This window comes from Paraburkholderia dipogonis (genome assembly GCF_046027395.1).
Lineage (GTDB): Bacteria > Pseudomonadota > Gammaproteobacteria > Burkholderiales > Burkholderiaceae > Paraburkholderia > Paraburkholderia dipogonis_A.
The window spans coordinates 1-57671 of the sequence record NZ_JAQQEG010000001.1 but is presented as its reverse complement, the minus strand read 5'-3'; the positions used below and the strand labels follow the sequence as shown (position 1 = coordinate 57671).

Here is a 57671-nt window from a genome sequence, read left to right as displayed (position 1 = left end):
CGCGTGCGTGATTGGCGTCGCCGCGAGCCGGCGTGCGCAGTCCGCGCGGCTCAGTTCGGCACGTTCACCGCGCCGTTGCTCACGGTGATCGCATTGATGCCGGGACTCGCCGCGATCGCTGGCAGATTGGCGGTGGTCAGCGCGGGCGCAGCGCCGGCCGTGCCGCCACGCGGTATCGTATGAATCACCTGCGACGGCGGCAGCGGCGTGCCGCTCTTCAGATGGCTCCACATCAGATTGAGCGCCTGAAGGTTGTAGTAGTGCAGCGGTATGAAGCGCGTATCGAAACCGGCCACGCCGAGGAACGCGTCGAAATGCTGGGCGTTCGTCACTTCGTAGAACGACAGCTTGCTCGCGCCGCCTTCGCTCAGTTGATTCAGGCCGAGATACGGCCGTGACGCGTGGTTGATCGGCACCAGCGCATCCGCGCGGCCCTGCACGATGATGGTGGGTTTGCCGTGCAGATTCGCATTCACGCGAATGGCTTCGACGCTGTTGGTCAGCGCGCCGTTCGTCCACAGCGTACGCAGGCAGGAGGCGCCCGAGTAACTGCCGTCGGCGGTCGCCAGCCGGTGGTCCGCCGCGCCCCCACCCGAGTTGAAGACGAGGTTGATGCCGTTGGTCGGCGGGACCCCGTTGCCATTGCCGAACACCGTGGGCATCGGCGACACGGCCGGCGTGACGCCGGCGGCTCCCGTCGCACTCGTCGTGCCGAAGCTGAAGTCGCAGAGGTTGGCGGTGACACTCGCTTTTGCGTACGCATCCGCATAGGTCACGGCGACGGCCGGCACTGCTTGCGAGTCCCACATCGGCGCTTGCAGCAGATCGGAGTCGGTCTGATAGCCGTTCTGATGCAGGAGCGCAAGCGCGTTGGTCGCCTGGGTCGTCACGTTCCCACCCGCGATCACGCCAGCGGTTGCCAGCGACGCGCATCGCGCGGTGCGAATCGCCGTGGTCGTGGCGAGCGGCAATGCCGACAGATACGGCGCGCCGGCCGCGGCGGGCGCGAGCGCCGCGCACGGTTGCAGCGTATTGGCAAGCGTCATGTAGTCGGCGAGCGGCTTGCCGAATGCCCCGACCGGCACGCCGCCCTGAGCCACCGACACCTGTGCGGGCAAGCGCAGATTGATCTGCGGCTCGCCCACGACGACCGCGGTGATCAAACCGGACGTATCCTGTTCCGCCGCCGCAAGCGACGCACCGCCGCCATTGCTCACCGAGGCCGCGATGGTCGTGATGCTGCCGCTCGCGTAACGCACGGTGCGGGTCGAACCGTCGAGCGTGCCGTAAGAGTCGTTGAGCGCCCAGTACGCGAACTCGATCGCCTGCAACGTATTCTTGCCCCAATCCTTCTCGGGATTCTGCTGCGAATGCGCATGCTTGAACGCGTAGCGATTCGGAAACTGGCTGTTGTAAGAGCCGAGATCGGTGTTGCCCAGGTTGGCCGTGAAGAAACTGTTCTTGCCTGCAGCGGTGGCATCCTGCAACGTGCCGTCGATCAGCGTGACCAGATTGGAAGACAGTTCATGTGCGCCGTTGCCGCTGCCTTTATCGGTGTAGGCTACCGCGCAACCGCGCTTGAGGCCCCACTCGCCGGCTGCGGAAATCGCGCCATACACGCCGCGCGAACCGGATGACGTCGCCGTGACAATGCACGGCTGATCCGGATTGAAGCTCGCCGGTATCTGCACCAGCATGGTGACGTTCTGTGTGCCGCTGCCGTCGTCGGCGTAAGCGAGGTATTCCTTGCCGGCGATCTTGCCTTCGCCGAGCGTGTCGTTGCCGTTCAGGTCGACGTTCGGCCCCCAGAAGCGTCCATAGCCGCCGTTCGCCGTCATGTCGACGAGCGCGCGATAGTTCGACCAGATGGCGAGGCGCCGCAGTTCGGCGGCAGTGGGTTGCGCAGCGTTGGCAATGGCCGGCGCCGCGGCCGATCCCAGTCCGGTTTTGCCGAGGCCGGCGGTGAGCAGGTCGTCGGTATTGCCGTCATAGGACTGACTCTTTACCGATGAGGTGGTGATAAAGCCCGGCAGCGTATTGGCTTGCGGTGGTGGATTATTTTCACTACCGCCGCTATGGCACGCAGTCAGCATGACTGCCACCGCCAACATGATCGCCAGGGTTGGCACCACCGGCACCGGTCGTTGCGCAGGCTCGATTCTGAAAGTGGACTTCACGTTTTTCGTCTCCGATATTTGCTAATACCGTTGTGAATGCAACGGCACCGAAATTGCTGCGTACTGTCCAATGGATCGCGACGCTTCGGATACCGACGCATCGCTAGCCTGCATTGACCTTTCAATGGAGTCAATAGAACGTCATGTCCGCACATAACGATAGTCAGGATCCGGGCGACGTCCCAGCCGCCATCCCAACGAAACCTTCACGCCGCCGCTTTCTTCAATCCGCCGCCGCTGCCGCCACCGTCGGCGCGGCGCCGCATCTGCGCGCGCAAACTCAAACCCCGACCGCGCCACCAGTTCAGGTTCGGCAAGCCGAGCCGCCGCGCCCGGTCACGCTGACTGTGAACGGCCGCGCGTACACGCTGCAACTCGAGCCGCGCGTGACCTTGCTCGATGCGTTGCGGGAATACGCCGGTCTGATGGGCACGAAGAAGGGTTGCGATCGCGGACAGTGCGGCGCATGCACGGTGCTCGCCGAGGGCCGCCGCATCAACTCATGCCTGACGCTCGCCGTGATGCACGAAGGCGAGAGCATCACCACCGTTGAAGGGCTTGCCGCCAACGGCGCATTGAGTCCGATGCAACGCGCGTTCATCGAACACGATGCCTTTCAGTGCGGTTACTGTACGCCCGGGCAGTTGTGTTCCGCGACCGCCCTTCTGAACGAATTCCGCAACGGCACGGCCAGCACCGTCACGGCCGATGTGCGCAGCCGCCCCGCCCAACTCTCCGACGATGAAATCCGCGAACGCATGAGCGGCAATATTTGCCGCTGCGGCGCCTACGCGAATATCGTGGCCGCCGTACGCGCGGTGCATGAAGGCGGCGGCCAGAGCAGCGGCGGCAACAACCCCAACGCCTGACGGAGCGACAGCATGGATGCGATCTCTTATGAACGCGCCGGCGATGTCGCCGGCGCAGTGCGGGCGGCGCAGCAGCCGGGTGCGGTGTTCATCGGCGGCGGCACCAATCTGCTCGATCTGATGAAGGGCGGCGCAGCGCGGCCGATGCGGCTGATCGATATCACGCATATCAGCGGACTCGATACGGTCACGACACTGCCTGACGGCGGCATTCGGCTCGGCGCGCTGGTGCGCAATAGCGATGCCGCCAACCATGCGCTGGTGCGCGAGCAATACCCGTTGCTCTCGCAAGCATTTCTGGCGGGCGCGTCGTCGCAACTGCGCAATATGGCGACGGTCGGCGGCAATCTGTTGCAACGGACCCGTTGCGGCTACTTCTACGACACGGCCTTCACGCAGTGCAACAAGCGCATGCCGGGCAGCGGCTGCGCGGCGCTCGACGGCCACAATCGCACGCATGCGATCCTCGGCGCGAGTCCGCAGTGCATCGCCGTGAATCCGTCGGATATGAGCGTGGCGCTCGCCGCGCTCGACGCCGTGGTGCGCGTGAGCGGCCCAGCAGGCGAGCGGACCATCGCGTTCGCGGACTTTCACCGGCTTCCCGGTGACCGGCCCGATGTCGATACCACCTTGCAGCCCGGCGAACTGATCACCGCCGTCGATCTTCCGCCACCGCTCTTCAGCGCGAACTCCCACTATCTGAAAGTGCGTGACCGCGCCAGTTACGCATTCGCGCTGGTCTCGGTCGCGGCCGCCTTGCAGATGGATGGCGATCGCGTGAAGACCGCGCGCATCGCTTTGGGCGGCGTCGCGCACAAACCGTGGCGCGCGAGCGCCGCGGAACAGATGCTTAACGGGCAGCCGCTCACGCAAGCGACGCTGACCCATGCCGCCGCGGCCGCACTACGCGAAGCGCGGCCGCAACACGACAATCGTTTCAAGGTGCAGCTCGCGCAACGCGCGATCGTGCGCGCCGTCAACCAGGCCGCCGGCCGCGCGGGAGGTGTCGCATGAATCTGATCGGTCAACCCATCGACCGCACCGACGGTCTGCTCAAAGTCACCGGCGAAGCGCGCTACGCCGCCGAATTTCCAGAAGCGCGTCTCGCGCATGCGGTGCTCGTCACCAGCACGATTGCGCGCGGCGCGATTGCGTCGATCGATGCGAGCCGCGCGCAGGCGCTGCCCGGCGTGCTGCTCGTGATGACGTATCAGAACGCGCCACGTCTGCCGAACGGCGGCAAGCCCGCGTTGGCGCCGCCGGCCGGACGCCGCCTGTCGCTGCTGCAGGACAATCAGGTTCACTACAGCAACGAGCCGGTCGCCGTGGTGGTGGCGGATACGCTCGAACGCGCCACCGATGCCGCACGTCAGTTGCGCATCACCTATCAGAGCAGCAACGCGACCGTGGACTTCGCCCAGGCCAAAGCGAACGCGCATGCGCCGGACAAGCCGCAAGGCCGGCAAACCGACACGCAACGCGGCAGCTTCGACGACGGCCTGCAAAGCGGCGGGGTGCACGTGGACGCGACGTACACGACGCCAATCGAACATCACAATCCGATGGAGCCGCACGCCACGATGGCGCGCTGGGACGGTCCGCAACTCACGCTCTATGATTCGACGCAAGGCGTCAGCGGCGCGGCGCTGGCCATCGCGAAGACGTTCGGCATGCCGCCGGGGGACGTGCGCGTGATTTCGCCGTTCGTAGGCGGCGGTTTCGGTTGCAAGGGCTCGTCGTGGTCGCATGTGTCGTTGTGCGCGATGGCGGCGAAACAGACCGGGCGCCCCGTGCGACTCGTGCTCGAACGGCCGCAGATGTTCGGGCCGGTCGGCGCGCGGCCGCGCACCGAACAGCACTTCGTGCTCGCCGCGCGGCGCGACGGCACGCTGACCGCGATGCGCCACGACAGCATCTCGAACACCTCGGTGATCGAAGACTGGACCGAGACCTGCTGCATGGTCACGCGCATGCTGTACGCAGTGCCGAACCAGGTAACCACGCACCGCATCGTGCCGCTCAATCTCGGCACGCCGACCTTCACGCGCGCGCCGGGCGAAACGACCGGTTCGTTCGCGCTCGAGTCGGCGATGGACGAACTCGCGGCGGCCTTGAAAATGGACCCGCTCGCGCTGCGCATCAAGAATTACGCCGAGGCCGATCCGCAGGAAAACAAGCCGTGGTCGGGCAAGTCCTTGCGCGAGTGTTATCAGATCGGCGCCGAGAAATTCGGCTGGTCGCGGCGCACGCCCGCGCCTCGCTCGATGCGCAACGGCGGCACGCTGATCGGCATGGGCATGGCGACCGCGACCTATCCGGCCAATCGCAGCGAGGCCAGCGCCATTGCGCGGATCTTGCCGGACGGCACCGCGATGGTCGCCTCCGGCACCCAGGATCTCGGCACCGGCACCTACACCGTGATGACCCAGGTGGCCGCCGACGCGCTCGGCTTCGCGCCGGAAAACATTCACTTCGCGCTTGGCGATTCGTCGCTGCCCAGAGCGCCGGGGTCGGGCGGATCACAATCGGCCGCGAGCGTGTCGCCGGCCGTGCGCGACGCGGCGAACCAGGCGCGCAGCCAGTTGATTGCGCTGGCGCTTGCCGATCAGGCTTCGCCCGTGCACGGCATCGCGCTCGACGACATCACCGTGGAAAACGGCTGGGTGATGAGCCGCTCGCAACCGGGCAAGCGCGATCCGGCGGCGGCAATCATCGCGCGCTCGGGCGGCAAGCCGATCGAGGCGAGCGCGACCGTCAAGCCCGGCGACGAAAAGCAGAAGTACTCGTTTCACTCGTTCGGCGCGGTGTTCGCGGAGGTACATGTCGACGCCGACCTCGGCACGATCCGCGTGGCGCGCGTGGTCGGTGTGTACGACGTCGGGCGCGTGCTCAACGAGAAGACAGCGCACAGCCAGTTGATGGGCGGCATCGTGTGGGGCGTCGGGGCTGCGCTGCAGGAAGAGACGTCGCTCGATACGCGCTATGGCCGCTTCACCAATGCGAATCTTGCGGAGTATCACGTGCCCGTGAATGCCGATATCGGGTCGCTCGACATTACCTTTATCGACCGGCCGGATCCGTATATCAACTCGCTCGGGGTACGCGGCATTGGCGAGATCGGCATTACGGGCGTGGTGGCGGCGATTGCGAACGCGGTGTATCACGCCACCGGCGTGCGCGTGCGCGATCTGCCCATCACGCTCGACAAGGTGATGCAGACGACGCAGGTTTGACGCGGTTGCGGTTGCGGTTGCGGTTGCGGTTGCGGTCAGATTTGTGTTCGCTTGCGCTTTCACCGGGCGCGAATGCGGTGGCGGTCGCGTTCACGTCCAGGGTCGCCGGTACTTCCAAAGTGGAGCGAACTCGTCCGCGCGTGGCGTTCCGCATCGCAGCGAGCGCGTTGTAGCCTTGGCAGTCAGGCGCCGTGAATCCACATTGGCGCTTGCCTGTGGCTGCGTTGCATCGCACAATCGATCTCATCCTTTCTACCTACCGGTGCCCGCCCATGGCCTACGCCTCGCTCGCCACTGGCGTGTTGCTCGCCGCCGGCTTCGGTTCGCGCTTCGACCCGGACGGCCTGCACAATAAACTGCTCGCGCGCATGCCGGACGGCACGGCGGTCGCGCATGAGTCCGCCCATCGGCTGCTGCGGGTCGTGACGCGGGTGCTGGCCGTGGTGCGGCCGGGTTCGGACGCGCTCGCGCGGCTCCTCAACGATGCCGGTTGCGACGTGGTGTTCGCGCTGGACGCCGAACGCGGCATGGGCGCGAGCCTCGCCGCTGGCATCGAGGCCAGTGAGGGCGCCGAGGGCTGGGTCGTCGCGCTCGCGGACATGCCGCGCATCGCCACTAGCACGATCGAAGACGTGGCGCGCGCGCTTGACGGCGGCGCGTCGCTGGTCGCGCCGTTTTACCAGGGGCAGCGTGGACATCCGGTCGGCTTCGGCGTCGAACATCGCGACGCGCTGCTGGCGCTCGACGGCGATACCGGCGCGAGATCCTTGTTCATGTCGCAGCATGTGACGCGACTGGACGTCGACGATGCGGGCATTTTGCGCGATGTGGACACGCCGGAGGATTTGCGAAACGTGTAGTTGCGAGGTCCTGGCCTGGCAGTGGTGACGTGACACGCTTGATCCGGACTCGCGTTCAGGCGCATACTGTATATCCATACAGTATTTTTGTCCGCATGGGTTGGCGCGTTACGTTGCGCATGGCCGCGGCGCGTCCGCATGAAACGCATTTCAATCGAACCGTCTTTTGCCGCCTGGCGCCGCGCGGCGCGGGAACTGCTGCGGCAAGGGGTCGAGCCGGAGCGGATCGAGTGGGTTGAGTTCGATTCAGTCGATTCGGGTACCGGCAGCGCCGCCGCTCCCGACAGCTCCGCCACCACCCCGGTCGTTGCCACGCCCGCCATTCCTCGTGAACTGCTCGCCTGGCTGAAGACGGCGGCCTGCTTTTGCGCGCCGGACCGCTGGTCCCTGCTCTACCGCATCCTGTGGCGCTGGACGCACGGCGAGCGCCACGTCCTCGATCCGCAAGACGCCGACGGCGCGCTGCTCGATCAGCGCATCCAGTCGGTCGAGCACGAAACCAATGATCTGGTGACGCTCACCCTGTTCAGGCGGCGCGATCCGTCCATGGGACCGCCGGAATTCGTCGGCTGGTACGAGCCGCATCATGATCTGCTGGCGCAGTCCGCCGAGCGCTTTGCCGAGCGCATGGGCGATTCCACGTGGATGCTGGCGACGCCGCAGGGCGCGGCGTTCTGGAACGGCATGCTGCTGCGAATCAGCCGGCCGGCAGCGGAAGAAGACGCGCACTCTTGTCCTGAGCGCCAGCAGCAGAATCCGCTAGCCACCCGGGCGTTACCACCTGGCGCCATGGCCGGCGAAGCTACGACCAGCGAACCCACCGAGGCGCTCTGGCTCGCGTATTACGCCAGCGTCTTCAATAGGGCGCCGGCGCCCGTGCCGCTGCGTTACTGGAGAACGCCGCCCGAGGGTCCGCCGCTGCCCGCGCAACTCGCGCGCGAGCGCAGCCGTCTCGGCGCGCAGAGCGGCACTGTCACCGTTCCGGAGATGCCGCCGCTCGAATATTCGGCGGTGACGCCCCCCTTGCGCGAGCCCACCGGCCCGCTGGCCACCTGCCGGCGCTGCGCGTTGTGGCGCAATGCGAAGCAGGCCGTCGCGGGCGCCGGTCCAGCTCAGGCGGCGATCATGGTGGTCGGCGAACAACCCGGCGAGCACGAAAACCAGCACGGCGTGCCCTTCACCGGCCTCGCCGGTCAACTGCTCGACACGGTGCTCGCGCGCGCCGGCCTCGAACGCGCAGCGCTCTATCTGACCTATGCCGTCAAGCATTACAAATGGGAAACGCTGGAACAGCAGCGCGTCCACCGCACGCCCGCGCGGCGCGAGGTCGAGGCTTGCCAGTACTGGCTGGAAAACGAGCTCGCGCAGGTCGCGCCGCGCGTGATCGTCACGCTCGGCGCGACAGCGCTGAAGGCGGTGACGGGCACGCACGTCAATCTGTCGGAATATCTGGGGCAGACCATCGATCACGGCGGGCGTCTGATCGTGCCGACGTGGCATCCGTCGTATGCGCTGAAAATGGCCGACGGCCGGTTGCGCGAGGATATTGTCGCGGGCATGGTGGCGGCGTTCAGTCACGCGGCGGGGTTGGTGGCGGAAGGGGCGTAGCTTTTTTGCCTCGAATACCCGACGCTCGCCAGTCAGGAAAATCCGCTTAACCGCTCACATGACTTCTTATGACGTTTTATCGCTCACATGTACACGGCTAACCTGAGCACAGGCGCCGCTCAGAGGGAAGCACCGTACGGCCGGGTCAGGCGTTCCAGCACGGGAGAGTCACGCTAGCGTTTTTGGGTGTGACAGGCGTCGGACCGCGGGCAGCCACGTTTGCATTTCAGTCCCAGCAAAGGTGAGTAAGTTCAGGAGCCAACCAGCGCCACCACCGTGAGCCCCACGGGAACCAACTACCGGCTCTCCATTCAACCTTGTCAGGCACGCCGCTTGCTCTCCACAAACCCGCCGCGCAAGCTGCGACGATTCCGCCTAAGCTGATGTGACGCCGCATTTTTCCAAGCACCGGCGCGACGCTCGAGCCTCGAACGGCCTCGCCAACGGTCCGCGCGTTGCGAACCCATCACACGTCCCATGAGCGAAACCAGCCCACGCCTTTTCATTGTCTCGCCCCATTTCGACGACGCCGTCTTCAGTTGCGGCGCATTGCTCGCCGCCCATCCCGACGCCGCGGTCTGCACGGTATTCGCCGCACCACCCGAGCAGCCGATGCATACCGAATGGGATGAAAAGTCGGGCTTCACGGACGCCCATCAGGCCATCCACGAACGCACGCTGGAAGACAACCGCGCACTCGAAGTACTCGACGCGATTCCGCTGCGCATGCCCTTTCGCGACAGCCAGTATTCGGACTCGCCCTCGATCAGCAAAATGGCGGCGGCGCTCGAAGAAACCATCTACCGCACTACCGCCAACACGTTGCTGATGCCGCTCGGCCTGTATCACGACGATCACGTGCGAGTCTTCGAAGCCTGCTGTGAAATCCTGCCACGCCTGTCGCATCTGACCTGGTTCGGCTACGAGGAAGCGATTCACCGGCGTACACCCGGCGTGGTGCAGGCTCGGCTCGCCGATCTCGCGCAGCGCGGCATCGTCGCGACGCCGGCCAGTCCGAGCGCCGGCCACACGATCGATGCACAGCGCCGCGCTCAACTCAAACGCGAGGCGGTCAACGCTTACCAAAGCCAGTTGCGCGCGTTCGGCGCGGGCAATTACGACGACATCTTCGCGACTGAGCGTTACTGGCAGCTCAGCGTGGGTCGTCGCGCGAAAAAGTAGGAGACGCGGCGCGCCGGAAAGGCCTACGCTTGAAGAGAACGGCCGGCGTGAGTTCGACGCCGTCGCCGCCCCGGCCTCTTCTCCACTTAAAGGTGCTGCCATGAGTTACGACATGCATACCAGTCCGATTCCCGACCCCAACGCCGATCCGAACCGCGACCCGGAAGCCGATCCGCTAGTACCGCCGTCGCCCGGCCATCACACCGAGGAACCGCAGCGGCCCGATGGGCCGCCGGACAAAGACCCGGTGTGACCGCATTGCGCGGCCAGCAACCGGAAACGCGAATCAGCGCATCAGCTCGGTAAAGCCCTGCAGCAGACGGTCGATGTCTGCGGCGTGAATGTTGCCCATCGTCGAAATGCGGAACAGTTCGGCCGACAAACCGCCTTGCCCTGCGTAGATGACGAAGCCGCGCGCCTTCAGCGTGTCATGCAGTTGCGGATACGCGATGCCTTCCGGCAAACGGTACGCGCGCAGCACCACCGACGACTCTTCCGGCGGCAGCACGCTGCCGATGCCGCGCTCGGCCAGACCCGCCCGCGCCTGTTCAGCCAGCGCCGCGTAGCGCGCATGACGCGCGCGCCAACCGCCTTCGTCGGCGAGTTCGCGCAGCGCTTCGACCAGTGCGTAGTACGCATGCACCGACGGCGTAAACGGCGTGTTGCGCTGATCCTGCAAACGCGCGAGACGGCCGAGATCGAGGTAGTACGTGCGGCTCGCCGCCTGCGCGAGCGCCGCGCGGCGCACCAGCACGAACGACGCGCCCGGCACGCCATGCAGACATTTGTTCGCCGTGGCGGCCACCGCGTCGAGACTGGTGTCGGCGAAATCGATCGTTTCCGCGCCGAAGCTGCTCACGCCGTCCACCAGCAGACGCAGCCCCCGTGCTCGGCACAGCGCGCCGAGCAACCCCAGATCGTTCAGGCGGCCCGTGGTGGTTTCGTGATGAATCACGGCGACGTGCGTGAACGCCTTGTCCGCATCGAGGCGCTCGGCGATCTTCGCGAGATCGGGCGCCTGCATCCAGTCGTGCTTCAGCGATTCATGCGCGATGCCGTACTGCGTCGCGATCTGCGAAATACGCTCGCCGTACACGCCGTTTTCCACCACGAGCAGCTTGCCGTTCTGCGGCACCAGCGCGGCGGTCATGCTTTCGACGGCCGCCGTGCCGGAGCCGGTCATCAGCACGGCCTGCCATTCGCTCGCGTCGAGACCGTACAGATCGACGAGCCGCGTGCGGGCCTCTTCCTGTAAATCGAAAAACTCGCTTTCGCGGTGGCACAAATCCGTCTGCAACAGGCTGTTCCGAACGCGCTCGGTGAGCGTCACCGGGCCGGGATTGAGCAGCAGCATGAGCGCTCCTTGACTTGACTTTAAGCGGCGCCGATGTGGCGCATCAAACGCGTCTTCACATCGGGCGGGGTGATGGTGGGACGCGGCAGCCCGTCGGGCGTGCCGCGGCGAATGGCCAGACGCGCGAAGCGCGGGCCGTCGAGCGGCGCCGCTTCGAACAGGGCGTCGATCACGCGCGCGTCGTCGCTTTCGACCGCCGACGCATAACCGCACGCCGCGGCCACGCCCGCAAACGAAACCTGCGACGACACCGTCGCCTGACCGCCGGTGGAATCGTGCGCGCCGTTATCGAGCAGCACGTGCGTGAGATTCGCCGGACCGTACGCGCCGATGGTGGCGAACGCGCCCATGCGCATCAACGCGGCGCCGTCGCCGTCGAGCGCGACGACGTGCAGGTCGGGACGCGCGAGCGCAAGACCCAGCGCGAACGGCGTCACGCAACCCATCGAACCAACCATGTACAACTGGTTCGGACGGTCGTCGATCGCGTAGAGTTCGCGCCCGCAAAATCCGGTCGACGCGAGCACCACCGTCGATTCGAGCGGCGTATGCGCGATCACCTTGTTTAGCGCGTCGTGACGCGAAGCCAGTTCACCCGCTGCCACATTCGTGAACTGCGATTGCGGCGTAACGGGCGCGCGGCGCGCGCGCGCGCCGCTGTCCTTCAATTCGTACGGCGCCACGCTGCCCTTCTGCATGACGAGCGCGTACGGGCGGCCGGTTTCATCCATATGCGCGATGGCGCGATCGAGAGCCGGGCCGATCGCGTCGGCTTCGGTGGGAAACGTCTCCCAGGGAATCTCCATCGTCTCGAGCATCGCAGGCGTGACCGGGCCCATCAGCGCGTGCTGCGGTTCGTCGGCGACTCCGGGCTGGCCGCGCCACGTGACGATCAGCAATTGCGGCAGACGGAAGGTCCACGTGAGCGAAGTCAACGGGCTCACGGCGTTGCCGAGCCCGGAATTCTGCATCATGGTGATGCCGCGCCGGCCGTTTTGCGCGCCGAGCGTGACGCCCGCGATCAATGCGACGGCGTCGCCTTCATTGGCCGCCGACACATAGTGCAGCGACTCGTCCTGCAACACGTAGTTGATGAACGGCGTCAGATACGAGCACGGCACGCCCGCATACCAGTCGAAGCCGCGCTCGCGCGCCGCCTCGACGAACTGTGCTGCCTCGATCATTGCGCGGCTCCGCTCGCTGCGTCCGTTGCGCCTTTGCCCGAACCGCCGACCGCGGCCGCGAACGGCGCTTGTGCATGCGCGAAGTCGCCCGCACGGCGGAAGTCCTCGAGGTCGTTCACGCCGCGCCAGTGGCCGTGCACGTATTGCACTTCGATCGACTCGCCTGCTTCGATCAGCGCGTCCAGCAACGCCGGCATGTCGAGCGACGCGAAATCCGCGCGCGCCTGCAACTGGCTCATCACCGCCTGCAAACGCTCACGGCCTTCGCCGCGCACGTTCAGCAGACCGACCCAACGGCCGTGCGGTGTTTGCGACGCGATGGCCGCCGTGGCGTCCTGCCCGCTCGACACGTGGCGCAGCACGACCTTGTTGCCGAACAAACCGCGGTCGTCGGCGGCCGAGCACCATGCGAAATCGCGCACGCTGGCGTTTTCCGCGTCGGTCAGCGACGAATCGACCACCACGCTGAACGCCGCTTCGCTCTCCACGAGATCGCGCAGGATATAACTGCGGAACAGCAGATCGCCGTACGAGACCACCGTGTCGCCCGCGAGTTTGTCGATCGCGCAGGCGAGCGACGCGAGTTCGCCGGTTTGCGCATGCTGTTCGTTGACGACGAGCTTGATACCGGCCGTGTCGATCGCATCGGCGCGGTAACCGCCGACCACGGTGATGTCGTTCACACGCTGCTTCTTGAACGCATCGACGAGCCAGCGCAACAGCGGCTTGCCGGCGATAGGCAGCATCACTTTCGGACGGTCTTCGGTGACGGCTTCGAGGCCCTTGCCACGGCTTGCCGCGAGCACGACCGCGGAACCGGCCGCACGGCCGCTCGACAGGTAGCGGTCTTCGGCTTCCGAGTATTCGTCGGCGTCTTGCAGACGGAAGATTTCGTTGACGGCGACGATGCTGTCTTCCACGTTGACGAGCGTCTCGCTGGAATGGATTTCCTTGGCGACGGCCTGCATCGCCGAGGTCGCCGCGCGGATCAGATGGTTCGCCCAGATCACCGTGCTGATGCCGGCTTCGCGGAAGACTTCGGTCGGCGTGCTGTAGTACTTGGTCGGCACGATCACGAGCGGACCGCGGCCGGCCCATTCACGCGCGAATTCGAGAATTTCGTCGGGACGCGAGAGTTTGCTGTGAATCAGGATCGCATCCGCGCCGGCCTGGCGATAGGCTTCCGCGCGGCGCAGCGCCTCGTCCATGCCCCAGCCGGCAATCAACGCTTCAACCCGCGCGACGATCGAAAAGTTTTCGTCGGACTGCGAGTCTTTACCGGCTTTGATCTTGCCGCAGAACTCGTCCATATCGGCGAGCGGTTGCGCTTCGCCATTGATGAAGCTGTTGGTCTTGGGGAATTGCTTGTCTTCGATACATACGCCGGCAATGCCGCGCTGTTCGAGTTTGCGCACGAGGCGGCGCACGTTGTTGAAATTGCCGTAGCCGGTATCGCCGTCCAGCAGGATCGGCAGATCGCTGGCGTCGGCCATGAATTCGAGCGTGTCGACGACCTGCGTCCAGCTTGCTTCGTTGTTGTCGCGCACGCCGTATTGCGCGGAGATTGCGAGGCCCGAGCCCCAGATCGCCTTGAAGCCGGCTTCGCGGACGATCCGGGCGGACAGGCCGTTATGGGCCTCCATCATAAATTCGAGTTCGTTGCTGACGAGCATCTGGCGCAGGCGCGCACTGCGGGAAGCGGAGACGAAAGCGGGTTCGCGGGCATTCATTTTATGTACTCCTGGTGGCGGGCTTATTGGTGCTCTTCTTTTGCCCGACTGACGACTGGAAAATGGCGACTATAGCGGAATTTTTATTTATTCGTCTTTTTCGTGACAGCGATTTTCTCCATTTGCGGATAAGTGGAAAAATGTGTCGTTTTTTGCAATCTGCCAATGCGATCCGTGGCTTGGATTTTATTGGCGTTTTGTGGAATCCTGACGCAAACGCATGGCAGCGCTTTGATGGGCGGTGCGTCCGTTCGTGCTGGTCGTCAACAGTTGTGGCGATGCTGAGGTTTTAATATCTGATTTTCATTTAAGGAAAACCTCAACTATTAATATCGATTCACCAGCACTGGCATTTTGTATTGGCAATAGAGGGAAAGCCCAATTGAATCAGCAGAAAATGAATAAGCGCACTTAACGAAACATAGAAAATGCCGTCCCGACGGTAAAATGTCTTTATAGTCAGACGAATAGAAATGCTTGACAGCGGGTTTCCCCTGCCCTGCGGACCTCATGCCGCCGCGCCGTAAACACAGTCAGCGACAAGCCACTCGCCACAAGCGAATCCAATCCCTGACCGACCACTGTGCGAAAGCAAAAACCGCTATGACTTTGAACAGAAAACTGGCCTCGATGATCGCCGTCCTCTGGATCGGCCTGATCCTGATCGGCGGCTTCGGCGCATGGCAAAACCGTGCCTCGATGATCTCGGACCGCCGCGATCAGCTGAAATCGCTGATCGACCAGGCCAACCACATCGTCGGCCGTTATTACACGCTCGCGCAGCAGCACACCATTACCGAAGACGAAGCGAAGAAGCAGGCGCTCGAAAGCCTCGCGGCCATGCGTTATGGCAAGGACGGCTACATCTCCGTCAACGATTCGCAGCCCGCCATGCTGATGCATCCGTTCAAGCCGGAAATGGTCGGCAAGAATCTCGCGCAATTCACCGATCCGGCGGGCAACCATCTGTTCGTCGATATCGTCAACGCGGGTAATCGCGAAGGCGGCGGCTTCGTCGACTACCTGTGGTCCAAGCCGGGTAGCGACAAACCGGTCGCTAAAACCAGCTACTCGATTCACTTCGCGCCGTGGGACTGGTATCTCGTCACCGGCATGTATATGGACGACGTGCAAAGCGCGTTCTACGCCAATCTGCTGCGCTGGCTCGTCATCACCGTCACGCTCGGCGCGATCGCCACCGGCGTCATGCTGCTGGTGCTGCGCAGCATTCGCCGTACACTCGGCGGCGATCTCGAAGTGGCCGTGGAACACGCGCAGTTGATGGCGCGTGGCAACCTCGCCACGCGCGTGCCGGTCCAGTCGGATTACACCGGAAGCCTTTTGCATGCGCTTCAGACGATGCAGGCGGGTCTCGTCGAGACGGTGTCGCGCGTGCGGCTCGGCACGGAGAACATCAATATCGGCGCGACCGAAATCGCTGCCGGCAACACGGATCTCTCCCAACGCACCGAAGAACAGGCCGCTGCGCTCGTCGAAACGGCGTCGAGCATGGACCAGATGACGGTCAACGTGAAGCAGAACGCGGACAGCGCGCTGCAGGCCGCGCACCTCGCCGGCCAGGCCGCGGATGTCGCCACGCGCGGCAGCCGCGTAGTCGACGACGTGGTCCGTACGATGGGCGAGATCACCACCAGTTCGCGGCAGATCGGCGACATCATCGGCGTGATCGACGGCATCGCCTTCCAGACCAATATTCTGGCCCTCAACGCAGCGGTCGAAGCGGCCCGCGCGGGCGAACAGGGTCGCGGCTTCGCGGTAGTCGCGGCCGAAGTGCGCAGCCTCGCGCAACGCTCGGCCACGGCGGCGAAGGAAATCAAGGCCTTGATCGAAACCTCGACGAACACGGTGGAAGCCGGCGCGTCGCTGGTCGCCAACGCCGGTTCGACGATGGGCGAGATCGTGCAGTCGGTGCGTCGCGTGAACGAGATTCTCGAAGAGATCAGCAACGCCTCCCGCGAGCAGAGCGCGGGCATCGAGCAGGTCAATCGGGCGGTCGGCGAAATGGATCAGGTCACGCAGCAGAACGCGGCGCTGGTCGAAGAGGCCGCGGCCGCGGCGCATTCGCTCAAGGATCAGGTGGGTGTGTTGCGCGAAGCGATCTCGAGCTTCGCGCTGCCGGCCTGAGGATTTTCAGACCGGCCGAGACTGGCAGAAGCAGCACACAGAAGCAGCACACAAAAAAAGAAGGCGCTCAACAGGCGGAGAGCGCCTCTTTAACACGCCGCGTCGGAGTCGACGCATTAATCGAACGAAAGAGCCGCGCGGATTTTTCAAGTCCGCGCGGTTTTTTTACGCCCGCGCGCGCCTTGGTCCACCTTGAGCCCTCTCCGGCTCACGTGACACCGCATTGCTCAGCAAACGCTTACCGCGCTCGAAACCGCAACCAGGTTAAGCCGAATTTGGCATCGCCGAATTTTGCTTAAGGCATTTTCATGCTAACGGCACGCTTACGATAATGGCCGCTTTTTAACGCACGCCGCGTGGGCGCGCTCCACGCCGGAGCCGTCTACGAGCGCCGTTCATAGAGGCTCGCCGTCATGCTGCTCCATCTCCTCTACCTGCTCGCGATTGTCGCGGAAGCCATGTCCGGCGCCCTCATGGGGATGCGCCGCGGCATGGATCGCTTCGGTCTGTGCCTCGTCGGCACCGTCACCGCGCTCGGCGGCGGCACGGTGCGCGACGTCCTGCTTGGTCACTATCCCCTTGCGTGGATCTCGCATCAAGATTACGTTCTTATTACAATCGGAGCGGCGTCGGTTGCCGCGGCGTGCGCGAAGTGGCTGCGCAACTGGCAAGGCCTGTTCGTCACGGTCGATGCGATCGGCCTGATCGCCTTCACGGTGATCGGCTGCGACGTGGCCGCGACGCTGGACGTGAGCCCCGCCACCGTCGTGCTGGCCGGCGCGATCACCGGCGTGTGCGGCGGCATGTTGCGCGACGTGCTGTGCAACCAGATGCCGCTGGTGTTGCGTCAGGAGTTGTACGCCAGCATCGCGCTCGGCGCCGGCGCTGTGTATGTGGCGTTGCAAGCCGGCGGCGTGGCGCCGGGACCGGCTTCACTCGTGGTGCTAGTCGGGGGCTTCGCGGTGCGCATGCTGGCCGTGCGATTCCCGCTGGCAACTCAAGATGTTCACCGCCGCCGATTCGGGCGGCGCAAGTTAATCGAGCTGTTCGTTATCCGCATCCAATGATCCAGAAGAAGAAATCACAGTCGCACGATCCCTACGCACCCGTCGCGAAGAACCAGTTGCTGGCCGCGCGCCTGCCGATGTGGCGTTCGAAATTCATCGTCCTGCTGGTGTTCGGCGCGTTCGCTTCGCTCGCGGGCCGCGCGTTCTGGGTGCAGGTGGTGAACCAGGACTTCTACGTCGATCAAGGGCAAAAGCGCTATCAGCGCACCATCGAGCTCGACGCGACGCGCGGGCGAATCGTCGATCGCAATGGCTCGATGCTCGCCGTCAGCCTCGCGACCTACGAGATCTGGGCCTCGCCCAAACTGATCGACGAAGCCGCGTTCGCGCCGCTCTCCAGGCTGCTCGATCTGCCGCTGGCGGAACTGCGCCGGCGTCTGAACGGCGACAAGACCTTTGTCCTGCTCAAGCGCCAGGTGGACGCCGAGACCGCCGGGCATCTGTCGAAACTGGGCCTCGCGGGCATCACGCAGATCGCGGATTCCAAGCGCTTTTACCCCGAAGGCGAATCGGCGGCGCACGTGGTCGGCTTCACGGATATCGAGGACAACGGCCAGGAAGGCGTCGAACTTGCCGCCAACGAGCAACTGCTCGGTGTGCCCGGCCAGCGCGAAGTGATCCGCGACCGGCTGGGCCGCGTGGTGTCCGAGACCCGGCCGCTCGTGCCCGCGCAGAACGGCGAAACCATCCACCTGACGATCGACCGGCGGATTCAGCAGCTCGCCTATGCGCAGTTGAAGGACGCGATTGCCAAACATCACGCCGAAGCCGGCAGCGTGGTGGTGCTCGACGCGCGCAACGGCGAGATCCTGGCGCTCGCCAACTACCCGAGCTTCGATCCGAACGATCGCGCCCGCCTGACCGGCCGCCAACTGCGCAATCGCGCAGTGGTCGACACCTTCGAGCCGGGCTCGACGATCAAGCCGGTGGTCGTCGCGCTCTCGATCGACGAGGGCAAGGTGCGGCCGCAGAGTGTTATCGATACCGCGCCCGGCTGGTACAAGATCGGGCCGGCCGTGATCCACGACACCTCGAATCATGGTGTGATGACCGTCGCCGAAGCCGTGCAGAAGTCGAGCAATATCGCGCTCGCCAAGCTTGCGCTGAATCTGCCGGCCGAAAAGATCTGGACCAAGTATCAGGAATACGGGCTCGGTCTGCGCCCCGAGCTGACCTTTCCGGGCGTGGCATCCGGCAAGGTGCGTCCGTATAAACGCTGGCGCCCGATCGAACAGGCGACCATGGCGTATGGCTACGGGCTGTCCACGTCACTACTGCAAATGGCGCAGGTGTACACGGCCTATGCCGGCGACGGCACGATGCATCGCGTGAGTCTGTTGCGCAACGGAGCGGGCGCGGCCGCGCAATCCGACGACAAGGGCCAAGCGGTCACGACGCCGGCCACCGCGCGCGCCATCCGCTCGATGCTGGAAATGGCGACCGGCGTGGGCGGCACAGGACGCGCCGCGACGGTGGAAGGCTACCGGATCGGCGGCAAGACCGGCACGGCGCGCAAACAGGTCGGCGCCACTTACGCGAAAAACCGCTACCGCGCGCTGTTCGTCGGCATGGCGCCGATGAGCGATCCGCGCTTGATCGTCGCTGTCATGATCGACGATCCGGCGGGCAAGGCGTTCTATGGTGGGACAGTGGCCGGCCCGGTGTTCAGCGGTGTGACGGGCGGAGCGCTGCAGTTGCTGGGTGTGCCGCCGGATGCGCCGGGAGTTTGAGCGGCATGCGCGCCGAGCAGCCGGTCACGCAAGTTCGATGCGCGCTTCACCGGCTCGGATCAACGCGCCATCTGTTCGCCGCCCGCATTGACCAGCGCCTCGATGCGATTGCGGCCGTTGCGTTTGGCCCGATACATCGCGCGATCGGCTTCTTCCATCATCGCGCCGCCTAGTCTGGCCGCCTCGGTCGGCGTGCCGCTGATCGTGCGCGCCGCCACGCCGATCGATACTGTCAAGGCGATGCGCTCGCCGTGATCGTCCTGCAGAGCGAGTCGTTCGACCGCCAGCCGCACACGCTCGGCGACAGTGAGCGCATCGGTGCGATCGCCTTGCAGCAGCGCGGCGAATTCTTCGCCGCCATAACGCGCCACGGTATCGCCCAGGCGCACCTGTTGCCGCACGCAAGCCGCCACCGCCGCCAACGCACGGTCGCCGGTCTGATGGCCGTAGGTGTCGTTGATGCGTTTGAAGCTGTCGATATCGATGAACAGACACGCGACCGGCACGCCGTAGCGGACGGCACGCATGATCTCCTCACGCAGCCGCTCGTCGAAATAGCGGCGATTGGCGAGGCCCGTCAACGAATCAGTCATGCCCAGTTGCTTGAGTCGCTCGCGATGCGCGACGTTGTCGAGACTCGCTGTCACGATGCTCGCGAAGCGCTCCAGAATATCGGTGGCCATGCCCTCGGCGAAACGCGCCGGGTCGTCGCTGCCAAGACAGAGATAGCCGCTGACGGTGTCCCCCGCGGCAAGCGGCAACAGGATCGCGCTCGCCGGCGATTCGGCGTCGCCGAAGAAAGCGCGACGCGCCGAATCATCCATGTCGTGCGACTTGCCGAGCCACGGCCGGCCCTCTTCGCACAGACCTTGTGCGGCAAGACCACCTTCGCGCGAGGTGCGCAGTTTCGACTGATCGAGTGCGCGCAAGGCGACCGGCTCGAGCAGTTCGCGCAGCATCGGCGCGCGGTCGTCGAGCCAGAGCGTCACGCCCGTCAGCGAAAATTCCCGCGGCAACTGAGTGAACAGCGTGTCGAGAAACGATGCGAAGTCCTGAGCGCCGATCAAACGCAACTCGACGTTCTGGAAGCGCCGCAGCGTGCGCTCGTTGTGCTGCACGGTATCGACGAGCGAACGAAGGCGCTCGGAAAGCGGCGTTTGGGCGAGGTTCGTCACGTTATCAGGTGCGGGCCCGAAGGCGAAGCGGGGTTGGCGACCCCCAATCGCTGTAATAACGGCGAATTTCGCGAGGTCTTGAGGGCCCGATCGCGGCGACCACGCTTTTACGCGATCCGCGTTTACGCATTTTTAAGTCTGGCTTAATTCTTTGCTGTAACCATGAGGCACAACATCCCCTGTTGAAGCCGCCAGAACATCGGCGGCGCTTTTTCCCCGGGGTGTCGACGACGCGCCAGAAGATGGACTGCAGGCCCGCGAAGAAGGAGTCAAATCATGGTTGAAGACACGGTATTCGAGCATCTGCGCACCATGCCCGGCAACGACTGGGTCAGCCAGATTCGCTCATGCAAGGTCTCGGACCCGCTGCAGCATCCTTGGGGTCGCTCATACCGGCTCGTCGAATGGACCATGAAGCACACGCCCGCATCGAGCCGCCGGGTGGTGCCCGCCGAGAGCACGCCGCTTGAAATCGCTCAGGCCGTCGTGTCGCACGTGCCGGGCCGCCGTTTCTGCCAGGACGGCAACGAATGACACGCTAGCGCGCCGAGCATTCGTCGCGCTAACCGCGCGTGGCGATCGATGCGCAGTAGTCCAACGCATCGTCCAGCCGATCGTTGCCCCAGAACATTTCATCGCCGACAAAAAACATCGGTGCGCCGAAAATCCCTCGGGCCGCGGCTGCCGCGGTCTGTTCACGCAAGCGCAGTTTGTTCGCGTCGCTTTGCGCTTCGGCGATGATCTCCTGCGCCGGCAAACCCAGTTCATCGAGCGCTTCGCTCACTACCTCCATCGAACCGATATCGCGGTCATGCGCGAAGTTCAACTGCATGATCTTGCGGCAGTAGGCGGCGATCCATTCGCGATCCGCGCCGAGCAGCGCCACGCGCATCGCAAGAAGCGCGGCGCGCGGGAACGTGGTGGGACGCGTCAGGGCGATGCCGTATTTGCGGCATTGCCGTTCCATGTCCTTCCACACGTACGCGCCCTTCTCCTTCTGCAGCACGAATGGCGAATTGTCGAAACCGAGGTCGCGAAAGACCGGCCCTAGCAAGAAGGGACGCCACAGAATCCGCACGCCTCGCGACGCAGCTTCGACTTCGATGCGCATGACACTGAGGTAGCTGTAGTTGCTGCCGAAGTCGAACCAGAACTCGATTTCCGATGCAGGCGTGGGCACGCGCGTTGCTGCCTCGTTCATCTTCCCCCCTCCAGTCATGCGTAGCCGGACAGCGCTTAGGTCTTGCAAAGCTTAACAGTCGTGCGGCGCGCTTGTCCCTATGATGGCCCTTCACACCGCTACGCCAGATGCTCATAACATGAACTATCCCTACGACATTCTCACCGCCGCGTGTCTTTTCATCATCGTCGTTTCCACCTCCATCATGCTCGCGCTGTCCTGATGAGCGATTCACACCCTCTCCCACGGAGTGGGTGAACCCGCGAACGCGCTCTACACGTTTCCGTAAAAAGACGGGATATACTGTACATATATACAGTATTTTTATCTGAGCAATGCGCCTCCCACCCTTCGAACCTCCCACGCTCGCCGAGTTGCGCGCCTGGTGGCGCACGCGCGACGAGCAGGCCGTCCAGCGGCTCATCCTCGAAATCCAGCGGCAGCGACTTACGCTGCTGGAACTGCGCAACCTGATCGACTGCGGCGTCCAGCAGGCGCGCGCCGTGGACCGCACGCTCGTCGAGCGCGGCGAACCGTTGATGACGCTGCGCATCAGGATCGCGCAGGAAGTGCTGCGTGTCGGCGACATCGACGATACGCGGCAGCTAAGCCGCGCCGAACAGGAAAGGCTCGCGGTTCGCACCGAAGGTCAGATGGAATACGCGCGCGAAGGCCGTCTCAGGCGACAGCGCCGCAATATCTAGCGAACGCGGCGGCCTCGCTGGCGCTGTGACGAACCGGGGCCGCGCGGATCGATCAACGCGTTTGCGTGGCCACCCGCAGACCGAGCGAAATGAACAGCACGCCGATAATCTTGTTCTGCCAGCGCGTCAGCCACGTCAGGCGCTTGACGAATTTGCCCAGCGGACGAATCGTCAACACGATCAGTGTCGTGTAAAGCGCGCTCATGCCGACAAAGATGAGGCCAAGCGTGGTGAACTGCAGAAACGTGGAGCCGTGTTCGGGACGAACGAACTGCGGCAGAAAGGCGAGAAAAAACAGCGCTGTCTTGGGATTCAGCACTTCGGCGGGAATCGCCTGAAAGAAGGCTTTCGAGGACGAGACCGGCGCGACGGCCGGCATATGCGCGCTTGCCTGTTTCTCGCGCAATGCGCGAATGCCCAGATAAACCAGGTAGGCCGCGCCGACGAACTTCACTGCGTTGAAGGCGAGCGCCGAAGTCATCAGCAGCGCCGAGAGGCCAACCGAGGCGCCCAGCGTATGAATGAAGTCGCCAACCGCGATACCGAGGCCGGTGAGAATACCGGCCTTGCGCCCGCCATGCACGGTGCGCGTCAACACCAGCAGCACGGCCGGACCCGGAATCAGAAACAGCCCGAGTACAACGGCTACAAAAGTCCCTAACGTGGATAGGTCAAGCATGTCGTCTCCTGGTGACGCGCTGGTTTCAGCGGACAGCTGCGCGCGTTTAGCAGAAGATTGTAGACGAACGCGCGATTTCTGATTGGCGCGCACGTGCGTGCCGCTTGGCGCATTACCATGACTGACACGATAAACGCGCGGCGATGGGTCGGCACAGTCCATGCCGGAAACCAGCCGAGCCAGCCGAGCACGGTCGTCCGGGAGATAGTCCGTCAGCGAGTCGTCGATCCGTTACCATGGCGGGCGTAAGACCGCGCGCGGTCAGCGTTTTCCATTCACCGAAGTCTTTGCCTTGCCCACTTACACCCTTCCCGCGGCGTTGAGCGCGGAACTCGAGATTCGCAAGAGCCGATTCATTGCGTACGCGCTACCGGTCGCCGACCGCGACGCCGCGATGGCCGAATTGCGGCGCCTGCGCGGCGAGCATCCTGCCGCCACGCATGTCTGCTGGGCGCTGCTGGCAGGCGGCCAGTCCGGCATGTCCGACGACGGCGAGCCCTCCGGCACCGCCGGCCGGCCGATTCTCGAAGTGTTGCGGCATCACGATCTGGACGGCGTGCTGGCCGCTGTCGTGCGCTATTACGGCGGCGTGAAACTCGGCGCCGGCGGCCTCGTGCGTGCATACACCGATGCGATCGCCTCGGCGCTGCTGGATGCGCCGCGCGTCGAGCGGATTGCACAGGTTTCGCTGATCGTCGAGGTGAGTTATGCCGACGAGGCGAAAGTGCGCCGATGGATCGACGCCGAAGGCTACGCGCTCGCGGACAGCGCCTACGCGATGCTGGTGAAGATGACGATCCGTTTGCCCATCAACGCGGTCGACGATGCCCAGCGAGCGTTGGTGGATATGACTCAAGGGAAAGCCGGGTTCTTCTGACAGCTTCGCGTGTTTCTTCCTTGCGAGAGGCAGAGCGCTCCCGGAATAAGAGATGCATGAGTCCGGGCCGCTGTTACCATGTCATTTATTCCCCGGATTGACTCAATTTAAAAGGGTAACTCCTCTGACCTCGACCGCCGCTTTTTCCAGCACAGCGACTGAGTCGCCGCATCGGAGCGCGTCTGTGCCGCAGTCGCTCAACTCCATGCGTTCGCCGTTGACATCGACCGTGCTAAAGGGATGCGGCACGATCGCGCTGCCGTTGATGCTCTCCGCCTGCTCGTGGTCGTGGTTCGGCCTGAATAGCTCGCCGCGCGCGGTGGCGCATCCGACCGGCTGGCTCAGCGTCGCCCCTGCCCGTGACTTCGCCTATATGCCGGCTCGCAGCGGACAAGTGTCGCCGAACCGCATCGAAAACACGGCGATGACGGGCATCGTGCTCAAGAACGATATCAATGAAACCGTGCGCAACGGCATTGTGAACAGTCTACGGATCGCCGGCTTTCATCTCGACGCAGGCGAGCGGGTTCTCAGCGGCAGCATCGAGAAATTCACTGTGGATGACACGCGCTCGCCGGCGTTATGGACGCTGAAAATGCGTTATGTCGTGACCGACGCCACGACCCAGAAGGTCGTGTTTTCGACCACCAAGACGGTCAAGCAAAAATCGCCGAAGTTCACCAGTAGCACCATCGCTATTGAAGACACGGTCAAGCTGAGCGTCGACGCATTGATTGGCGATCCGGGCTTTGTCAAAGCGGTGAATTAAGCGCGTCGTCGACATCGGGCCGGCCGGGTTCGCTACAATTTGCAGTAGTGTGCCGCGCTCCGTGGCAACCGCGTTCTACCTGCGAGCCGTCATGTCCATCACCGCCTGGCTGTTCTTCCTGCCCGCCTGCTTCGCGATCAATCTCGCGCCCGGGCCCAATAATCTGCTGTCGATCAATGTAGCGGCGCGTCATGGTTTCATGACCGCGTTCGTCGGCGGCATGGGGCGCCTGGTCGCTTTTGCGGCGATGCTCGTGCTTGCCGCAACCGGCCTTGCGGTCGTGTTGCACGCGTCGGAGTGGTTCTTTCTCGCGATCAAGCTGGCCGGCGCGGCTTATCTGATCTGGCTTGCCATTCAGCTTTGGCGTAGCGATGCGCCTACGATCGACACGACGCAGCAGGAAGAGGCATCGCTTGCGCGGGTCGCGCGAAGGGAGTTCCTCGTGGCTGCCGGCAATCCGAAGGCTATTCTGGTGTTTACCGCGTTCTTGCCGCAGTTTGTTGATATTGCGAAGCCGATGCTGCCGCAGTTTGCGGTGCTTGGGGCGAGTTTTCTGGTGTTGGAGTGGTTTGCTATTGCGTTGTATTCGTGGGCGGGGATGTATCTTGGGAAATGGCTGGTGCGTGCCAGGGTAAGGCGTTGGTTCAATCGGTGCTGTGGGGGTTTTCTGGCGGCGATTGGGGTGGGGTTTTTGATGGTGAGGCGGGGATGAGGGGGCTGGCAAATTCGCGGGCGCGACTCGCAAGCATCAGACCTCAAGAACGCCTGTACCCCGCAACAGGATCGAAGTCCCGGCTGTAGCGTTCGAATTCGGGGGTTCTGCATGTTTGTCGCTTGAACGAACGATACCCGGTCGGTGTCGTCGCAAGGAAAGTGCGGAAGAGCTTGGAAAGGCGTCCGCCGCTGCCGATTCCGCATCGACGGGCAATCTTGTCAACCGGGAGGTTGGTCTCAACGAGAAGGCGGCAAGTCATGTCGAGCCGTATCCTCAGCAAATAATCGGACGGGCTCAGGCCCATTTCCATCTTGAAGCGACGCAGGAAGTTCCGTTCGCTCATCGCTGCAACTTGCGCCGCGTCGACTATGGATATTGACTGGTCGCTGTGGGCTTCCAGCCACTGTGCGGCCGCCTGAATTCGCTCAGTCAAAGGAGCAGAGGTGTCTTTGCGAAACATGGCGAACGGTGTTTCGACCAGCGGCGGGGCGTAGGCGGTGATCCGGGCCACGATCTCAGGGCCGAGGTCATCCTGAACAAGGGCTAGCGCCTGTTGCAGAGGGCTTGCGGATCCCTCGGGAAGTGCTGTGCCACACGGCTCCAGACCAACGCCGTTGCTATTGGCATGCCTGCGCCCCCCAACGAACTGTGTGAGTCCAGCCGCCTCTAGCACCAGATTCCCGCCAGCGGTCGGGCATATGTGCCGCGTGCTCTGCGAGGTCAGACGCAGCCAGTTGATCAAACTCACGTCGTGCAGGGTACGGTGAAGGTCTTTGCCGCCTGTAATAAATAGTGCGTGGAGTTCGTCGGACTGCCGACGCGCTTCGACACTCTCGGTGCAGACGAATACCGATGATGAGCTGGCAACTCTCCCCCCCGTTGCCGACAGCAGATGGACGTTATAACGGGTACTGGCGAGCGAACCGGTCTCGAGAAGAGTGTTTGCCGACTCGAATACCTCGATAATTGAAGCCATTTCGGGCAGCGCAAAGCCGTTAAATAGAGCTACTCCAATGTGTTTAACAGCGCTGATTTGTGGCAACACGTGCGACCGCCATCCGCCGGTGTTTTGAACGGTTGAAAAGTTAGGCATTTTGATCCTCGGTAATGCATCAACCAACTCGAGTCGGATTTATCGGTATAGACGTGCGACCGCCTGGCCGCAGTAGGTCGAAGTGAAGGCGAGTGGTTTGCTAAATCACATGCGAGAAGACGGCGAGATGGCCCACATCAACCTTTGACTTTATGCCACCACTCTCAATAACCCGTTTGCAATGCCGCCTGCATACGTAACTTCTCAAAGAGGTCGCATTCTGCCCCCAGTAGGATTGGCCAGGATTAAGAAGCTTCCCAATCGATTGCGGCATTTGTCCGGCTTCCCGCTTTGCTTTCCGCTTCAGCACAGTCTCACTCCAGTGTCTCGGCCGCTCCGCCGTCCATAACCAATCCCTAATGCATCCCCCGACAAACTTTAACTATCTGCAATCGTCCCGCCCCCGTATGCTCGAACAATGACCCGCAAACCGTGCACGGCGAGATACGGCATCGGGCAAGCGACTATTCATCGTCAGAGGAGCGGCATCATGAAGATCTGTGTCTTCGGAGCGGGAGCGATCGGCGGCTTGATGGGTGTGCAACTCGCACGCGCCGGTGCGGATGTGAGTTTCGTCGCGCGCGGTCCGCATCTCGCGGCCATGCGCGAACACGGCGCGCGCCTGATCATGGACGGCGAGACGTTCAGCGCGCCTGTCCGCTGCACGTCCGATCCACGCGAACTCGGTGTGCAGGACTTCGTGATCATTACGCTCAAGGCGCATTCGCTGCCCGGCGTCGTCGATGCAATGCAACCGCTGCTCGGCAAGCACACGGCCATCGTCACGGGTGTCAACGGCATTCCCTATTGGTACTTCTATCAGCACGGCGGCCGCTTCGCCGGCACGCGTCTCGCCAGCGTCGACCCGGACGGCAGCCAATGGACGAAGCTCGGCCCCGAACGGGCGATCGGCTGCGTGCTGTACCCCGCTGCCGAAATCGTCGAACCCGGCGTGATCAAACACGTCTACGGCAAGAAATTCCCGATCGGCGAGCCGAGCGGAGAACGCACGCCGCGCATCCAGCAACTGCACGAGATCATGCAGGCGGCAGGTTTCGAGGCGCCGATTCGCGACAATATCCGCGATGAAATCTGGCTGAAACTATGGGGCAACCTGTGCTTCAACCCGATCAGCGCATTGACGCATGCCACGCTCGACGTGCTCACCAGCGACCCCGGCACGCGTGCGGTATCGCGCACGATGATGCTCGAGGCCAAGCGCATTGCGGATCAATTCGGCGTGCACTTTCGCGTCGACGTGGAAAAGCGTATCGATGGCGCGGGCGCGGTCGGCGCGCACAAGACCTCGACCCTGGTCGATCTGGAGAATCGTCGGCCGATGGAGATCGATCCGCTGTTGACGGTGGTTCAGGAAATGGGGCGCCTCGTCGCCGAGCCCACGCCGACTATCGATGTCGTGCTGGCGCTCATCAAACTGCGTGAACGGATGGCGTTGCAAGGAGATTGAGGCTCAAGAGAGAGCGACAGAAACTCGCTCTCTCTGCCGCATATCGGCAAACGCAAACAAGAAAGGATCGAATGCCAAATGCGTTCGATCCTTTTTTTAACGCTACTGATCGATAGCGAGCCACACTGCCTTGGGTTCAGTGAAGTTTTCAATCGCGACGTCACCGTGTTCGCGACCGAATCCCGAGTCGCCCGATCCTCCCCACGGCAGACGCACATCGGTGTAGCCGTAAGTGTTGATCCACACAGTCCCCGCCTTCAGATCGCGCGCAACCCGATGTACCCGGCCGATGTCCGCACTCCAAACACCCGCGGCGAGGCTATACAACGTGCCATTGGCGATCCTTATCGCGTCGGCTTCGTCGTTGAAGCGAATTACGCTCGCCACCGGCCCGAAGATCTCCTCCTGCGAAATGCGCATTTCATGCTCGACGTTGGCAAACACAGTCGGCTCGACAAAGAAGCCGCGCTCGCCCACCCGCGCGCCGCCGGTTACGAGCGACGCGCCTTCTGAACGACCCGTTTCGACATAGCCCAGCACGGTCTTCATCTGCGCCGCGGAGATAAGCGGCCCCATCGACGTTTCGCGCGACGCCGGATCGCCGACCTTGATCGACTTTGCACGCGCGGCCAGACGCTCGACCACTTCGTCGTACACATCGCGATGGGCGAGAATGCGCGAACCCGCCGAACACACCTGGCCGGTATTGAAGAAAATCCCCGACGCCGCGGCGCGCACCGCGTTGTCGAGATTGGCATCCGGGAAAATCAGGTTCGCCGACTTGCCACCGAGCTCCAGCGTAACGCGCTTGAAATTGCCGGCCGCGCCTTGCAGAATGCCGCGCCCCACGGAGGGCGAGCCCGTGAACGTCACCTTGTCGATGCCGGGATGCGCGACCAGCGCGTCGCCGACCACACGTCCCTTGCCGGTGACGATATTCAGCACGCCCGGCGGCACGCCCGCTTCGAGCGCGAGTTCGCCGATGCGCAGGGCGGTCAGCGGTGTGATCTCCGCGGGCTTGACGATCAGCGTGCAACCGCACGCGAGCGCCGGCGCGATCTTCCACATGCCGATCATCAGCGGGAAATTCCACGGCACGATCGCGGCGACCACGCCGACCGGTTCACGCAACGTGTACGTCAACGCGTCGGGGCGCACCGGCACGACCTGACCGTTGATCTTGTCGCACCAGCCTGCGTAGTATTCGAGCGTATCGATCGCAGCCGGGACGTCCTGGCGCATCACCGCCGCGATCGGCTTGCCGGCGTCGAGGCTTTCGAGCGCGGCGAGTTCCTCGAGATTCGCGCGCATCAGGCCGGCGAGACGCATCAGAATGCGGGCCCGCTCAGCCGTCCGTATGCCGTTCCATACCTTCAATGCGGCGCGCGCCGCGCGCACGGCCGCATCCACGTCGGCGGCGCTGCCTTGCGCAACCAGCGCGATCGGCTCTTCGGTGGCGGGGTTGATGTCGACGGAATATTCGCCGGTGCCGGGCGGCAAGCGCTTGCCGTCAATCAGCAGATCATGGCGCCTGAGGTCGGTTTCAGTTTCCATCATGAAGCTCCTTGCTTGGATGTTGCGTGGGCTGAGTGCTTGCGAGCCGGTTCGGGTAAAAGACGCTGGGGCTCGTGGAGGACGGCGCCGTCGCGCGCAATGGTCGGCTTCGTGTGTATCTGCGAAGCGGACGGCGACACGTCGGTGGCATGTGAAGTCGCGGAGAACTGTGCCCAGGCCGCCGCGGCGTTGGGGCGGAGGGAACGGTTGCGGCGATGCACGAGCAGTGTCGCCAGATTCATCGCGGGCGTGAGCGGCCGGCTGACCAATGATGCGCCTATTGCGGGCCAATGCGTGTCGATGGGCAATATGCCGATGCCGAGCCCCAGTTCGACCATGCGCAGCACCGCCGCGACATGTCCGAGTTCCTGCACCGGCCGGCGCTTTACGCCGTTCGTGTTGAAGGCGAGTTCGAGCGCCGCGCGCACACCCGTGTCGGCGTTCAGCGTGACGAGCGCCCATTCCTGCAACGCGCTCCATCCGACGCTGGCGTGGCGGGCCAGCGGATGCGCGGGCGGCATCACGGCATGGAGCGGCGTCGTGAAAACCGGTTGCGCGTGCAACAGGTCGCCGGCGAGCGGCTCGGCCAGCGAGATCACGCCGAAGTCGACCTCGCCTTGCTCGACACTCGCGAGCACGCCGCTTTGCGGCTGGTCCCTGACGGAAACGGCGAGCTCAGGAAATGCCGCCGCGCATCGCGCGAGTCCCTGCGCCACCCAACTCGACGACAACACCGGATTGCTCGCCAGGACCACCACGCCGGTATGCCCGTCGTAAGCGGCTCGCTCTTCACGCAGCGTCAGTTCGATTTCATCGAGCAGCCGGCCGATTCTTCGCTCGAGGCTCGCGCCCGCATGAGTCAGTTCGACCTGGCGCGTGGTACGGTCGAACAGCTTCAATTCGACGGCTTCTTCGAGTTCGCGCACGCAACGGCTCACCGCCGATTGCGTCAGATCGAACTCACGCGCCGCGCGCGTAAAACTCCGCTCACGCGCAACGGCGACAAACACCTTGAGTTGCTGCAACGAAACATTCATGACGTCACTGCCGGGTGTGGGCCATGTACGCTATTCCCCTGTCTGCTCAGGCCAGTGGCTCAACCGCGACGCCTTGCCGTTGCCGGCAACGGCCAGCACACCCTGCGGCTCATTGTGCGATTCGATCCAGCGCGAGCGCATCGGCGCGAGTATGAATTTCGCCGAGATGCCCGCGGCGATCGTCACGACGGCGGAGACGATGAAGACGAGACTCCAGCCGCCCGTCGCCGACAGTACCGAGGCAATCGGCACCAGCAGCGAAGCCGTGCCCTTGGCGGTGTACAACGTGCCTGCGTTGGCCGCGGCGTATTTGCTACCGAAGGTATCGGCACAGATCGCCGGGAAGATCGAGAAGATTTCGCCCCAGAACAGGAAGATCAACGCAGCGAACGTCATGAACGCATAGGGGTTGGTGCCGTATTGCATCAAGCCGAGCAACGCGAGGCCCTCGCCGATGAAGATCACGAACATCGTGTTTTCGCGGCCGAGCTTGTCGGAGATAAAGCCGCACAGCGGACGCGTAAAGCCGTTGCAGACGTTGTCGATGGAAAGCGTGGCGGTAAGCAGCGGCAAGGTCATGCCGAAGATCGTCATCGGGATGCGTGCGAGGCCCCAGTCTTTCGCGATCGGCCCGATCTGCGCGGTCGCCATCAAACCGCCTGCGGCCACTGCCACGAACGACACGTAGATCACCCAGAACACCGGCGTCTTGATCATCTGCCCCGGCGTGAAGTCGACCTTCGTGACGGCGAACTTCTTCTTCGGTGCGGCTTGCTGGCGCAAGGTCGGTTTCTTCAACAGTAGCGCGAGCGCCAGAATGCATCCACCTTGCAGCATGCCGAAGAAGAAGAACGTGTGCTCATAGCCCGAACGCGTGATCATGTTCGCGATCGGGATCACCGTCACCGCGGCGCCCGCGCCGAAGCCCGCAGCCGTGAGACCCGCGGCAAGTCCGCGCTTGTCGGGAAACCATTTCAACGCATTGCCCACGCACGTGCCGTACACGCCGCCCGCACCGATGCCGGCGATGACCGCGGAGACGTACAGCATCGGCAAGGTCGTGATATACGAATTCATCACCCACGCAATGCCCGCGCAAATGGCGCCAACCGCGACAACGGGCCGTGGTCCGAACCTGTCGACGAGCCAGCCTTCGAGCGGCACGAGCCATGTTTCAGTGAGGATGAAGATCGCGAAGGCGAGTTGAATGGACGCTTCGCCCCAGTGATGCCGCGCGTTCATCGGCGTGACGAACAACGTCCAGGCGTATTGAAGATTGGCCACCAGTGCCATGCACACCATGCCGATGACGAGTTGCCACCAACGGTTCCCCCAAAACGCGCGGGTCGTAGTCTGCTGACTGATATCGTCCATGAGCCTTGTCTCCACTATTTATTGGTGCAACCGGCCAACGTCCCGAAGGAGATCCCCTCGGCGACACGCCGCGCTGTATGCGTCCCACCTTTTGGTTTTGACCCGAAAAGCCGTGCTGTCGGGGAATATTTGATATTTGCGTCTTTAATTCGCCGCTTTAAAAAATAGATCGGCTTAATTCATCGCTTTCCGGGAAGTGCTTTATTCCGATCAATTAATGTTTTTTAACCACGAGGCGCCGGCTGATTTGTCCGAGATGCCTCAAATCCAAGCGTTAACCCGAGCTTTTCGCCAACTTGGCGGGCGGCAATTCCGCTTTCTTATACAGAGCCATGCTAGGGTCATTGCTGAATTACTAATAATTAAAGTTTGTTATTATGTTGATTCACATTTGCTTATACATCGGTCATGACGATGCGGAATGCGACTCTGCGGCAACTGAAGGTTTTCGAAACGGTGGCGCGCCACCTGAGCTTCTCGCGCGCCGCCGAGGAACTGCACCTCACACAGCCGGCCGTCTCCACCCAGGTCCGGCAACTCGAGGAACACGCCGGGCTGCCGCTGTTCGAACAACTCGGCAAAAAAATCTATCTGACGCCGGCCGGCACCGAAATGCTTCACTACAGCCGCGCGATCATCCAGCAATTCCACGAAGTCGACGAAGCGATGAGTCAGCTCAAGGGCGTCTCCGGCGGCAAGCTGAATGTCGCGGTGATCAGCGCCGGCGATTACTTCTTTCCGCGGTTGCTCGCTGAATTCACGCGCCGCTACTCGGGCGTCGTGCTCAATCTCGCCGTGCACAATCGCGAGGAACTGCTGCATCAGCTCGCCACTAACCAGACCGATCTCGCGGTGATGGTGCGCCCGCCGCACGAGACCGACGCGACCAACGAGCCGTTCGCGCCGCACCCTTATGTGATCGTGGCGGCGCCCACGCATCCGCTCGCAAACAAGCGCAACATCAAGTTCAGCCAGTTGGCGAACGAAGCGTTTATCGTGCGGGAGCGCGGCTCGGACACGTGGAATTCGATGGAAGAAGGCTTCGCCGGGCGTCTTGCCAACCTCAAGATCGCCATGGAGATCAAGAGCACCGAGACGATCAAGCAAGCCGTCATCGCGGGCATGGGCATCGCCTTTCTGTCCGCGCATACCATCAGCCTCGAATTGCAGCTCGGCCATCTGGTCGTGCTCGACGTCGAGAGCTTTCCGGTCATGCTCAACTGGTACGTGGTGCATCGCAAGAACAAGCGCCTGCCGCCGGTGGCCGTGGCCTTCAAACGCTTCCTGATGGAGGAAGGCGCGAATCTGATCGAGAAGATCACACGCGTCAAGGAATTGAGCGTGTATAAGCAGTAGGCTATGGAGAACCAATGAAACTTTAACTATTGCGGATTCGTCAGGACTTCTATGCTGCAAGCGAGTTCCATCACTCGTCAGCCCAGGAGGCCGGTCATGAATCACGCTTCGGTTGAGTCTCAGCCCAGCGCGCGCACTGCTCGCGTTGCCGCAATCCATCCCGACGACGCCCACCTGAGCGCGTACAACGCCGCCTTCAGCGACCTCGGCCTGCGCTTCCGCTGGGATCGCGCCACCCTCGACGTGCTCAAGGAATTCAACAGCGAGGCGGCTCGAATTACTGCCTATATCGAACGGTTTCACGCCCATCTGCATCGCGCCTACGATGCGGATTTTCTCGCTCAAATGATTCTGCACAAGAAGACTCAGTACTTCAGCGAGTTCGCCGCGACAGGCGACTGAGGGCGTCGGCGGAATCACGATCCCGAGACGCGCCGCCGTGCCTGCCGTTCGCCGCATGTGTGCATTCATGGCGTGCGCCGTGTTGTAGCGCGAGCCGGCCGGTGGCCGGCGCACGCACGTTGCCGCCGTTCCGTGTTCAGGCCATGGCTCCCATTTCGCCGATGCGGGTAAGCGGCCGTGCGCACATTGCCTTGCGCTACGTCGCGCAATGTCCAAGCCTGCTCTTCCCCACCGTGCCATTCGATTCGTGCCAACAGCCCGCGCTTGCCCATCGTCAAGCTATGGCACCGCGCGGAAAAGGCGAGCGCGCCTGAATCGTGACCATGCTCGTGACTGTCGGAATACTCGCGGCTGAGCATGAGATGCACACCCATCGCACAAGCGAGCGCGCTCATCGCGAGTAGCGCGGCGAGTCCGAATGGCTGCGCGTGTTCCGTCACGAATCCGTAACCGAGCCAACCACACAGCGACAGCGCAAGCAGATTGACGATACCGTGCCCCGGACGCACCACCGCGCCGAACTGCAGCGCACCGCGCAGTTTGCAGAACGCAATGGCCGAGGTGGCAAAGATCAATGCGCCGATGAACACGGCGACATAGAGTTCGATGCGCTCGACATTCGCCTGCGCCGCCGACGACAGATAACGCGCGAAGCCGCCCGACATCACAGCGAGCCCCATGCTGCTGCCCAACAGCGCAACGAGGCGCGGGCGCCGCGTCAAATTGCGCCGGCGCACCAGCCACGCGCCGAGCACCGCGCCCGCCACGGCGGCGCAGACCACACCGTTACTCGCGCCCATGCCGGCTGCGAGAAGCCCCGCGAGCGCGGCGGCCAATGCACCGGCGTGCCAGTCAGGACGGCGCTTCGGTCGCCGTTCGAGCGGCAATTGCCCGACTGCGGCAAGCGCAACGGCCAATACGGAAGCCAACACCACAGCCAGCGAACACCACACGGTACTGTCATACGCTAGCGGCATGCGTGCTTCTCCGTGTCGGAATGCATGGGCGCGATGCCAACGGATCGCGCAACCGGTCAACCGTTCAGACAGCGCCTGCCACGACTGGCTCCGCGCCCGCCGCAGAGCCCGCGCGCGCGACGCTCAAGGTATTGCTCAGCGTGCCGATCCCGTCGACGGTAATCGACACCGTCGCGCCATCCTTGATCGAGCCGACGCCGACCGACGTCCCGCACGCGATCACATCGCCCGGCTCGAGCGCGAGATCCTGCGAGATAAGACTCACCTGTTCGGCGGGCGAGAAAACCATGTCGGCGAGCGGATAGTTCTGCCGCTCCACGCCATCGAGCATCGTGACAAGACGCGCTTGCTGCCAGTCGAAACCGGAGACGATCGCCGGCCCGATACAGCAGAACGTATCGAAGCCCTTCGCCCGGCACCATTGCGGAAAGTGCGGATTTTCATTCAGCAGATCGGCAGCAGTCACATCGTTGACGAGCGTGTAGCCGAAAATCGCTTCGGCCGCCTCTTCGACACTCGCATCGCGGCAGCGCCGCCCGATCACGATGCCGAGTTCGCCTTCATAGACGATCTTGCCGGCGTAGCTGAGCGGCCGCCGGATCGGCTCACCCGAGCCGATCACCGAACCCGCGGGCTTCAACAGGAAAAGCGGGTGCGCCGGCACTGGCTTGTCGAGCTTGGCCGCCAGCGCGTGATAGTTGTTCCACAACGCGACGATCGTGCCGGGCGCGCACGGCGCGAGCGGCGTCAGCGCGCGCGTCGACAGTACGGCGCCGGTCGGCACCGGGTGCTCCAGGCTTTCATACTCGTGCAGGTAGCCACCTTCCACACGGCCGAACACGACGCCGCCGTCGCTCGACATGAACCGCATCCATGTATCCATACGTCGCTCCGTATTTGCCTGGATCAGGCCTAGATCGCACCGGCAGTGCGCAATGCGCTGACCTGTTCAGGCGAATAGCCGAGTTCGGCCATGACTTCGTCGGTATGTTCACCCAGCAACGGTGAGCGCGTGACTTCGGTCGGACTGTCGGACAATTTGATAGGATTACCAACTGTCAGATACTTGCCGCGAGTCGGATGATCCACTTCGACAATCGTGCCGGTTTTGCGCAACGACGGTTCCTCCGCGATCTCCTTCATCGACAGAATCGGTCCGCACGGAATGTCGTACTTGTTGAGAATCTGCATGGCCTCGAACTTGGTCTTCGTCATGGTCCAGCGTTCGATCTCGGCGAAGATGTCCTTCAGATGCGGCAGACGCGCGGCGGGCGTCGCGTAGTTGGGATCCGTGGCCCACTCCTCCTTGCCAATCACGTTGCAGATCTTCGCCCACACCGGCGCCTGCGTGATGAAGTAGATATACGCGTTGGGGTCCGTCTCCCAGCCCTTGCACTTCAGGATCCAGCCCGGCTGACCGCCGCCCGACGCATTGCCCGCGCGCGGCACCGCTTCACCGAACTCTCCGTTCGGATATTGCGGATACTCTTTCATCACGCCGGTGCGTTCGAGCCGCTGCTGATCGCGCAACTTCACGCGGCACAGATTGAGCACGCCGTCCTGCATCGCGGCGAGTACGCGCTGACCGCGTCCGCTGTGCGTGCGCTGATAAAGCGCCGTGACGATACCGAGCGCCAGATGCAAGCCGGTGCCGCTGTCGCCGATCTGCGCGCCCGTCACGACCGGCGGGCCGTCGTCGAAGCCGGTGGTCGAGGCCGCGCCGCCCGCGCATTGCGCGACATTCTCGTAGACCTTGCAGTCCTCGTACGGCCCAGGGCCGAAGCCCTTCACCGACGCGACGATCATGCGCGGATTCAACTCCTGAATCCGCTCCCACGTGAAGCCCATGCGGTCCAGCGCGCCCGGCGCGAAGTTCTCGACGAGCACGTCGCATTTCTGGATCAGCGCTTCGAGCACCTGCTTGCCTTCAGGGTTCTTCGTATCGATCGTGACGGAACGCTTGTTGTGGTTGAGCATCGTGAAGTAGAGGCTGTCCACATCGGGAATATCGCGCAACTGCTCACGCGTGATGTCGCCCGCGCCCGCCCGCTCCACCTTGATCACGTCCGCGCCGAACCATGCAAGCAGTTGCGTGCAGGTGGGCCCGGATTGCACATGCGTGAAGTCGAGAATGCGCACACCGTCGAGTGCTTTGCTCATGTCCTGTCTCCTGAAGGGTGCGTCTTATTTGTCCGTGCTTTGGTTTTTGGTGCCCGGCGCATATCCGCGTGGGTCGAACCTGGTGTTCCCGACCGCAGAACGGCCGGTGCGACGAGTCGCTTCGCGAGCGCGGGGCAATGTGCCGGCAGCGTGCGCCTTCTGCTCGAGCGTGGGGTCGCGCATCGTGATGCCCGTGGCTGGTGAATGCGGGGATGACGCAACTGCGGACATGGTCGGCTCCTGGGTCGATCGGTTGCGCAAGGGTGGTCGACGGAGGCGCACGCTTCGAAAAACGTCCGCGACATTGACGTCCGGCTGCCCTTGCTCCATACCGTATGTGATATATCACATTCAATCAAGCTGGATTTCTACGTACTCGTAACGGGCTATCTGCTTCTCTTACTTGTCTGCTGAGGCGTTACAGCGAAAAAGTGCCGACGGTTTCGGGGTTTGGTTGAGGGAAAACACCGAGTCGCTCTAATCTCTCGCGTCATTTGATATATCACATACCATATTTTTAAGACCGTCAAGCGAGGTTAATCCCGCATCGCGCGCACGGCCCCGTGCACGTTGGTTTGGCGGTAAACAAAAAAAAAAGCCCGCGGCGTTTCCACCGCGGGCCCTTCTTGTTCAACTCGCCGGTCAGACGCCACCTGGGCAGGCAGCCGTCAGTCCAGAAAATCGCAATTCGCCTCGACGAACGCGGCCAGATCCAGCGAATGCTGGCGCGTGAGACGCTCGGCCAGTTCGGTATCCCGCTGCTCCAGCGCCTCGATAATGCGCAGATGATCGACGATCGAGCGCGACGCGCGGTCGCTCTGCGAAATGGTCATGCGGCGAATCGCGCGCACGTGGATGAAGATGTTCTTGATCGTGTCGAGAATGATCTGCGACTTGGACAACTCGACGATCGCCTGGTGAAACGCGATGTTGGCGTCCGAATACTCGGCGATGTGCTCAGCCGGCGTGGCGTCGCGGAAGTTGTCGAACATGTGACGCAGACGGGCGATTTCCTCGTCCGTGGCGTGCAATGTGGCAAGACGCGCCGCCATGCTTTCGAGCGCGGCCCACATCTGGATCATCTCGACGATTTCACGCTTGCTCTTGCGCACGATATAGATGCCGCGCCGCGGCACCATGCGCAGAAAACCTTCCTGTTCGAGCAGCGTCATGGCCTCGCGCACCGGCGTGCGGCTGACGCCGAGCGACTCGCTCAACACCCGCTCGTCGAGCCGGATTTCTTCGCGGTTCTGGTAGATGTCCGCGTCGGCGATGGCCTGACGGAGCATCGCATATGCCTGATCGCGTAAGCTCGCGCTCGCGCCGATCGGCTGCAATGACAACGTCAACGGTGTGGCCACTGCTTCAGTTTGAAGTTCTGACGACATTCATCGCCTCTTGTTGAACATGCGCACGATACGGCGTTGCCACTGCCGCGCGTTGCTCGCCGAGACCGACGAAGCGGCCATGTTGCGCTGCAAGCTGGGCGACCTGCCGCGGAATCCAGCGGGTCAACAGCACAGTGGCGGCTGAGCCTAAACCAACAACAGCAACGGCGAACAGCGAGAGAGGAACAAATTCCATTTGTAACTCCGAATGATTGAGTGAAGGAATGACTCAATCATATGCTGCAGTGCCGCAAAAATCAATATTCCGTATGTAGTATATCAGTAACTGTTGTTTTAGGATTACATCCTCACGGTAGCACGGGCTGCTCCTTGGTGGTTCGTCGCAATGCATGCACGCGCGGCGCTCGGTGTAAACGCGCAAAACGCGCGCTATGCGCGCAGTTGCGTTCGATGATCGCGCAATTTCGAACGCATGCGGATTGTGGGATCGGCTCCGCATCATTAACCTTCGCACATCCTGCAATCGCTCGCGAGCGGCCACAGCCTGTGGCCGCCGCGCGACCTCAGCAGCCCGAGAGTTTCAAGGAGACATTGTCATGAGCACCACCCTCCCGACGGCCGCCACGGTCGACAACCGCAAAGCGCGCAGCCAGGCCCGCCAGGCGGCGGTCGGCAGCTTTGTCGGCGCCGTGGTCGACTGGTACGACTTCCTGCTGTACGGCATCGTCGCCGCGCTCGTTTTCAACTCCGAGTTTTTCCCCAAGGTCAGCCCGGCGATGGGTACGCTCGCCGCCTTCGCCACCTTCGGCGTCGGCTTTCTGTTCCGTCCTCTCGGCGGCTTCGTGTTCGGACACTACGGCGACCGGCTCGGACGCAAGCGCATGCTGGTGCTCACGGTGATGATGATGGGCCTGTCGACCGCCGCGATCGGCCTGCTGCCGTCGTTCGCCACCATCGGCTGGTGGGCGCCGGTGCTGCTCGTGACCTTGCGTGCGATCCAGGGCTTCGCGGTCGGCGGCGAATGGGGCGGCGCGGCGTTGATGGCGGTCGAAAGCGCGCCGGAGAAGAAGAAAGCGTTCTACAGCAGCGGCGTGCAGGTCGGCTACGGCGTGGGTCTCGTGCTCTCGACCGGACTGGTCGCGCTGATCAGCCGTTCAATGGACAACGCCTCGTTCCTGAGCTGGGGCTGGCGCCTGCCCTTCCTGTTCAGCGTGGTGCTGGTGCTGATCGCGCTATGGATCCGCTCGAGCATGGAAGAGTCGAAGGAGTTCGTCGAGAAAGTCGGCAAGCACGGTGAACGCAGCGTGCGCCTGCCGATCGTCGAAGCCTTGCTGCGGCATCCGAAGGCGTTCCTGCTGATCATCGCGCTGCGTCTCGCCGAGTTGTTCACGATGTATATCGTGACCGCATTCGCACTGAATTACTCGACGGCGAATCTGCACATGCCGCGCGAGTTCTTCCTCACCATCGGTCTGTTGGTCGGCGCGCTGAGCTGCGTGACAATTCCGTGCTTCGCGTTGCTGGCGGACCGTTTCGGCCGCCGTCGCGTGTATATCGCCGGCGCGCTGGTCGGCATGCTGAGCGCGATACCGTTCTTTCTTGCGCTCGAAGCACGCTCGACGGTGTGGATCGTGGTGTTCGCCGTCATGCTCGCGAACATCGCGCACGACATGGTGGTCAGCGTGCAGCAGCCGATGTTCACCGAACTGTTCGGCACCGAGTATCGCTACAGCGGCGCGGGTGTGGGTTATCAGGTGGCGAGCGTGGTCGGCGGCGGCTTCACGCCGTTCATCGCGGTCGCGCTGGTGAGCTTTGCCGGCGGCTCGTGGCATCCGGTGGCCGCGTACCTGGCCGTCGGCTGCCTGATCTCGGTGCTCGTGGCGGCCAGAATGAAGACCGGGCGTACCATCGCCTGAGTTTCCCTCGATCACTGATAAGCGGGCCGGCGGGGCGAAATGTGCCACGGCCGGCCCGCTTTGCTTTGCGCGCACGGTAGTTTATTCCGGACAGCCGCCTGCCAAGCCGCGATTTGACAAATTACGGTCGCGTTTCACCAGGCAAACACCTTATGTATTTGCATCTCATATTGCCAAGGGCTTGATCGCGACCTATCGTTCGACGAAGCCGATTTCGTCGCGAAATAAGGCACGCCATATGCAATAAAATTACATATATTGACGGCATCAAAACCCACAATTTTTACGCCGCGAGACCTCAAGCATTTGGTGTGAAGCGCCGATAACAACTAATTCGTCACCCCGGAGACCGACCATGAGCAGTATCACTGAGCCGAGCGGGAATTCAGGCTCTACCCCCTTCTTTTCCAAACAGGCCACCGTTGCGAAGCCAGGCTTTTCGCGCTGGATGGTTCCGCCCGCGGCTCTTGCCGTCCACCTCTGTATCGGCCAGGCGTATGCCTTTTCCGTGTTCAACGGCCCGCTGACGAAAGTCATCGGCATCACGCAATCCACCGCGGATGACTGGTCGCTGACGTCGCTCGGCTGGATCTTTTCGCTGGCGATCGTGTTTCTCGGTTTGTCGGCGGCTTTCGCCGGCAAGTGGCTCGAACGCGTCGGCCCGCGCCGCACGATGTTTACCGCCGCATGCTGCTTCGGCGGCGGCTTCCTGGTTTCCGCGCTCGGCGTGTATCTGCATCAGATCGTGCTGCTCTATCTCGGCTACGGCGTGATCGGCGGAATCGGGCTGGGCCTCGGCTACGTGTCGCCGGTGTCCACGCTGATCCGCTGGTTCCCGGACCGCCGCGGTATGGCGACCGGCATGGCCATCATGGGCTTCGGCGGCGGCGCGATGATTGCCGCGCCATTGTCGGTGGCGTTGATGAACCACTTCCGCAGCGCCACCAGCATCGGCGTGGCCGAGACGTTCGTCGTGCTCGGCATCGCCTACTTCATCTCGATGACGATCGGCGCACTCGCGATCCGCGTGCCGCCGGCTGACTGGAAGCCAGCCGGCTGGACGCCGAGCGCGACCAGTCAGGGCAAGATGATCTCGCGCAACCATGTGCATATCGATCAGGCGTTGAAGACGCCGCAGTTCTATCTGATCTGGCTCGTGCTGTTCCTGAACGTGACGGCCGGCATCGGCATTCTCGGCCAGGCCTCGGTGATGATTCAGGAGAGCTTCAAGGACACGGTGACGGCAGCCGCGGCGGCCGGTTTCGTCGGCCTGCTGTCGCTCTTCAACATGGGCGGCCGTTTCGTGTGGGCGTCGGCGTCGGACTGGATCGGCCGTAAGAACACCTACTTCATCTTCTTCGCGCTCGGCGCGGTGCTGTACTACCTCGTGCCCGGTTTTGCGGCGTCGGGGCACATCGCCCTCTTCGTGCTCGCCTACTGCGTGATCCTCACGATGTACGGCGGAGGCTTCTCCACCGTGCCGGCGTATCTCGCCGACATGTTCGGCACGGCGTTCGTCGGCGGCATTCACGGACGTCTGCTGACGGCGTGGGCCGCGGCGGGCGTCGCCGGTCCAGTGCTGGTGAACTACATTCGCGCCTATGAAGTCGCGCAAGGCGTCGCCAAGGCGGACGCCTACACGATGACTGTTCACATCATGGCCGTGCTGCTCGTCATTGGCTTTGTCTGCAACCTGCTGATCAAGCGTGTGGATGACAAGCACCACATGACCGACGCACAACTCGCCAAAGGCGCTTAAGGAGACTCGCATGTCGACCATTCAAGCAGTGAATCAGACCAGCAAGGTCAAACTCGCCGTCTTCTGGCTGTATGTGACGCTGCCGCTGGCATGGGGCGTGGTCAATACACTCTCGCAGGCGATGAAGCTCTTCAAGTGAATGTGGTTCGGCACCCCGCGCGTTCAGACGGCGGGGTGCCTGCAGCGAATATGACTCGCTGACTGTCTACCGGCGCATTTCAACCGCGCCGATTTCCCGCCCCCCCGCTACCACTGATACGCCGCGCCGGCCGTGACCGCGGTCGTGGCGGAACTGATGCCCGCGCCGAGTTTCACCTTCAAACTCTGCGTGACGCGTGCCGACAGCCCCACCGCCACCGCCTGATAGCCCTTGTAACCGGCTGTTCCGACGCCGATTGCGAGGTTCTTGGTGGCATCGACTTCGGGGATCGAGGTCAGCGCCAGCGCCGATGCCGTTCCGGAGTACGCGTTGCGCGCCATGTCGCTCAAGCCGCCCTGAAACTGCTGCATGTTGACGGCGTCGGTCGGCCCCTGCCCGGCCGCGACGTTGGTAATGCGGCGCTCGCTGCCGGACGACCCGACAGAAACCGTGTTCGTCACATCGGCCACCGAGCCCTCGCCGATCGCGACCGAATTCGGCGCCGATGCTTTGGAGCCGCCACCGATCGCCACAGAACCGTTGCCGATCGCCTGCGCCGCGTTGCCGGAACTGGTGACGGCGACATAGGGACTGCCGGTGTTCTGAGTATTCCGCACCACGTTGATCTGCTGGCTAAGACTGCTGACAGTCTGATTGGTGTTCCAGAGTTGAGCGCCGGTCACTGCGTCGGTGCTGGTGGCCGATAGCGCGCCGTCCTGCAGATTGGTCAGTTGTACCTTCGGCGCATTGCCCGCCGTACCGCCGAGCGTGATCCGGTTATGCGCCGAGCTGTCGTACTGCACCGCATTCGCGACCGCGCCGCCAAGGTTGCCAACGGTGGTCTGCAGACCGGCAATATCGCTGCTGTTCTGCGTGACGCGGCCATCCAGGTTGGTGATCGCGCTGCCGACATTGTTCACGACCGTGCCGCCCACCCGATACGACGGCGCCGTCACCGAACCGTCCGCGTTGACGGTCGACCCGCCGCCGAGTGCCACCGCCGTGCTCGCCGACTGCGCATACAGTTGCGAACCATTGACCGCATCGCTGCTGGCCGGACCGACGGCGCCGGCTGCCACGCCTGTGACGACGCGGTTGCCCGCTGTGCCGGCCATGTTGATCAGATTGCCGTCCGTGATTGCACCGACATTGATGACACGTGACACCTTGTCTTGCGTGACCATCCCGATGCCGCCGGTCGCCATGTTCTGCTGCAAGGTGCTGAGGCCGTCGTCGAGCGAGCCGAGCGCGTCGCCGACGGTGGTTTGCGTGCCGCCCTGCATGTGATAGCTGGGGCCGGTCACAGAACCGTCGGCGTTGATCTGGGCGCCGCCGCCCAACGCGGCCACCGTCGGTTTGAACTGGCCGAGATTGACCGCGGACGCATCCGTTGTGCCCGCCGCAATCCCGGTCAGTTCACGTGCGCCGCCAGTGCCGCTGAAATCGACGCGCGCGCCGTCCGTGTCCTTCGCGACGGTAAGATTGCGCGACGTCTGATCCTGCTGAACGAGCCCGATCTCGCCATTGGTGATCTGGTTGGTGATGTTGCTCACGTCGCCTTCGATCGTCGTGGTGCGCTGATCGAGATTGCTGATGTTCGTCGTGTTGTCGGCGACGCGCTGGTCGAGATTGCTGATGTTCGTCGTGTTATCCGTAACGCGCTGATCGAGGTTCGCGATGCTGCCGGTGTTCTGCGCAACGGCCTGATTCGTGGTGAACAACTGCGCGCCGTTGACGGCGTCCGAACTGTCGGCAGCGAGATTCGCGGCGCGCACGTTGGTGATACGAACCGGCGCGGCGATGCTGCCCAACGTGACGCTGTCGTGCGCCGTCGAATCGTACCGAACCGCATCGGCGCCCGCCTGCGTGCTGGTCGTGATGGCGGCCGCGAGCGCGGAACCCACGTCGTTATAGGTACTTCCGCCGATGCTATACACGGGCTTTTTGAGCGACCCGTCCACGTTGACCACCGAGCCGCCGCCGAGCGCCGCTGCCGTGTTGGCAGTACTCGCATAGAGTTGCGCGCCGTTGACTGCTTCGCTGCTGATGGTGCTGATCGCACCGGGCGCCACGCCGGAGATCACGCGTTTCCCGTCCGTTCCTGCGACGTTGACGCGAGTCCCGCCCGTGGCCGCGCCGACAAGAATGTCGCGAGAAGCGGGATTCTGCGTGACGAGGCCGACGGTGCCAATGTTGATCTGCGTCTGCAACGACGACAGGCCTGTATCGAGCGAACTGAGCGCGCTGCCGACCGTGGTCTGCGTGCCCGCTTGCACATGGTACGTGGGGCCGGCTACCGAGCCGTTGGCCGTCACTGTCGCGCCACCGCCGAGCGACGCGACCGCCTGACCGAGCTGCCCCACGTTCGCCGCCGAACTCGCGGCCGTGCCCGCCGCCACGCCGAGCAGCTCACGCGAGCCCGCGGTTCCGGTGAAATCGACGCGCTTGCCGTCCGTGCCCTTCGCCACGGTCAGATCGCGCGAAACCGAGTCTTGCTGAAGCAGCCCCATCGTGCCGTTGTTGATCTTATTCGTGACGTTGACGATGTCCGTCGTATTTTGCGCGACCGCCTGATTGGTGCCGTAGAGCTGCGCGCCGGTCACGGCATCCTTACTGGCGCCGCTCAACGTGGCGTCCGCGACATTGGTGAGCTTGACGGGCGTGACCGTGTCGCCCAGCGTCGCCACGTCATGCCTCGGCGTGTCGTAGCGCAGCGAGTCGGCACTGGCGGCGACGCTGCCTGAAACAACCGCGGCGAGTGCCGCGCCGACATCGTGGTACGTTGTCCCGCCAACGGCATAGGCCGGTGCGACTATCGCGCCGACGCTCGGGTCGATGAACGCGCCGCCACCGAGCGCCGCGGTCACGCCGGCAAGCTGGCCGACGTTGACCGCGTCGGTAGGCTGCATGCCGGCTGCCACATAGGTAATCTGGCGGCCGTGCGCCAGGCTGCCCACCGATACGGTGTTGATGCGGTCGGCGATCGAGCCGGGACCCAGCGCAACCGAGCCCGCGGCACTGGCCGATGAATTCGAGCCGATGGCCATCGAATCTTTTGCCATCGCGTTGACGTAGGTGTTATAGCCGATGGCGACGGACCCAATCGCCGAGGCGCTCGCGGACGAACCCACCGATATCGTATTGATCGCAGCCGACCGGGAGTTGTAGCCGATCGCCACCGAGTTATCCGCATAGGCTGCCACCGTCGACAGCGCGCCGATGGCAGTCGAATTCACCGATGCCACCGCGGCCGCCGAACCGACTGCGGTCGAATAGTCGGAACCGGCAATCGAGGCCGCGCCGACCGTCAACGCGTTGTAGCCGGTTGCAGCGGCCGTCGGGCCGATGGCCATCGCGTTCATATCGGTTGACGCACTGGTGGTAGTCCCTCGAACGACATTTGGACTGACGGCGATATAGTCGGTTACGGATGGAGGCGTGCTCGCGCCCAGCAAACCCATTTGACTCGAGCTGACGGTGGCCGGCCGCGCCGCCGCGACGACCGCCGGATTGCCTGTGAATACGCTTGCATTGTTGATTGCGGTGGCCAGGTCCGCAGGTTGGCCCGTTTCACCCCCAGCCGGCACAGCGAGGCCGGCCGTCAGCGCCTGCGCAACGCTGACACAGTCCTGCTCCGACGACGCGCACTCCCCGGCCGCTGCCGGTTGCGAAAACGCCAACGCACTCAGCAGCCCTGCACTCGCGGCCACCAGCGACCCACATACCGACGTTCCTTTCGCACCACGGCTTTTCGTCACTTCGGACGTGGCCGCGTAGGTGCGGGTCGTTTTGTTCCATACGGTCTTATGAGACTTGTTCAACATTCCTCCCAATTCTTTTTATAGAACATTCATGCACTAGGATTTTTACTATGTCATCCTAATTATTTGACTCAATCCAATAGAAACTTGAGATGGCATTGCGACTTCACCACGCCGCAAAGTCGCCGATTACAAATATACCTTGGAAAGCTATTTTTTAGCTTATATTGGAAAAGCGGCCTAATCCGCCTAGGACGTAAAATGCCAAATTTCCTAAATAACGCGTACGGTTTCTAGGCCTCGCTAAGCAACAGTTTTAATTTATCCGAGTCATCGCGTTGGACAATGCGAATTCCGGCCGAAGGTGCTCTCAAGCGGGACGAACACCGATCGCAATGAGTCTACCCTCGACACTCAAACGGAAGTCATACAGGAGAACTACACGTGAAGAGGCGCGAACTGATACAGCGGACGACGCCATCCCCAGACAGACCTATCAGCCACCCGCCGCCTGCAAGCGCATTGGAAAACTGATCTCAAAGATCGTCCCCTCGCCTTCCTGCGAATCAAACCGAATTTCGCCCTCCAGCACCCGGCACAATTCCTTGACGATCGCGAGACCCAGACCCGCGCCCGGAATGTCGTCATCGGCGGCGCGCTCGAACTCCTTGAACACGCGTTCCCGGTCCGACGCGCCGATGCCCACACCCGTATCCGACACGCGCAGGCGCCAGCGATCGTCCTCCGCGGCCGTCATGCTCAATTCGACCTGGCCGGCCTTCGTGTATTTGGCCGCGTTGGTCAGCAGGTTGAGCGCGACCTGCTTGAGTTTGAGACGGTTGGAGACGACCACATCCAACGCGCCGTCGAAGGCCGTCAGAAGGCGCAGCCCTTTCGCTTCGATCGCGCTTTCGCACGAAATCACCAGTTCGTCGAACAACTCGCGCAGCGCGAAGCTTTCGAGCACGAGCGGACTGTCGTCACCCAGCACGACCGAGTATTCGACCAGTTCGTCGACCAGCGTTTTCATATCGGCTGCCTGACGGTTCGCGAGCGCGAGCGCGGTCTCGATTTTGGACGGCGCGCGGCTGATCAGTTGCAGCGCCATCGAAAACACGTTGAGAAAGTTGCGCAGATCATGCACGACGCTGCGTGTGATCTGCATGCGCGACTCGTACAGATCGCCGACCAGCCGTTGCTTGAGCGTCAGTTCGTGATTGGCGCGCTCGAGGCGCCCGGTGTAGTCGTCGATCTTTCGGTCGCGCTCGCTAACGACCTCGCGGATCGACGTAAGCGTGACGAAACTGACGGCTTCGTCGATGAAATGCCGCGCCCGCTCCTCATGACGCCGCGTGAAATACGGCCGGGCTTCGCTGAATTCGACGATCGCGCCGGTCAGCATCTGCCGGAACAGATCGAGCTCGCGCACCAGTTCGTCGATCCGGTAACCCTGCTTCCAGCGCAATTTGCCGTGCAGGCGCGCGTCGCGTTCGATCGCGCTCTCGACGTGGTCGAGATCCTGGTTCTCCAGCACGCTGCAGATTTCGTCGAGGATGTTCGGAATGTGATCGGCCAGTTGCTCATAGGTCAGCCGGTCGGATTCGGTCAATTCGGCGTCATGAAAGACGGCCTTCATCCAGCGTTCGGTCAGATCGACCTGTTGCAGGCGCAACTGTGCGGCAAAAGCGGTCAGCGGCAGTACGTGCGAGTCTGTCATGTGGGAGACCTGGCGCCGCATGGCGGCGAAAATAGGTGTTCCGCGCCAGCCCCGCGGGGACTTCCTTCGGGGCGTACTCAACGCGACCGCATGGACTGCAAACCGCGCTCAGGAGGCAAATTATGAGCGCTGCACAAGCCGCCCGGGCGCCTCCAGTATGCGCGATTTACGGAACAAAAATTAACCAGGGTTAGGACGCGTCCGCGCTAGTGCGGCCCGCAGGAAGCCGCGCGGAGGCCGCACTAAGGAAGTCCCCTCGAGAGCCGCCCGAGCGCCTTCCCGATACGGACACCGCGTCGCCGCTTCAGATCTTTTCGAACAACACGTCCTGCGCGCCTTCCCACAACACCTTGGTCCCGAGTTCGCGCAGCTTCTCCTTGCCTTCGACAATGGTCAGGAAGTGGTTGCCCGCCAGTTGTCCCAACTTGCTCGCGAAGCAGCACGAACCGTACGCGAGAATGATCTCGGTTTCGCTGTAGCCGCCGGGGTAGAACAGAACGTCGCCGACCGACGGATGGCTCGTGTGATTCTCGAAGCCGACCGCCGCGCCGTCGTTCTCGAGCTTGAAGTCGCCGAGCGGCACCCAGCAGCCTTCGCCGCTCCAGCGCACGTGAATGATCTTTTGCCGGTACGGCAGAAGCTTCAGGAAGGCGGCCACGGTTTGCGGCGCGTCCGGGTGGGTTTCGGCGGTAAAGACATAGCCGCAGGAGGTGATTCGGAGTCGGGTCATCGCCAGGTGTCCAGTGTGAACGTGAATGGAATGGAATGGTCGGTCGAGGTCTGACGCGAGGCGGGAGCCAGGCCGTAGGCACGTCATTCTGTCGTCCGATGCAAGGCTTCGACAGATACAGTTGGCGCTCGACTGGTCAGTCCAGTTGGACCAGCGCCGATCTTTTGTGCGGATAGCGCCCGGCAAGCCACGACGGCATGCCCATGCCAGGTCCAACCATCCATGCGCCACGAAAGTTCGTAGTTTGCAAGCCGCGCAATGCGCAGCACACTGCGCAAGTGCGTGATTCCCCCAAGGCGGCTCTCGGACTGTACCTTCCGGCGACCCAACCCGGTCTGCCGTCAGAGACAGGGCGGCTGCACTGCCCGGCGGCGACAGCGGCGAGGCCGGGTGCACTCATCGGGCTGCCTCGAACTGTCCGCCGCCGTCCCGCCATTGCCGGGCTGACCAGCCGGCCACTTCCAGCCGCGCAATCCGTACTTCAGCCGCGCAGCCGGTAAGCGAGCGGCGTCACGCCGTAGTCACGCTTGAACTGCACGGAGAAATGACTGGCATTCTCGAAACCAACCGCGATCGCAATCTGCAGCACGGTCTGATCGGTGGCACGCAATAGCCGCGCCGCTTCCTCGAGCCGCAAACGCGATACGTACTGATGCGGCGTCTCGCCGGTCTCGCGGCGAAACACACGCGCAAAATGAAAGCTGCTTAACCCCGCCTGTGCGGCCAGTTCGCTGATCGCCAGATCCCCGGCGAGATTGGCGCGAATGTAATCGGTTACACGGCGGATCCGGCGCGGCACGAGGCGTTCCGGGCGCCCCAGCAATCCGGCCAGCGCGGGGCGGCCGCGCGAGTAGTGCTGCAACAGGTGCGCGGCGAGCGCGTGAACCAGCGCGTCGACATACAGACGCGAGTCGGCCGGATCGGCGGCGGCACGATGCAATGCAGCAAGCATCGCGGCGACCAGCGGATCACGAAACTGCATCGCGTCGCCGAGCGACAGCTCGCGGGAGCTGCCAAGCTCCAACTGATCGGCGACGCTGTCGATCAGGCTGCGCTCGATGTGCAAATGGACGGTCGACAGCGGCTCATCGCTGATCGAACGCCAGCGCCACGAGATTGGCGTGGGCGGCACGAACCAGACGTCGCCCACCCGCAGATCGGCGCTTTCCCAGCGGCCGTTCAGGTTGCGCTCGAGGTGCTCGGCGCCGCTCGCGAGGGTCATCAGCGTGAGGTCCTGCAAGCCGGGCGCTTCCAGCAGTTCCTGCTCGGCCGGTTCGAGATATGAGCGCAGCACGAGGTGCCGCCACGGGCGATCCACGCTCGACACCAGTTTCTCGCCCGCCATGTAGCGGTCGTAGGCGAGCGTCGTTGTGAGTTTTGGAATTCGTGCCATCACGTCCATTCCCAGGGAGGTGCCATATGAAGAGTGAACCCTGCCATACCCGCGTTGCCAATCCGCTGTCGGAGCAAGAACTCAAAAATGATAGCAAGGAACCGGCTACCGCAATTTTTGGAAATAGCTAATCATTCAGGTTGTCGTCTTTCACGCGTTTCGAACGCCGGAGCTACCGTTTCATGGAACACGAATGCGATACGCTGCCGCATTGGCTGACTGGCTCACCGCAAGGTGAAGCCGGGCACGCGTCGGCAGCATACAACTCGGCGGTTACCGCCCAACCGGCTTACCAGGCCGGCACGCGGCAACTCGAGAAATCAGCCCACGCGGCTGAAGCATCCAGGGCACCCAACCGCAGTGCAACAGGCGTGGCGCCCACAGGCTTTCTCACGCTCTTCACCGAGGAGGAGATCGGCACGCCCTCGCCCGCCGCGCGGCGCGCCGCACCCGTCATCAGTCCGCTGGTGCGCTTTGGCAGCGCGCAGGACCGCATCGAATTCGTGCGGCAGCGCATCAGGCAACTGGGCTTCGACTCATTCAGCTATTCGGCCACGCGCACGTCGGCGCATCACAAGACGATGTTCGTGCTGACCAGCTACGAGTCGCAAAGTTGGCTGACGCGTTATTTCCGCGAGCGTTATTTCGAGCTCGACCCGCGCGTGGCGCTGGCCTCGCCAACCGGCATGCCGTTTCTCTGGAACACGGCCGACATGCGCGCCGACCTGCCGCGTGCGCAAATGCGCAGCGAACGGCTCGGCGGGCTGATCGACATGCTGGAGGCGACCGGGCGCAAAAGCGGCATTCTCACGCAGATGCCGCTGCCGGAGCCGGAACTGAGCGCGAGCCTGTGCTTCAACTCGGAGACCGGCAATCCGCGCTGGATGACCGAATCGATCGTGGCCGAGACGCTGATGTTCGCGCACACGATTCACGAATTCATCTGGACGCACGCGAAGAGCGTGATCGGCATCGCGCCCGCGCAGCAGCAGCGCGTCACGCTGAGCGAATTGCAGCATGCGGTGCTGAAGGCGGTCGTGCAGGGTCAGCGGGACAAGGAGATTGCCTACTTCCTCGGGCTGTCGCCGCATAACGTCGACTATCACTTGCGCCGTCTGCGGCAGTTGTTCAACGTGCGCAACCGCGTGCAGTTGATCAATGTCGCGCAGGCGTATGTAACGTAGAAACAGGCGAAGGCCACAACCGGCACGCAGGCGCATGCCGGTTGTGACCCCCTCGCAATCGGATCATCGCGGCGCGCCTGCTGCGCCGGACATGCGGCAGGACCGCTCCGCTACGGCGATTTCCCGCGCCCTGCGGTGCACCTCACTCTGGCTCACACGCTGCGCATCGTGCGCAGGCAATCCGCCGCAAGCTGCTGATACACCCGCGTGCCGGACGACTTCGCGCGAACCTCCTCGTCGCCCAGGAGACGCACTACCCGCCCCGGCACACCCGCCACCAGCACGCGCGGCGGCACATGCCAATCCTTCTTCACGAACGCGCAGGCGGCCACGATGCTGGCCTCGCCGAGCACCGCGCCGTCCATCACCACGGCGTGCATGCCGACCATGGTGTTCGGCTCGAGCGTCGCGCCGTGAACGATCGCGCCATGGCCGATATGGCGTCGACCCCGAGCCGGCACGTGTTTTCGACACCCGTATGCAGCACGCAGGCGTCCTGCACGTTGCTGCCGCGCTCGACCACCACCGCCCCGAAATCGCCGCGCAGGCTCGCGAACGGCCCGATGTAACAGCACGCGCCCACCGCCACGTCGCCGATCAGCACCGCGCTCGGATGCACGTACGCCGACGGATCGACGCGCGGCCGCTTACCGTTGAACTCATAGAGCGCCATCGCTTCGCGCCGGCCGCGTCAGGCCGTCTGCGACGACAGGTGATAGTCGTCGGCGCCCCAGTACGCGCGCATGCGCACGATCTTGCCGGCGGCGTCGAAATCCATCACGTCGGTCACGTCGATATACGCGGGCCGTCCGTCTTGCGACGTGACATGCACGCGAAAGCTGATCGACGCGCTATTGCCGTGCGAGCCGCGCGGCGGCGCCATCAGTTCGAGCCGCGCGCCCACCGAGGTCGCGTATGCATAGAACGCGTCGATCTCGCCGCAGCCTTCCTTGACCGGCGTGCCGACCGGATCCTCGACGCTCGCGTTATCGGCGAACAGCGACGCCACGCGCGCGGCGTCGGCCGCGTTGAACGCCTCGATATACTCGACGAGGCGCGCCTTCATGTTTTCACTCGAGTTCATTCGCGCTCCTAGCGTGCGGTGTAGCCGCCGTCGATCACCAGCTCCGTGCCCGTCACGTAGCGGCCAGCCGGCGAGACCAGATAGAGAATGCCCGCGGCGATATCCTGCGGATCGCCGATCTTCGCGAGCGGCACGAGCGTTTTCATATGCGCGAAAATCTGCTCCGGGTCGCCGAGTTTGGCGAAGGCTTCTTCGAGCAACGGCGTGCGAATGAAGCCGGGGTGCACGGAATTCGCGCGGATGTTCTGCGTGGCGTACAGCATCGCCTCGGTCTTCGCCATCAAGCGCACCGCGCCTTTCGACGCGTGATACGCCGGCACGTCCGGGCCGCCGACGAGGCCGTACATCGACGACAGATTCACGATCGAGCCGCCGCCCGCGGCCAGCATGTGCGGGATCGCGTACTTGGTGCACAGGAACACGCCCGTGACATTGACGTCCATGACTTGCTGCCACTGCTGCAGCGTCATTTCGTGCGTCGGCAGATTCGCGCCTTCGATGCCCGCGTTGTTCACCAGCGCGTCGAGTCGTCCGAAGCGCGCGGCGATTTCACCGAACACGCTTTGCACGCTGTCTTCCTGCGTCACGTCCATTTTCCAGAACGCTGCCTTGCCGCCCGACTCGTTGATCCCGGCGACGAGTTGTTCGCCGGCTTCGGTGAGCACGTCGAGCACGGCGACCGCCGAGCCGGCCGCCGCCAGCGTGCGCGCCGTCTGCGCACCGATGCCACGCGCGCCGCCCGTGATCGCGGTCACTTTGCCGCTCATGTCGAACAGTTGATGGGGAAAAGTCATAGCGTCTCCGTCATGTTGTAGTTGGGTGGTCCGCGCCGCGTTGTCGCGCGCCGCAGACTGAAGCATGCCTCAAGCGCCGCGCCGCTCCGCGAGAAATTCCAGGCATTCGCGATTGAAATACCGCCGGTGTTCGACCATCACCCAATGGCCGCAGCGATTCATCAGCACGAAGCGCGCGTCGGCACAATGTTCAAGGAAGCGCATCGCGCCGCTCGCCGGATTGAAGCGGTCGTCGCTGCCCCAGAAGCCGAGCACCGGACACTTCAGCTCGGCGAGACGCGCGGTGAGGTTCGGCACGCGCATGGTCGAGAGCACCTCGGGCGGCTGTTGCTCGCACACGCGCAGGCGTTCGTCGACCAGCGCGTCGGTGACGAGGCTGCGATCGAACACCAGCATTTCGAGCAGTTGCCGCATGGTCAGCCGGTTCATTTGCCGGTTCGTGAACAGCGCCACCATCTTCTGGATGCCGTCCATTCTGAAGTACGTCTCGCGCTCTTCGACGCCGCCGGGCGCCATCATGATCAGACTGTCGACGTCCTCGGGATAGTCGAGCGCGTATTGCAGCGCGATCGCGCCGCCGAGCGAATTGCCGAGCAGTGTGGCCCGCCCGATGCCGTTGGCCGTGAGTTGCGCACGCAATGCGCTGACGAAGAAGTCGAGCGTGTAGTGCGCGTCGGCAGGCTTGGACGACGCGCCGTAACCCGGCAGATCAACCACGATCGCCCGGTGGCCCGCGGCCGCGAATTGCGGGTAGTTGTGTTTGAAATTGCTGAAGCCGCTCGCGCCTGGGCCGCTGCCGTGAATGAACACGACGGGCGCGCCGCTGCCGGCTTCGAAGTGATGCAGCGTGAGGCCGCCGGGCACCTCGGTGAAAACGCCGGTGGGCGGCTGCAAAGGTGCGCGCGATTGCGGCGCGGCTTGCTGGAATTCGATGGGCTTTGCGGTCATGCGCGCTTGTCTCCTTTCGCACCGCGCTCTTCGGCGCGACAGATGGTATGTGAGTCGCCAGCGCAATCATCATCGGCGCGAACACGCGGATCGGCATCGTCTTTTCAGACTACGAGGCGTCACCGCATTTCTCCTACCATCGGGCCCACACGAACTGATGGAGACAGCGGCAATGACAGGATTCGATTTCAGCGGCAAGGTGGTACTGGTGACGGGCGGCTCCAAGGGGATCGGCGCGGGCATCGCGCAAGCGTTCGTCGCGGCTGGCGCGACGGTTTATGTGTGTGGACGGACGCCACCGGAGAACGCGGTATCGGGTTCGCCGGAGCGGCACGATCCGCGTGAAAAGCGGTCAGGAAGCTCTCACGACGACGCGCCTCGCGATCCGTCCGCGCACTCGCCAAATCCGACCCCGCGCTTCATCGCCGCAGACGTGCGCGACATCGACGCAATCGACGCCATGCTCGCGCAGATCGAGCGCGAAACCGGCCGCCTCGACATCGTGGTCAGCAACGCGGGCGGCGCCCCGTTCGCGCTCGCCGCCGATGCCTCGCCGCGTTTCACCGAAGCGGTCATCCGCCTGAACCTGCTCGCGCCGCTGCAACTCGCGCAACGCGCCAATGCGCTGATGCAACGCCAGCGCGAAGGCGGTGTGTTGCTGTTCATCGGCAGTGTGAGCGGCTTGCGGGCCTCCCCGGGCACAGCCGCATACGGTGCGGCCAAAGCGGGCCTGCTCAATGCCGTGCGTTCGCTCGCGGTCGAATGGGCGCCAAAGGTACGCGTCTGCGCGGTGAGCCCGAGTCTCGTGCACACCGAAGCTGCCACCAGCGGACACACCGGCTCATCGACGAGCGACGCGCAAGACATCTCGCTCGCCCGCATCGAAGCAACGATTCCCGCAGGACGTCTCGCCCAGCCTGCCGACATCGCGTCCGCGTGCCTCTTCCTGGCGTCGCCGCACGCGGCATATGCATCGGGCAGCAATCTGATTCTCGAAGGCGGCGGCGAAGTGCCGGCCTTTCTCGCCGCCACCGGCCTGCATCAGGCCTTCACCGCGAAGTCCGACGAACCTGCGCGTCACTAGCACTCACGTCCCCAGGACAATCGACTAGTCCGTTTTGACGATTCTCGCGCCGCACGCGCCGCCTAACCTCTGAGCACAACAAATTTCAGATGTGACCACAGAGGAGACAGAATGCAGATCAACGGAACACGAGAGCGCGCACCAGCGATGCGCGCGCTGTGCACGGCATGCAAACTCACGATGCTGGCCGCGGCGACGCTCACGATGGCGCCCGCCCACGCAGGCGACACGCTCAATCTCGGTGCGGACACCACGCTCGATTACACCTTCACGCTCGGCTATGGTCTCGGCATGCGCACGCGCGCGCCGAGCGGCAATCTGCTGACGCCGGAGAACATCAACGGCGACGACGGCGACCGCAACTTCGCCAAAAACAAGCTGATCCAGAACCAGGTGAGCCTGCTCGGCGAAGTGAACCTGAAACACGACGACTGGGGCGTGTTCGTGCGCGCCGACACGTTCTACGATCAGGCCTATCAACATCCGAACTACAACGACGCACCCGGCACCGTGAATCACGGCGGCGTCTTCAACAACTTCACCGAGCAGGCGAATTACTGGGCCGGCGGCCGCACCCAATTGCTCGCGGCTTACGTGTACAACACATTCAAGCTGGGCGGCACGAGCCTGAACGTGAAGGTCGGCGATCAGGTCGTGGCGTGGGGCGAGAGCGTGTTCTTCCCGAACATCGCGGGGGCGCAAGGCCCTGCTGACGCCACCAAATCGTTCGTCGCGGGCGCAGAAGTGAAGGACATTCTGCTGCCGGTTCCGCAGATCTCCACGCAATGGCAGATCGCGCCGAATTTCAGTTTGCTCGGCTATTACCAGTTCTCTTTCCAGCCGAACCAGTTGAGCGCGCCCGGCAGCTACATGAGCTATTCCGACGTGGTCGGCCCCGGCGCGGAATACATCATCGGACCGGGCGGCATTCATATTCCGCGCGGCGACGACATTCGTCCAGGCAACAGCGGCCAATGGGGTCTCGGCGCGCGCTGGCGCGTGTTCGGCGATACGGAAATCGGCGCCTACTACCTGCACTACAACGACATGAACCCCAGTGTCGTGACGACCTATTTCCCGACCCTCGGCTATCAGCAAAAATACTTCGACAACATCAAGCTCAGCGGCCTGAGCTTCTCCACCGATCTGAACGGCGTGAACGTCGCGGGCGAAACCTCGTACCGGCAAGGCGCCGCCGTGCTCGTGAATACCGCCGCCGGTGCGCAAACCACGCGCGGCGACATCTGGCAATCGAATCTCTCCGCGATCTATTCGATCGGTCCGACCTTCCTCGCCGCCTCGCAGACACTGGTGGGCGAAGTGTCGTACGTGCACGCGGGCAATATCACGCCGCTGCTCGGTTCGTCGACGCTTGCCAACACACGCAATTCCGCCGCCTTCGAAGTGGCCTGGACGCTCAGCTACAAGAACGTCTTCAGCGGCTGGGACGTGGACGTGCCGATCACTTACGCCGACGACTTCACCGGCAAATCGGCACTGGCCGGCGCACTCGGTTCGATGACCGGCGTGGGCGACCACCGCGTGACGGTCGGTGTGAACTTCACGCGTCTGAGCAACCTGAAACTCGCACTGGTCTACGCGAAGTTTCTTGGTCGCCCGGACCCGACCAACCGCCCGCTCGCCGATCGCGACTATGTGCTCGCGACCGCGACCTATTCGTTCTGAGTCGACGCGCCGCGTTGAACCCGAAGGTGAATCCGCGGCGCCTTGCAACACGCATCACCCTTTGAATCAGCCGTCTTTTTACTGCAAGAGGATTTGGTCATGAGTCGAATTTTCAATCCCGCACTGCGTGTCTGCGTGTTCGCCGCAGGCGCCGCGCTCGCAGCCGCATCGTTCGCCAAAACCAGCCCGGAAGATATCGCCAAACTCGAAGGAGCGCTCACGCCGATGGGCGCCGAGCGCGCGGCCAACGCCGACGGCACGATCCCCGCATGGAGCGGCAAGTGGTTCGGCACGCCACCCGGCGTCGACTACAAGCAGGGCCAGCGCTTTCCCGATCCGTATGCAAGCGAGAAGCCGCTCTTCGTGATTACCGCGCAGAACATGCAGCAATACGAAGCGCGGTTGACCGACGGCGAGAAAGCGCTGCTCAAGAAGTATCCCGACACCTTCAAGATTCCGGTCTATCCGAGCCACCGCGATTTCAGTTACGGCGATGCCGTGTACAAGGACATCCGCCTGTACGCGCCGACCACTACGATGACGAAAGACCAGAACGGCCTGAAGGAGTTTCCGCCGGTCACGCCGTTCCCCGTACCGAAGAACGGCGTGGAGGCAATGTGGAATCTGCGCTTCGCCTCCACCATCGAAGGCGAAACCGCGACCTACGATCAGGCCGTCGTCTATCCGGACGGCAATATCGCGTGGGGCAAGGTGCAATACGCGATTTACGGACCGCGCAGCGCGGACCGCTTCGACCCGAAGAATGCACTGAACAGCAAGAGCTTCTTCCGCCAGACCACCATGCTGCCGCTCTCCGATCGCGGCACCATCATTACCGGCTTCGAGATGTGGGACCAGGAAGGCTCGGATACGCGCCGCACCTGGTCGTATAACCCCGGCACGCGGCGCGTGCGGCAGGCGCCGGAATTCGGCTTCGACCAGCCCGAAGGGCCGGGTGGTTTCCGCACCGTCGACGACGACCGCCTCTTCAACGGCTCGGGCGAACGCTACGACTGGAAGATCGTCGGCAAGCGCGAGGTGTATGTTCCCTACGACAACTACAAGCTGATGGACCCCTCGATCAAGTACACCGATCTGCTCACCAAGGGTCACGAGAACATGCAGTACATGCGCTTCGAACTGCATCGCGTCTGGGTATTGCAGGCGACGCTCAAGTCCGGCTATCGCCATCAATATGCAAAACGTGTGCTGTATCTCGACGAAGACACGTGGAATGCCGTGGCCGCTGACAACTACGACGCGCGCGGCACGCTGTGGCGCACGAACTTCGCGCCGACGCTCTATGCATTCGATGCGAAAACGTTCTATTCGACCGCCGTGTTCTATCACGACCTGATCTCGGGCGCCTACTACGCCGACCGTCTGGTGAATCAGGAACCGATGCCCGTGCTCACGCGTGGCTCGCAACTGACCGAAGCCTACTTCTCACCTGACGCGATTCGCGGCG

The 57671-nt window shown here is 63.3% G+C and carries 48 protein-coding genes and 2 pseudogenes; 26 read left to right on the top strand and 24 right to left on the bottom strand.

The genetic code is table 11. From position 1 onward, the window contains the following. Positions 1-50: 50 nt before the first annotated feature. Positions 51-2111, bottom strand: coding sequence for a D-(-)-3-hydroxybutyrate oligomer hydrolase (locus tag PQR32_RS00250; protein ID WP_408221947.1), 2061 nt, complete (start codon positions 2109-2111; stop codon positions 51-53). Between the two features lie 209 nt (positions 2112-2320). Here PQR32_RS00250 and PQR32_RS00245 point away from each other — a divergent pair, with 209 nt between their 5' ends. The 7 genes from PQR32_RS00245 to PQR32_RS00215 all read left to right on the top strand — a co-directional run bounded on the left by PQR32_RS00245 (position 2321) and on the right by PQR32_RS00215 (position 10182). Continuing rightward, positions 2321-3046 carry a 2Fe-2S iron-sulfur cluster-binding protein gene (locus PQR32_RS00245; RefSeq protein ID WP_408221584.1) on the top strand — a complete coding sequence of 242 codons (726 nt, stop codon included), beginning with the start codon at positions 2321-2323 and terminating at the stop codon, positions 3044-3046. A gap of 12 nt (positions 3047-3058) precedes the next feature. Beyond that, positions 3059-4060, top strand: a complete 1002-nt coding sequence (locus tag PQR32_RS00240; protein WP_408221583.1) for an FAD binding domain-containing protein — start codon at positions 3059-3061, stop codon at positions 4058-4060. Continuing rightward, positions 4057-6279 (top strand): xanthine dehydrogenase family protein molybdopterin-binding subunit, encoded by a 2223-nt coding sequence (locus PQR32_RS00235; RefSeq protein WP_408221582.1) that lies wholly within the window; start codon positions 4057-4059, stop codon positions 6277-6279. Before PQR32_RS00240 ends, PQR32_RS00235 begins: the two co-directional genes overlap by 4 nt. Positions 6280-6551: 272 nt before the next feature. Further along, positions 6552-7139 carry a nucleotidyltransferase family protein gene (locus tag PQR32_RS00230; protein WP_408221581.1) on the top strand — a complete coding sequence of 196 codons (588 nt, stop codon included), beginning with the start codon at positions 6552-6554 and terminating at the stop codon, positions 7137-7139. Positions 7140-7277: 138 nt separating this feature from the next. After that, positions 7278-8747, top strand: a complete 1470-nt coding sequence (locus PQR32_RS00225) for a UdgX family uracil-DNA binding protein (protein ID WP_408221580.1) — start codon at positions 7278-7280, stop codon at positions 8745-8747. A gap of 477 nt (positions 8748-9224) precedes the next feature. Next, positions 9225-9929 (top strand): PIG-L deacetylase family protein, encoded by a 705-nt coding sequence (locus PQR32_RS00220; protein WP_408221579.1) that lies wholly within the window; start codon positions 9225-9227, stop codon positions 9927-9929. 100 nt (positions 9930-10029) lie between these two features. Continuing rightward, positions 10030-10182 carry a hypothetical protein gene (locus PQR32_RS00215; RefSeq protein WP_165614491.1) on the top strand — a complete coding sequence of 51 codons (153 nt, stop codon included), beginning with the start codon at positions 10030-10032 and terminating at the stop codon, positions 10180-10182. Positions 10183-10215: 33 nt separating this feature from the next. Here PQR32_RS00215 and PQR32_RS00210 read toward each other — a convergent pair whose 3' ends face one another. Genes PQR32_RS00210 through aepX form a run of 3 tightly spaced genes read right to left on the bottom strand, consistent with a single transcriptional unit; the run spans position 10216 to position 14197 of the window. Then, the gene (locus tag PQR32_RS00210) at positions 10216-11283 is read right to left on the bottom strand and encodes a 2-aminoethylphosphonate aminotransferase (protein WP_408221578.1); all 1068 of its coding nucleotides are present in this window, start codon (positions 11281-11283) and stop codon (positions 10216-10218) included. A 20-nt stretch (positions 11284-11303) separates the two neighbouring features. After that, a complete protein-coding gene (gene aepY, locus PQR32_RS00205; RefSeq protein WP_408221577.1) occupies positions 11304-12467 on the bottom strand; it encodes a phosphonopyruvate decarboxylase in 1164 nt (387 codons plus the stop codon). Continuing rightward, positions 12464-14197, bottom strand: coding sequence for a phosphoenolpyruvate mutase (aepX, locus tag PQR32_RS00200; RefSeq protein WP_408221576.1), 1734 nt, complete (start codon positions 14195-14197; stop codon positions 12464-12466). Before aepX ends, aepY begins: the two co-directional genes overlap by 4 nt. A 603-nt stretch (positions 14198-14800) precedes the next feature. On the opposite strand from aepX, the gene PQR32_RS00195 reads away from it, so the two are divergent. The 3 genes and pseudogenes from PQR32_RS00195 (at position 14801) to PQR32_RS00185 (ending at position 19139) form a co-directional block, all read left to right on the top strand. Next, complete coding sequence (locus PQR32_RS00195; protein WP_408221575.1) at positions 14801-16342, top strand: methyl-accepting chemotaxis protein; 1542 nt, start codon at positions 14801-14803, stop codon at positions 16340-16342. A 413-nt stretch (positions 16343-16755) separates the two neighbouring features. Next, positions 16756-17380: pseudogene (locus PQR32_RS00190) on the top strand (trimeric intracellular cation channel family protein). Between the two features lie 25 nt (positions 17381-17405). Further along, the gene (locus tag PQR32_RS00185; RefSeq protein ID WP_408221574.1) at positions 17406-19139 is read left to right on the top strand and encodes a peptidoglycan D,D-transpeptidase FtsI family protein; all 1734 of its coding nucleotides are present in this window, start codon (positions 17406-17408) and stop codon (positions 19137-19139) included. 59 nt (positions 19140-19198) lie between these two features. Here the strand turns inward: PQR32_RS00185 and PQR32_RS00180 are convergent, their stop codons facing one another. Then, positions 19199-20314, bottom strand: coding sequence for a GGDEF domain-containing protein (locus PQR32_RS00180; RefSeq protein WP_408221573.1), 1116 nt, complete (start codon positions 20312-20314; stop codon positions 19199-19201). A gap of 276 nt (positions 20315-20590) precedes the next feature. On the opposite strand from PQR32_RS00180, the gene PQR32_RS00175 reads away from it, so the two are divergent. Beyond that, complete coding sequence (locus PQR32_RS00175; RefSeq protein WP_408221572.1) at positions 20591-20848, top strand: DUF2866 domain-containing protein; 258 nt, start codon at positions 20591-20593, stop codon at positions 20846-20848. A 28-nt stretch (positions 20849-20876) separates the two neighbouring features. Here the strand turns inward: PQR32_RS00175 and PQR32_RS00170 are convergent, their stop codons facing one another. Next, a complete protein-coding gene (locus PQR32_RS00170) occupies positions 20877-21515 on the bottom strand; it encodes a 2-hydroxychromene-2-carboxylate isomerase (protein ID WP_408221571.1) in 639 nt (212 codons plus the stop codon). A gap of 79 nt (positions 21516-21594) precedes the next feature. Here PQR32_RS00170 and PQR32_RS00165 point away from each other — a divergent pair, with 79 nt between their 5' ends. After that, complete coding sequence (locus tag PQR32_RS00165) at positions 21595-21717, top strand: hypothetical protein (protein WP_408221570.1); 123 nt, start codon at positions 21595-21597, stop codon at positions 21715-21717. 151 nt (positions 21718-21868) lie between these two features. Beyond that, entirely contained in the window at positions 21869-22198 is a 330-nt protein-coding gene (locus tag PQR32_RS00160; protein ID WP_408221569.1) for a hypothetical protein, read from the top strand. A gap of 52 nt (positions 22199-22250) precedes the next feature. Here PQR32_RS00160 and PQR32_RS00155 read toward each other — a convergent pair whose 3' ends face one another. Continuing rightward, on the bottom strand, positions 22251-22877 hold the full coding sequence (locus PQR32_RS00155; protein WP_408221568.1) for a LysE family translocator: 627 nt from the start codon (positions 22875-22877) through the stop codon (positions 22251-22253). A gap of 292 nt (positions 22878-23169) precedes the next feature. Here PQR32_RS00155 and PQR32_RS00150 point away from each other — a divergent pair, with 292 nt between their 5' ends. The 3 genes from PQR32_RS00150 (at position 23170) to PQR32_RS00140 (ending at position 25235) form a co-directional block, all read left to right on the top strand. Continuing rightward, on the top strand, positions 23170-23754 hold the full coding sequence (locus PQR32_RS00150; RefSeq protein ID WP_408221567.1) for an IMPACT family protein: 585 nt from the start codon (positions 23170-23172) through the stop codon (positions 23752-23754). Positions 23755-23983: 229 nt separating this feature from the next. Beyond that, a complete protein-coding gene (locus tag PQR32_RS00145) occupies positions 23984-24523 on the top strand; it encodes a hypothetical protein (RefSeq protein WP_408221946.1) in 540 nt (179 codons plus the stop codon). A gap of 91 nt (positions 24524-24614) precedes the next feature. Then, positions 24615-25235, top strand: a complete 621-nt coding sequence (locus PQR32_RS00140; protein WP_408221566.1) for a LysE family translocator — start codon at positions 24615-24617, stop codon at positions 25233-25235. 43 nt (positions 25236-25278) lie between these two features. On the opposite strand, the gene PQR32_RS00135 is transcribed toward PQR32_RS00140, so the two are convergent. Continuing rightward, positions 25279-26331: a GlxA family transcriptional regulator gene (locus PQR32_RS00135; RefSeq protein ID WP_408221565.1), complete on the bottom strand. Its 1053-nt coding sequence runs from the start codon at positions 26329-26331 to the stop codon at positions 25279-25281. 490 nt (positions 26332-26821) lie between these two features. Between PQR32_RS00135 and PQR32_RS00130 the strand changes: the two genes are divergently transcribed. After that, a complete protein-coding gene (locus tag PQR32_RS00130) occupies positions 26822-27799 on the top strand; it encodes a 2-dehydropantoate 2-reductase (RefSeq protein WP_408221564.1) in 978 nt (325 codons plus the stop codon). Positions 27800-27901: 102 nt separating this feature from the next. Here PQR32_RS00130 and PQR32_RS00125 read toward each other — a convergent pair whose 3' ends face one another. The 3 genes from PQR32_RS00125 to oxlT are packed head-to-tail and all read right to left on the bottom strand — an operon-like array spanning position 27902 to position 31764. After that, complete coding sequence (locus PQR32_RS00125) at positions 27902-29353, bottom strand: aldehyde dehydrogenase family protein (protein ID WP_408221945.1); 1452 nt, start codon at positions 29351-29353, stop codon at positions 27902-27904. Continuing rightward, complete coding sequence (locus PQR32_RS00120) at positions 29353-30390, bottom strand: LysR family transcriptional regulator (protein ID WP_408221563.1); 1038 nt, start codon at positions 30388-30390, stop codon at positions 29353-29355. The genes PQR32_RS00125 and PQR32_RS00120 overlap by 1 nt, the downstream gene beginning before the upstream one ends. Before the next feature lie 30 nt (positions 30391-30420). Beyond that, positions 30421-31764 (bottom strand): oxalate/formate MFS antiporter, encoded by a 1344-nt coding sequence (gene oxlT / locus PQR32_RS00115; protein ID WP_408221562.1) that lies wholly within the window; start codon positions 31762-31764, stop codon positions 30421-30423. Positions 31765-32172: 408 nt separating this feature from the next. On the opposite strand from oxlT, the gene PQR32_RS00110 reads away from it, so the two are divergent. Both PQR32_RS00110 and PQR32_RS00105 read left to right on the top strand, forming a co-directional pair. Further along, the gene (locus PQR32_RS00110) at positions 32173-33120 is read left to right on the top strand and encodes a LysR family transcriptional regulator (protein WP_012427868.1); all 948 of its coding nucleotides are present in this window, start codon (positions 32173-32175) and stop codon (positions 33118-33120) included. Positions 33121-33216: 96 nt separating this feature from the next. Continuing rightward, positions 33217-33522, top strand: a complete 306-nt coding sequence (locus PQR32_RS00105; protein ID WP_408221561.1) for an HAD family hydrolase — start codon at positions 33217-33219, stop codon at positions 33520-33522. A 65-nt stretch (positions 33523-33587) separates the two neighbouring features. On the opposite strand, the gene PQR32_RS00100 is transcribed toward PQR32_RS00105, so the two are convergent. The 5 genes from PQR32_RS00100 to PQR32_RS00080 all read right to left on the bottom strand — a co-directional run bounded on the left by PQR32_RS00100 (position 33588) and on the right by PQR32_RS00080 (position 38243). After that, positions 33588-34499 carry an NAD(P)(+) transhydrogenase (Re/Si-specific) subunit beta gene (locus tag PQR32_RS00100; protein ID WP_408221560.1) on the bottom strand — a complete coding sequence of 304 codons (912 nt, stop codon included), beginning with the start codon at positions 34497-34499 and terminating at the stop codon, positions 33588-33590. Positions 34500-34563: 64 nt separating this feature from the next. Next, a complete protein-coding gene (locus PQR32_RS00095; protein ID WP_408221559.1) occupies positions 34564-35382 on the bottom strand; it encodes a fumarylacetoacetate hydrolase family protein in 819 nt (272 codons plus the stop codon). Between the two features lie 29 nt (positions 35383-35411). Further along, positions 35412-36659: a formyl-CoA transferase gene (gene frc, locus PQR32_RS00090; RefSeq protein WP_106282483.1), complete on the bottom strand. Its 1248-nt coding sequence runs from the start codon at positions 36657-36659 to the stop codon at positions 35412-35414. Positions 36660-37327: 668 nt separating this feature from the next. Continuing rightward, on the bottom strand, positions 37328-38047 hold the full coding sequence (locus PQR32_RS00085; RefSeq protein ID WP_011491078.1) for a GntR family transcriptional regulator: 720 nt from the start codon (positions 38045-38047) through the stop codon (positions 37328-37330). Further along, positions 38025-38243: a hypothetical protein gene (locus PQR32_RS00080; protein ID WP_408221558.1), complete on the bottom strand. Its 219-nt coding sequence runs from the start codon at positions 38241-38243 to the stop codon at positions 38025-38027. The genes PQR32_RS00085 and PQR32_RS00080 overlap by 23 nt, the downstream gene beginning before the upstream one ends. Positions 38244-38604: 361 nt before the next feature. Here PQR32_RS00080 and shiA point away from each other — a divergent pair, with 361 nt between their 5' ends. From shiA to PQR32_RS00065, 3 genes are all read left to right on the top strand, one after another. Further along, positions 38605-39924 (top strand): shikimate transporter, encoded by a 1320-nt coding sequence (gene shiA / locus PQR32_RS00075; protein WP_408221557.1) that lies wholly within the window; start codon positions 38605-38607, stop codon positions 39922-39924. A 355-nt stretch (positions 39925-40279) separates the two neighbouring features. Then, positions 40280-41683 carry an L-lactate MFS transporter gene (locus PQR32_RS00070; RefSeq protein ID WP_408221556.1) on the top strand — a complete coding sequence of 468 codons (1404 nt, stop codon included), beginning with the start codon at positions 40280-40282 and terminating at the stop codon, positions 41681-41683. 10 nt (positions 41684-41693) lie between these two features. Beyond that, on the top strand, positions 41694-41822 hold the full coding sequence (locus PQR32_RS00065; RefSeq protein WP_106282486.1) for an MFS transporter small subunit: 129 nt from the start codon (positions 41694-41696) through the stop codon (positions 41820-41822). Positions 41823-41929: 107 nt separating this feature from the next. Here PQR32_RS00065 and PQR32_RS00060 read toward each other — a convergent pair whose 3' ends face one another. The 4 genes from PQR32_RS00060 to PQR32_RS00045 all read right to left on the bottom strand — a co-directional run bounded on the left by PQR32_RS00060 (position 41930) and on the right by PQR32_RS00045 (position 49423). Beyond that, positions 41930-45646 carry a YadA-like family protein gene (locus tag PQR32_RS00060; protein WP_408221555.1) on the bottom strand — a complete coding sequence of 1239 codons (3717 nt, stop codon included), beginning with the start codon at positions 45644-45646 and terminating at the stop codon, positions 41930-41932. Positions 45647-46079: 433 nt separating this feature from the next. Further along, positions 46080-47300 (bottom strand): sensor histidine kinase, encoded by a 1221-nt coding sequence (locus PQR32_RS00055; RefSeq protein ID WP_408221554.1) that lies wholly within the window; start codon positions 47298-47300, stop codon positions 46080-46082. A gap of 304 nt (positions 47301-47604) precedes the next feature. Then, a complete protein-coding gene (locus PQR32_RS00050; protein ID WP_408221553.1) occupies positions 47605-48030 on the bottom strand; it encodes a DUF3830 family protein in 426 nt (141 codons plus the stop codon). Between the two features lie 481 nt (positions 48031-48511). Further along, a complete protein-coding gene (locus tag PQR32_RS00045) occupies positions 48512-49423 on the bottom strand; it encodes a helix-turn-helix domain-containing protein (RefSeq protein WP_408221552.1) in 912 nt (303 codons plus the stop codon). A 182-nt stretch (positions 49424-49605) separates the two neighbouring features. On the opposite strand from PQR32_RS00045, the gene PQR32_RS00040 reads away from it, so the two are divergent. Then, positions 49606-50607, top strand: a complete 1002-nt coding sequence (locus PQR32_RS00040) for a helix-turn-helix transcriptional regulator (RefSeq protein WP_408221551.1) — start codon at positions 49606-49608, stop codon at positions 50605-50607. A gap of 152 nt (positions 50608-50759) precedes the next feature. Here PQR32_RS00040 and PQR32_RS00035 read toward each other — a convergent pair. From PQR32_RS00035 to PQR32_RS00020, 4 genes and pseudogenes are all read right to left on the bottom strand, one after another. Further along, positions 50760-51280, bottom strand: a pseudogene (locus tag PQR32_RS00035) (LbetaH domain-containing protein). Positions 51281-51298: 18 nt separating this feature from the next. Then, positions 51299-51691 carry a nuclear transport factor 2 family protein gene (locus PQR32_RS00030; RefSeq protein ID WP_408221550.1) on the bottom strand — a complete coding sequence of 131 codons (393 nt, stop codon included), beginning with the start codon at positions 51689-51691 and terminating at the stop codon, positions 51299-51301. A gap of 8 nt (positions 51692-51699) precedes the next feature. Then, positions 51700-52485 (bottom strand): SDR family NAD(P)-dependent oxidoreductase, encoded by a 786-nt coding sequence (locus PQR32_RS00025; RefSeq protein ID WP_408221549.1) that lies wholly within the window; start codon positions 52483-52485, stop codon positions 51700-51702. A 69-nt stretch (positions 52486-52554) separates the two neighbouring features. Further along, positions 52555-53433 (bottom strand): alpha/beta fold hydrolase, encoded by an 879-nt coding sequence (locus tag PQR32_RS00020; RefSeq protein ID WP_408221548.1) that lies wholly within the window; start codon positions 53431-53433, stop codon positions 52555-52557. Positions 53434-53605: 172 nt separating this feature from the next. On the opposite strand from PQR32_RS00020, the gene PQR32_RS00015 reads away from it, so the two are divergent. The 3 genes from PQR32_RS00015 to PQR32_RS00005 form a co-directional block, all read left to right on the top strand. Beyond that, complete coding sequence (locus tag PQR32_RS00015) at positions 53606-54517, top strand: SDR family oxidoreductase (RefSeq protein WP_408221547.1); 912 nt, start codon at positions 53606-53608, stop codon at positions 54515-54517. A 111-nt stretch (positions 54518-54628) separates the two neighbouring features. Beyond that, complete coding sequence (locus PQR32_RS00010; protein ID WP_408221546.1) at positions 54629-56203, top strand: DUF1302 domain-containing protein; 1575 nt, start codon at positions 54629-54631, stop codon at positions 56201-56203. 99 nt (positions 56204-56302) lie between these two features. Continuing rightward, on the top strand, positions 56303-57671 hold a 1369-nt coding region (locus tag PQR32_RS00005), incomplete at its 3' end, for a DUF1329 domain-containing protein (RefSeq protein ID WP_408221545.1).

Bases quoted from the DNA above. Each gene is read 5' to 3' on its own strand.
- PQR32_RS00155 (WP_408221568.1), bottom strand. From the start codon at position 22,877: ATGCTTGACCTATCCACGTTAGGGACTTTTGTAGCCGTTGTACTCGGG.
- PQR32_RS00240 (WP_408221583.1), top strand. From the start codon at position 3,059: ATGGATGCGATCTCTTATGAACGCGCCGGCGATGTCGCCGGCGCAGTG.
- PQR32_RS00230 (WP_408221581.1), top strand. From the start codon at position 6,552: ATGGCCTACGCCTCGCTCGCCACTGGCGTGTTGCTCGCCGCCGGCTTC.
- PQR32_RS00025 (WP_408221549.1), bottom strand. From the start codon at position 52,485: ATGACTTTTCCCCATCAACTGTTCGACATGAGCGGCAAAGTGACCGCG.
- PQR32_RS00175 (WP_408221572.1), top strand. From the start codon at position 20,591: ATGGTTGAAGACACGGTATTCGAGCATCTGCGCACCATGCCCGGCAAC.
- PQR32_RS00105 (WP_408221561.1), top strand. From the start codon at position 33,217: ATGAATCACGCTTCGGTTGAGTCTCAGCCCAGCGCGCGCACTGCTCGC.
- PQR32_RS00235 (WP_408221582.1), top strand. From the start codon at position 4,057: ATGAATCTGATCGGTCAACCCATCGACCGCACCGACGGTCTGCTCAAA.
- PQR32_RS00120 (WP_408221563.1), bottom strand. From the start codon at position 30,390: ATGAATGTTTCGTTGCAGCAACTCAAGGTGTTTGTCGCCGTTGCGCGT.
- shiA (WP_408221557.1), top strand. From the start codon at position 38,605: ATGAGCACCACCCTCCCGACGGCCGCCACGGTCGACAACCGCAAAGCG.
- PQR32_RS00095 (WP_408221559.1), bottom strand. From the start codon at position 35,382: ATGGATACATGGATGCGGTTCATGTCGAGCGACGGCGGCGTCGTGTTC.
- aepY (WP_408221577.1), bottom strand. From the start codon at position 12,467: ATGATCGAGGCAGCACAGTTCGTCGAGGCGGCGCGCGAGCGCGGCTTC.
- PQR32_RS00080 (WP_408221558.1), bottom strand. From the start codon at position 38,243: ATGGAATTTGTTCCTCTCTCGCTGTTCGCCGTTGCTGTTGTTGGTTTA.
- PQR32_RS00140 (WP_408221566.1), top strand. From the start codon at position 24,615: ATGTCCATCACCGCCTGGCTGTTCTTCCTGCCCGCCTGCTTCGCGATC.
- PQR32_RS00245 (WP_408221584.1), top strand. From the start codon at position 2,321: ATGTCCGCACATAACGATAGTCAGGATCCGGGCGACGTCCCAGCCGCC.
- PQR32_RS00085 (WP_011491078.1), bottom strand. From the start codon at position 38,047: ATGTCGTCAGAACTTCAAACTGAAGCAGTGGCCACACCGTTGACGTTG.
- aepX (WP_408221576.1), bottom strand. From the start codon at position 14,197: ATGAATGCCCGCGAACCCGCTTTCGTCTCCGCTTCCCGCAGTGCGCGC.
- PQR32_RS00185 (WP_408221574.1), top strand. From the start codon at position 17,406: ATGATCCAGAAGAAGAAATCACAGTCGCACGATCCCTACGCACCCGTC.
- PQR32_RS00195 (WP_408221575.1), top strand. From the start codon at position 14,801: ATGACTTTGAACAGAAAACTGGCCTCGATGATCGCCGTCCTCTGGATC.
- PQR32_RS00055 (WP_408221554.1), bottom strand. From the start codon at position 47,300: ATGACAGACTCGCACGTACTGCCGCTGACCGCTTTTGCCGCACAGTTG.
- PQR32_RS00130 (WP_408221564.1), top strand. From the start codon at position 26,822: ATGAAGATCTGTGTCTTCGGAGCGGGAGCGATCGGCGGCTTGATGGGT.
- PQR32_RS00045 (WP_408221552.1), bottom strand. From the start codon at position 49,423: ATGGCACGAATTCCAAAACTCACAACGACGCTCGCCTACGACCGCTAC.
- PQR32_RS00040 (WP_408221551.1), top strand. From the start codon at position 49,606: ATGGAACACGAATGCGATACGCTGCCGCATTGGCTGACTGGCTCACCG.
- PQR32_RS00010 (WP_408221546.1), top strand. From the start codon at position 54,629: ATGCAGATCAACGGAACACGAGAGCGCGCACCAGCGATGCGCGCGCTG.
- PQR32_RS00110 (WP_012427868.1), top strand. From the start codon at position 32,173: ATGACGATGCGGAATGCGACTCTGCGGCAACTGAAGGTTTTCGAAACG.
- PQR32_RS00215 (WP_165614491.1), top strand. From the start codon at position 10,030: ATGAGTTACGACATGCATACCAGTCCGATTCCCGACCCCAACGCCGAT.
- PQR32_RS00070 (WP_408221556.1), top strand. From the start codon at position 40,280: ATGAGCAGTATCACTGAGCCGAGCGGGAATTCAGGCTCTACCCCCTTC.
- PQR32_RS00125 (WP_408221945.1), bottom strand. From the start codon at position 29,353: ATGGAAACTGAAACCGACCTCAGGCGCCATGATCTGCTGATTGACGGC.
- PQR32_RS00250 (WP_408221947.1), bottom strand. From the start codon at position 2,111: ATGTTGGCGGTGGCAGTCATGCTGACTGCGTGCCATAGCGGCGGTAGT.
- PQR32_RS00220 (WP_408221579.1), top strand. From the start codon at position 9,225: ATGAGCGAAACCAGCCCACGCCTTTTCATTGTCTCGCCCCATTTCGAC.
- PQR32_RS00135 (WP_408221565.1), bottom strand. From the start codon at position 26,331: ATGCCTAACTTTTCAACCGTTCAAAACACCGGCGGATGGCGGTCGCAC.
- PQR32_RS00060 (WP_408221555.1), bottom strand. From the start codon at position 45,646: ATGTTGAACAAGTCTCATAAGACCGTATGGAACAAAACGACCCGCACC.
- PQR32_RS00170 (WP_408221571.1), bottom strand. From the start codon at position 21,515: ATGAACGAGGCAGCAACGCGCGTGCCCACGCCTGCATCGGAAATCGAG.
- PQR32_RS00015 (WP_408221547.1), top strand. From the start codon at position 53,606: ATGACAGGATTCGATTTCAGCGGCAAGGTGGTACTGGTGACGGGCGGC.
- PQR32_RS00225 (WP_408221580.1), top strand. From the start codon at position 7,278: ATGAAACGCATTTCAATCGAACCGTCTTTTGCCGCCTGGCGCCGCGCG.
- PQR32_RS00165 (WP_408221570.1), top strand. From the start codon at position 21,595: ATGATGGCCCTTCACACCGCTACGCCAGATGCTCATAACATGAACTAT.
- oxlT (WP_408221562.1), bottom strand. From the start codon at position 31,764: ATGGACGATATCAGTCAGCAGACTACGACCCGCGCGTTTTGGGGGAAC.
- PQR32_RS00030 (WP_408221550.1), bottom strand. From the start codon at position 51,691: ATGAACTCGAGTGAAAACATGAAGGCGCGCCTCGTCGAGTATATCGAG.
- PQR32_RS00100 (WP_408221560.1), bottom strand. From the start codon at position 34,499: ATGCCGCTAGCGTATGACAGTACCGTGTGGTGTTCGCTGGCTGTGGTG.
- frc (WP_106282483.1), bottom strand. From the start codon at position 36,659: ATGAGCAAAGCACTCGACGGTGTGCGCATTCTCGACTTCACGCATGTG.
- PQR32_RS00065 (WP_106282486.1), top strand. From the start codon at position 41,694: ATGTCGACCATTCAAGCAGTGAATCAGACCAGCAAGGTCAAACTCGCC.
- PQR32_RS00050 (WP_408221553.1), bottom strand. From the start codon at position 48,030: ATGACCCGACTCCGAATCACCTCCTGCGGCTATGTCTTTACCGCCGAA.
- PQR32_RS00020 (WP_408221548.1), bottom strand. From the start codon at position 53,433: ATGACCGCAAAGCCCATCGAATTCCAGCAAGCCGCGCCGCAATCGCGC.
- PQR32_RS00210 (WP_408221578.1), bottom strand. From the start codon at position 11,283: ATGCTGCTGCTCAATCCCGGCCCGGTGACGCTCACCGAGCGCGTTCGG.